The organism is Streptomyces sp. NPDC002580 (assembly GCF_042889485.1).
GTDB lineage: Bacteria > Actinomycetota > Actinomycetes > Streptomycetales > Streptomycetaceae > Streptomyces.
The window spans coordinates 465,115-522,293 of the sequence record NZ_JBIAQZ010000004.1; the positions used below are offsets into that span (position 1 = coordinate 465,115).

48 protein-coding genes and 1 pseudogene (2 of these 49 only partly in view) are annotated in these 57,179 nt (G+C 72.0%); 27 read left to right on the plus strand and 22 right to left on the minus strand.

All coding sequences use genetic code 11. From position 1 onward, the window contains the following. Window positions 1-31, plus strand: partial view of an NAD(P)H-binding protein gene (locus tag ACFYW7_RS16100; protein ID WP_389502422.1) — the 3' end only. Its footprint begins 803 nt before the window's first position; only the last 31 of its 834 coding nucleotides appear in the window; its start codon lies beyond the left edge, outside the window; the stop codon is at window positions 29-31. Window positions 32-205: 174 nt separating this feature from the next. Here the strand turns inward: ACFYW7_RS16100 and ACFYW7_RS16105 are convergent, their stop codons facing one another. Continuing rightward, the gene (locus ACFYW7_RS16105; RefSeq protein ID WP_389502424.1) at window positions 206-1,372 is read right to left on the minus strand and encodes a YihY/virulence factor BrkB family protein; all 1,167 of its coding nucleotides are present in this window, start codon (window positions 1,370-1,372) and stop codon (window positions 206-208) included. Between the two features lie 54 nt (window positions 1,373-1,426). Beyond that, window positions 1,427-2,641, minus strand: coding sequence for an RNA-guided endonuclease InsQ/TnpB family protein (locus tag ACFYW7_RS16110; RefSeq protein ID WP_389502426.1), 1,215 nt, complete (start codon window positions 2,639-2,641; stop codon window positions 1,427-1,429). Window positions 2,642-2,720: 79 nt separating this feature from the next. On the opposite strand from ACFYW7_RS16110, the pseudogene tnpA reads away from it, so the two are divergent. The 16 genes and pseudogenes from tnpA to ACFYW7_RS16190 form a co-directional block, all read left to right on the plus strand. Beyond that, window positions 2,721-3,070, plus strand: a pseudogene (gene tnpA, locus ACFYW7_RS16115) (IS200/IS605 family transposase); the annotation flags it as partial. Window positions 3,071-3,214: 144 nt separating this feature from the next. Beyond that, entirely contained in the window at window positions 3,215-4,849 is a 1,635-nt protein-coding gene (locus tag ACFYW7_RS16120) for an acyl-CoA dehydrogenase family protein (protein WP_389502743.1), read from the plus strand. 259 nt (window positions 4,850-5,108) lie between these two features. Continuing rightward, window positions 5,109-6,419 carry a GAF domain-containing protein gene (locus tag ACFYW7_RS16125; RefSeq protein WP_389502428.1) on the plus strand — a complete coding sequence of 437 codons (1,311 nt, stop codon included), beginning with the start codon at window positions 5,109-5,111 and terminating at the stop codon, window positions 6,417-6,419. Between the two features lie 156 nt (window positions 6,420-6,575). Further along, a complete protein-coding gene (locus ACFYW7_RS16130) occupies window positions 6,576-7,925 on the plus strand; it encodes a hypothetical protein (protein ID WP_389502430.1) in 1,350 nt (449 codons plus the stop codon). Between the two features lie 88 nt (window positions 7,926-8,013). Then, window positions 8,014-8,586, plus strand: a complete 573-nt coding sequence (locus tag ACFYW7_RS16135) for a GNAT family N-acetyltransferase (protein ID WP_389502432.1) — start codon at window positions 8,014-8,016, stop codon at window positions 8,584-8,586. Window positions 8,587-8,749: 163 nt separating this feature from the next. After that, a complete protein-coding gene (locus ACFYW7_RS16140) occupies window positions 8,750-8,833 on the plus strand; it encodes a putative leader peptide (protein WP_309486338.1) in 84 nt (27 codons plus the stop codon). A gap of 135 nt (window positions 8,834-8,968) precedes the next feature. Then, window positions 8,969-10,663 (plus strand): nitrite/sulfite reductase, encoded by a 1,695-nt coding sequence (locus ACFYW7_RS16145; protein ID WP_389502435.1) that lies wholly within the window; start codon window positions 8,969-8,971, stop codon window positions 10,661-10,663. Continuing rightward, complete coding sequence (locus tag ACFYW7_RS16150; RefSeq protein WP_351536777.1) at window positions 10,660-10,839, plus strand: hypothetical protein; 180 nt, start codon at window positions 10,660-10,662, stop codon at window positions 10,837-10,839. The genes ACFYW7_RS16145 and ACFYW7_RS16150 overlap by 4 nt, the downstream gene beginning before the upstream one ends. Further along, window positions 10,836-11,555, plus strand: coding sequence for a phosphoadenylyl-sulfate reductase (locus ACFYW7_RS16155; protein ID WP_389502437.1), 720 nt, complete (start codon window positions 10,836-10,838; stop codon window positions 11,553-11,555). The genes ACFYW7_RS16150 and ACFYW7_RS16155 overlap by 4 nt, the downstream gene beginning before the upstream one ends. Continuing rightward, complete coding sequence (cysC, locus tag ACFYW7_RS16160) at window positions 11,552-12,157, plus strand: adenylyl-sulfate kinase (protein ID WP_389502439.1); 606 nt, start codon at window positions 11,552-11,554, stop codon at window positions 12,155-12,157. The genes ACFYW7_RS16155 and cysC overlap by 4 nt, the downstream gene beginning before the upstream one ends. Continuing rightward, entirely contained in the window at window positions 12,154-13,092 is a 939-nt protein-coding gene (gene cysD, locus ACFYW7_RS16165; protein WP_389502441.1) for a sulfate adenylyltransferase subunit CysD, read from the plus strand. Before cysC ends, cysD begins: the two co-directional genes overlap by 4 nt. Window positions 13,093-13,094: 2 nt before the next feature. After that, the gene (locus ACFYW7_RS16170; protein ID WP_389502442.1) at window positions 13,095-14,450 is read left to right on the plus strand and encodes a sulfate adenylyltransferase subunit 1; all 1,356 of its coding nucleotides are present in this window, start codon (window positions 13,095-13,097) and stop codon (window positions 14,448-14,450) included. A 225-nt stretch (window positions 14,451-14,675) separates the two neighbouring features. Continuing rightward, on the plus strand, window positions 14,676-15,797 hold the full coding sequence (locus ACFYW7_RS16175; RefSeq protein WP_389502444.1) for an aliphatic sulfonate ABC transporter substrate-binding protein: 1,122 nt from the start codon (window positions 14,676-14,678) through the stop codon (window positions 15,795-15,797). Window positions 15,798-15,832: 35 nt separating this feature from the next. Then, window positions 15,833-16,621 carry an ABC transporter ATP-binding protein gene (locus ACFYW7_RS16180; protein ID WP_389502446.1) on the plus strand — a complete coding sequence of 263 codons (789 nt, stop codon included), beginning with the start codon at window positions 15,833-15,835 and terminating at the stop codon, window positions 16,619-16,621. Beyond that, entirely contained in the window at window positions 16,608-17,510 is a 903-nt protein-coding gene (locus ACFYW7_RS16185; protein ID WP_389502448.1) for an ABC transporter permease, read from the plus strand. Before ACFYW7_RS16180 ends, ACFYW7_RS16185 begins: the two co-directional genes overlap by 14 nt. Before the next feature lie 7 nt (window positions 17,511-17,517). Then, window positions 17,518-18,264, plus strand: coding sequence for a sirohydrochlorin chelatase (locus ACFYW7_RS16190; RefSeq protein WP_389502450.1), 747 nt, complete (start codon window positions 17,518-17,520; stop codon window positions 18,262-18,264). A 22-nt stretch (window positions 18,265-18,286) separates the two neighbouring features. On the opposite strand, the gene ACFYW7_RS16195 is transcribed toward ACFYW7_RS16190, so the two are convergent. The 3 genes from ACFYW7_RS16195 to ACFYW7_RS16205 all read right to left on the minus strand — a co-directional run bounded on the left by ACFYW7_RS16195 (window position 18,287) and on the right by ACFYW7_RS16205 (window position 20,026). Further along, window positions 18,287-18,913: a DsbA family protein gene (locus tag ACFYW7_RS16195; protein WP_389502452.1), complete on the minus strand. Its 627-nt coding sequence runs from the start codon at window positions 18,911-18,913 to the stop codon at window positions 18,287-18,289. Window positions 18,914-19,113: 200 nt separating this feature from the next. Then, complete coding sequence (locus ACFYW7_RS16200) at window positions 19,114-19,485, minus strand: DUF4440 domain-containing protein (protein ID WP_389502454.1); 372 nt, start codon at window positions 19,483-19,485, stop codon at window positions 19,114-19,116. Continuing rightward, entirely contained in the window at window positions 19,478-20,026 is a 549-nt protein-coding gene (locus ACFYW7_RS16205) for a DUF1697 domain-containing protein (RefSeq protein ID WP_389502456.1), read from the minus strand. Before ACFYW7_RS16205 ends, ACFYW7_RS16200 begins: the two co-directional genes overlap by 8 nt. A gap of 297 nt (window positions 20,027-20,323) precedes the next feature. On the opposite strand from ACFYW7_RS16205, the gene ACFYW7_RS16210 reads away from it, so the two are divergent. Then, window positions 20,324-22,606, plus strand: a complete 2,283-nt coding sequence (locus ACFYW7_RS16210) for an MMPL family transporter (RefSeq protein ID WP_389502745.1) — start codon at window positions 20,324-20,326, stop codon at window positions 22,604-22,606. A 138-nt stretch (window positions 22,607-22,744) separates the two neighbouring features. Here the strand turns inward: ACFYW7_RS16210 and ACFYW7_RS16215 are convergent, their stop codons facing one another. Further along, window positions 22,745-23,740, minus strand: coding sequence for a CDP-alcohol phosphatidyltransferase family protein (locus tag ACFYW7_RS16215; protein ID WP_389502458.1), 996 nt, complete (start codon window positions 23,738-23,740; stop codon window positions 22,745-22,747). 440 nt (window positions 23,741-24,180) lie between these two features. Between ACFYW7_RS16215 and ACFYW7_RS16220 the strand changes: the two genes are divergently transcribed. Then, complete coding sequence (locus ACFYW7_RS16220; protein ID WP_389502460.1) at window positions 24,181-25,044, plus strand: phosphotransferase enzyme family protein; 864 nt, start codon at window positions 24,181-24,183, stop codon at window positions 25,042-25,044. Between the two features lie 290 nt (window positions 25,045-25,334). Here ACFYW7_RS16220 and ACFYW7_RS16225 read toward each other — a convergent pair whose 3' ends face one another. The 4 genes from ACFYW7_RS16225 to ACFYW7_RS16240 all read right to left on the minus strand — a co-directional run bounded on the left by ACFYW7_RS16225 (window position 25,335) and on the right by ACFYW7_RS16240 (window position 29,709). Beyond that, window positions 25,335-26,057 (minus strand): 3'-5' exonuclease, encoded by a 723-nt coding sequence (locus tag ACFYW7_RS16225; RefSeq protein WP_389502462.1) that lies wholly within the window; start codon window positions 26,055-26,057, stop codon window positions 25,335-25,337. Between the two features lie 106 nt (window positions 26,058-26,163). Beyond that, on the minus strand, window positions 26,164-27,402 hold the full coding sequence (locus ACFYW7_RS16230) for an SAV2148 family HEPN domain-containing protein (protein ID WP_389502464.1): 1,239 nt from the start codon (window positions 27,400-27,402) through the stop codon (window positions 26,164-26,166). A gap of 118 nt (window positions 27,403-27,520) precedes the next feature. Continuing rightward, window positions 27,521-28,837 carry a copper amine oxidase gene (locus ACFYW7_RS16235; protein WP_389502466.1) on the minus strand — a complete coding sequence of 439 codons (1,317 nt, stop codon included), beginning with the start codon at window positions 28,835-28,837 and terminating at the stop codon, window positions 27,521-27,523. Between the two features lie 56 nt (window positions 28,838-28,893). Further along, window positions 28,894-29,709 carry a Tat pathway signal sequence domain protein gene (locus ACFYW7_RS16240; RefSeq protein ID WP_389502468.1) on the minus strand — a complete coding sequence of 272 codons (816 nt, stop codon included), beginning with the start codon at window positions 29,707-29,709 and terminating at the stop codon, window positions 28,894-28,896. 178 nt (window positions 29,710-29,887) lie between these two features. On the opposite strand from ACFYW7_RS16240, the gene glgX reads away from it, so the two are divergent. Together glgX and treY are read left to right on the plus strand one after the other, a co-directional pair. Next, window positions 29,888-31,996 (plus strand): glycogen debranching protein GlgX, encoded by a 2,109-nt coding sequence (gene glgX, locus ACFYW7_RS16245; RefSeq protein WP_389502470.1) that lies wholly within the window; start codon window positions 29,888-29,890, stop codon window positions 31,994-31,996. Window positions 31,997-32,245: 249 nt separating this feature from the next. Then, window positions 32,246-34,732 carry a malto-oligosyltrehalose synthase gene (treY, locus tag ACFYW7_RS16250; protein WP_389502472.1) on the plus strand — a complete coding sequence of 829 codons (2,487 nt, stop codon included), beginning with the start codon at window positions 32,246-32,248 and terminating at the stop codon, window positions 34,730-34,732. On the opposite strand, the gene ACFYW7_RS16255 is transcribed toward treY, so the two are convergent. Beyond that, on the minus strand, window positions 34,692-36,056 hold the full coding sequence (locus tag ACFYW7_RS16255; RefSeq protein ID WP_389502475.1) for a cytochrome P450: 1,365 nt from the start codon (window positions 36,054-36,056) through the stop codon (window positions 34,692-34,694). The two genes, treY and ACFYW7_RS16255, sit on opposite strands and share 41 nt — an antisense overlap. A 373-nt stretch (window positions 36,057-36,429) precedes the next feature. On the opposite strand from ACFYW7_RS16255, the gene ACFYW7_RS16260 reads away from it, so the two are divergent. Then, window positions 36,430-37,680, plus strand: a complete 1,251-nt coding sequence (locus tag ACFYW7_RS16260; RefSeq protein ID WP_389502477.1) for a M14 family zinc carboxypeptidase — start codon at window positions 36,430-36,432, stop codon at window positions 37,678-37,680. Window positions 37,681-37,734: 54 nt separating this feature from the next. On the opposite strand, the gene ACFYW7_RS16265 is transcribed toward ACFYW7_RS16260, so the two are convergent. Both ACFYW7_RS16265 and ACFYW7_RS16270 read right to left on the minus strand, forming a co-directional pair. Next, window positions 37,735-39,102: a M14 family zinc carboxypeptidase gene (locus ACFYW7_RS16265; RefSeq protein ID WP_389502479.1), complete on the minus strand. Its 1,368-nt coding sequence runs from the start codon at window positions 39,100-39,102 to the stop codon at window positions 37,735-37,737. A gap of 473 nt (window positions 39,103-39,575) precedes the next feature. Further along, a complete protein-coding gene (locus ACFYW7_RS16270; RefSeq protein ID WP_389502482.1) occupies window positions 39,576-40,127 on the minus strand; it encodes an FHA domain-containing protein in 552 nt (183 codons plus the stop codon). 193 nt (window positions 40,128-40,320) lie between these two features. On the opposite strand from ACFYW7_RS16270, the gene treZ reads away from it, so the two are divergent. Next, complete coding sequence (gene treZ, locus ACFYW7_RS16275; RefSeq protein ID WP_389502484.1) at window positions 40,321-42,066, plus strand: malto-oligosyltrehalose trehalohydrolase; 1,746 nt, start codon at window positions 40,321-40,323, stop codon at window positions 42,064-42,066. Between the two features lie 146 nt (window positions 42,067-42,212). Here the strand turns inward: treZ and ACFYW7_RS16280 are convergent, their stop codons facing one another. The 6 genes from ACFYW7_RS16280 to ACFYW7_RS16305 all read right to left on the minus strand — a co-directional run bounded on the left by ACFYW7_RS16280 (window position 42,213) and on the right by ACFYW7_RS16305 (window position 49,705). Next, window positions 42,213-43,154 (minus strand): aminoglycoside phosphotransferase family protein, encoded by a 942-nt coding sequence (locus ACFYW7_RS16280; protein WP_389502486.1) that lies wholly within the window; start codon window positions 43,152-43,154, stop codon window positions 42,213-42,215. A 62-nt stretch (window positions 43,155-43,216) separates the two neighbouring features. Then, a complete protein-coding gene (locus ACFYW7_RS16285; RefSeq protein ID WP_389502488.1) occupies window positions 43,217-44,341 on the minus strand; it encodes an aminopeptidase P family protein in 1,125 nt (374 codons plus the stop codon). A gap of 94 nt (window positions 44,342-44,435) precedes the next feature. Continuing rightward, entirely contained in the window at window positions 44,436-45,056 is a 621-nt protein-coding gene (locus ACFYW7_RS16290) for a LysE family translocator (protein ID WP_389502490.1), read from the minus strand. 194 nt (window positions 45,057-45,250) lie between these two features. Next, window positions 45,251-45,988: a PDZ domain-containing protein gene (locus ACFYW7_RS16295; RefSeq protein WP_389502492.1), complete on the minus strand. Its 738-nt coding sequence runs from the start codon at window positions 45,986-45,988 to the stop codon at window positions 45,251-45,253. 141 nt (window positions 45,989-46,129) lie between these two features. After that, a complete protein-coding gene (gene cyc2, locus ACFYW7_RS16300; protein WP_389502494.1) occupies window positions 46,130-48,313 on the minus strand; it encodes a germacradienol/geosmin synthase Cyc2 in 2,184 nt (727 codons plus the stop codon). Between the two features lie 195 nt (window positions 48,314-48,508). Beyond that, window positions 48,509-49,705: a damage-control phosphatase ARMT1 family protein gene (locus tag ACFYW7_RS16305; protein WP_389502496.1), complete on the minus strand. Its 1,197-nt coding sequence runs from the start codon at window positions 49,703-49,705 to the stop codon at window positions 48,509-48,511. A 410-nt stretch (window positions 49,706-50,115) separates the two neighbouring features. On the opposite strand from ACFYW7_RS16305, the gene ACFYW7_RS16310 reads away from it, so the two are divergent. Beyond that, window positions 50,116-51,063, plus strand: a complete 948-nt coding sequence (locus ACFYW7_RS16310) for a lytic polysaccharide monooxygenase (RefSeq protein WP_389502498.1) — start codon at window positions 50,116-50,118, stop codon at window positions 51,061-51,063. An 18-nt stretch (window positions 51,064-51,081) separates the two neighbouring features. On the opposite strand, the gene ACFYW7_RS16315 is transcribed toward ACFYW7_RS16310, so the two are convergent. Further along, on the minus strand, window positions 51,082-51,747 hold the full coding sequence (locus tag ACFYW7_RS16315) for a Tat pathway signal sequence domain protein (RefSeq protein WP_389502500.1): 666 nt from the start codon (window positions 51,745-51,747) through the stop codon (window positions 51,082-51,084). 701 nt (window positions 51,748-52,448) lie between these two features. Between ACFYW7_RS16315 and ACFYW7_RS16320 the strand changes: the two genes are divergently transcribed. The 3 genes from ACFYW7_RS16320 (at window position 52,449) to ACFYW7_RS16330 (ending at window position 54,947) form a co-directional block, all read left to right on the plus strand. Continuing rightward, entirely contained in the window at window positions 52,449-53,123 is a 675-nt protein-coding gene (locus ACFYW7_RS16320) for a DUF6230 family protein (protein WP_389502502.1), read from the plus strand. Further along, window positions 53,123-53,536 carry a DUF6114 domain-containing protein gene (locus ACFYW7_RS16325; RefSeq protein ID WP_389502505.1) on the plus strand — a complete coding sequence of 138 codons (414 nt, stop codon included), beginning with the start codon at window positions 53,123-53,125 and terminating at the stop codon, window positions 53,534-53,536. The genes ACFYW7_RS16320 and ACFYW7_RS16325 overlap by 1 nt, the downstream gene beginning before the upstream one ends. A 166-nt stretch (window positions 53,537-53,702) precedes the next feature. Beyond that, window positions 53,703-54,947 (plus strand): cytochrome P450, encoded by a 1,245-nt coding sequence (locus ACFYW7_RS16330; protein ID WP_389502507.1) that lies wholly within the window; start codon window positions 53,703-53,705, stop codon window positions 54,945-54,947. 407 nt (window positions 54,948-55,354) lie between these two features. On the opposite strand, the gene ACFYW7_RS16335 is transcribed toward ACFYW7_RS16330, so the two are convergent. Then, window positions 55,355-56,695, minus strand: coding sequence for a cytochrome P450 (locus ACFYW7_RS16335; RefSeq protein WP_389502510.1), 1,341 nt, complete (start codon window positions 56,693-56,695; stop codon window positions 55,355-55,357). Beyond that, on the minus strand, window positions 56,692-57,179 hold the 3' portion of the coding sequence (locus ACFYW7_RS16340; protein WP_389502512.1) for an ATP/GTP-binding protein. Its footprint extends 115 nt past the window's final position; the window shows 488 of its 603 coding nt (coding positions 116-603); the start codon falls outside the window, past its right edge; it ends in the stop codon at window positions 56,692-56,694. Before ACFYW7_RS16340 ends, ACFYW7_RS16335 begins: the two co-directional genes overlap by 4 nt.

The following is a 57,179-nucleotide window of genomic DNA, read 5'->3' on the forward strand; positions in this document are numbered from 1 at the left end:
GGCCGCGGCGGCCGGGACGTGGAAGGCCTGACGGGCCGGAGCGTGGAAGACGTGACGGGCCGGGACGGGGACCGCGTGACGGGCCGGCCGGTGTGACGAGCCGAGGACGGGCGGCGGGGCGGCTCGCTCCGGCGGGGCGTTGGCGCTCGGCTCGGCGAAGGGGAGCCGGGGCGGGCCGGGGCACTTCCGCGGTGGCGGGCCGGGCTCACTTCGGCGGGTGCTCCTCGCCGTTCTTCTGGGCGTGGGAGGTGTGGTGGGTGTTCTTGGCGTGCGTGCGCAGACGCGAGGTCACGTCCTCGGGGGGCAGGAAGCGCGACCAGCGTTCGGGGAACTCGGAGGGCATGTCGGGGTCGTCCGGATCGGCGTCGTAGGAGCGGTGCGCGGCGACGCGGGCCACGTACTCGGCGGCCTGGGCCTCGCGCAGCCGTTCGTTGGCGGCACGGGCCGCGGCGGTGGCGGCGGCGGGCCACACCCGGTCGATGGCCGCGTTGACCGCCGCGCCGACCAGGACGGCGAAGGCGGAGACGCCGATCCAGAGCAGGACGGCGACGGGAGCGGCGAGCGAGCCGTAGATGGTGGGGCCCTCGACGGTGTTCGTCAGGTAGATGCGCAGCAGGAAGCTGCCGAGCACCCACATGGCGAGGGCGACCAGGGCGCCCGGCACGTCCTCGACCCAGGGGGAACGGACCGGGACGGACACGTGGTAGAGGGTCGTCAGGAAGGCGACGGACAGGACGAGGACGACCGGCCAGTAGAGGACCTGGACGACGGTCGTCGACCACGGCACCACGCTCAGCACGGCGTCGGGGCCCGCCACCATGAGGGGGAGCGCGACGGAGCCGATCAGCAGCGCGACGATGAACAGCAGGAACGACATCATCCGGGTCTTGACGATGCCCCGGGTGCCGTCGAGTCCGTACATCACGGTGATGGTGTCGACGAAGACGTTGACCGCGCGCGAGCCCGACCACAGGGCGAACAGGAAGCCGAGGGAGATGATGTCGGGCCGGCCGCCCTTCATCACGTCGTGCAGGATCGGCTCGGCGATCTGGTGCACGCCCTTCTGGGTCAGCACCGTGCGGGAGGCGTCCAGGATGTTGGACTCCAGGCTGGCGATGGTGTCGGCGCCGGTCCAGGCGTCCACGTATCCGAGCAGGCCGATCATGCTGAGCAGCAGGGGCGGCACGGACAGGAGCGTGAAGAAGGCGGCCTCGGCCGCCAGTCCCAGGATCCGGTACTCCATGCACGAGTTGACGGTGTCCTTGATCAGCAGCCAGGCGGTCCTGCGCTTGGAGACGTTCCGGTAGAGCGCGCGAGCGCGGTGGAAGCGGCCCGAGCGAGGCCGGTCAGGTGTTTCTTTTGCCTGGTGCACGTCCTTACGGTAGCGGTGTGACTCCTCCCCCGGTTAAAGCCGGGGGGCTTCTCGTTACACCAGGTCGGTGTCGCGACGGACCAGCCCGGCCCGCAGAACGTTGATGGCTCCGACCGTGTCGGCGTGCGCGGTGTGGCCGCAGGCGACGCAGTGGAACTTTTCCTGTGTGGGCCGGTTCTCCTCGGCGGTGTGCCCGCATTGGGGGCAGGTGCGAGAAGTGTTGCGGGGGTCCACGGCGATCACTTCCCGTCCGGCGCTTTCAGCCTTGGCGTGCAGGATCGTCAGGAACACCCCCCATCCGGCGTCAGTGATGCTGCGGTTGAGCCCGGCTTTCGCGGTGGCCCCGTTAGGCAGGAACACGTCTACCTGATCGGGGTCGGGTTTCGGTGCGGGAGCCCTGCTCATGTTGCGGATCTTGAGGTCTTCGTGCGCGATGAAGTCATGTGCGCGGACCAGGCCCCGCGCGGTCTTGTGCGCGTGGTCCAGCCGCCGACGGCGGACCTTGCCGTGCAATTCGGCGACCTTTTCCACGGCCCACTGGTGATTGGCGGTGCGGTCCTTGGCCTTACAACGGGGGAACCTGGACAGGGCCTGCTGCGCCGCCTGGAGTTTCGCAGTTGCACGACGGCCGTGGCGCGGGTTGGGTACGAAGGCGCCGTTGGAGTCGGCGAGGAAGTTCGCGATGCCCAGGTCGATCCCGGCCACGCTGCCGGTCGCGGGCAACGGCTGCGGCTGTTCCTGTTCGGTGGTGAGCACGACGAACCACTTACGGCCCTCGCGCTTGACCGACACCGTCTTGACCCTGCCGGTCACCGGGCGGTGCTGGTGGACCTTGACGTGGCCGATGCCCTGGAGGCGGACGCGGGTGACAGGGTCGTGCGGCGTGGAGTCCCAGCGGCAGCCGTCACCGTCCTTCGGGAACTCCACCGTGTCGAACCAGTTCACCCCGCGAAAGCGAGGGTAGCCCGGGGTGTCGCCGGACTTGACGCGGCGGAAGAACGCCTGCATCGCCTTGTCCAGGCGGCGCAGAGTGGCCTGCTGCGAGCTGAAGGACCAGCGGCCCTGACGCTCCGGGTCGAACGCCCGGATCTCCTTCAATTGCGCGGACTGCATCCCGTACTTGACGGTGGTCTTCGACACGTGCCGGTAGGCGTCGCGGCGTTCCTGCAAGGCCCCGTTGTAGAGGGAGCAGTGGTCCCGCAGCATCTCGCCCAGCGCCTGCCCCTGGCGGACGGTGGGCCGCAGGAGGAATTTGTACGCACGGATCATCCAGCCCACCCCCTCCGGTCAAGTTCGCTCAATCCTACTATCTTGTCGCATCTCACTCTATTAAGAACTAGATCCTCATATGAAATGGGAAAATGATGCAATCCGCCACCTGCACGCCCACTTGGTGTTCGTCACGAAGTGGGCGTGAGATTTTCGACGGTGAGATGCCGAGGCGCTGTGAGGCACTCATGCGGGACGTGTGCGAGAGCTTCGGCGCCAAGGCTGCACGAGTTCGACGGTGAAGGCGATCACGTCCACCTGTTCGTGCACTACCCGCCGAAAAACGCCCTGCCCGAGCTCGTCAACTCCCCCAAAGGTGTCAACTCCCGACCCCTGCGGGCTGAGTACATCGGCCGGATCAACCGGCCCGGCACACGGTCCGTGTTCTGGTCCCCGTCGTACTTCGCGGGATCCTGCGGCGGCGCACCGCCGACCATGACCACATCGAGAACCAGAAGCGGCCGGTCCGACCATCACCCCGCAGCGCAGAGAACTCCGACGTTCCGCGCCTCCGGGCCGAGAATCGCATTCCCGCCCGGCCTGAAGGCCGGTATTCCCTGCGAGGATCAGGGGATGGCAGCCAGCACCCACACCGTGACCAACCAGGCCCCGCCCCTGGTCGGATATGACGTATTCGCCGCCGACCGGGCCCTCGTCGAGGCGGTCGACCGACATCTCGATCCGGAGCTTCTGGACGAGGCGCACGAAGAACTCTCGGCACTCGGCCGGACCTCCGGTTCGGCCCAGGTACAGGAATGGGGTGCGCTGGCCAACGAGAACCCGCCCGTGCTGCGCACCCACGACCGCTACGGGAACCGGATCGACGAGGTCGACTTCCACCCGTCCTGGCACCGCCTGCTGGGCAAGGGTGTGGGCGCGGGACTGACCGCGGCCTGGAGCAGGCCCGGCGGACACCTGCGGCGCGCCGCGGGCTTCGTGATCTGGACCCAGGCCGAGGCGGGCAACGGCTGTCCGCTGTCGATGACCCACGCGGCGGTTCCGGCGCTGCGCGCCGACCCGGCGCTCGCCGCCGAGTGGGAGCCGCGGCTGACGTCCACCGTCTACGACCGGGAACTGCGGCCCGCCGGGCAGAAGTCCGGCGTCCTGTTCGGCATGGGCATGACGGAGAAGCAGGGCGGCAGCGACGTCCGCGCCAACACGACCGCGGCACGGCCGCTCGCCGAGGACGGCACGTACGAACTGACCGGGCACAAGTGGTTCTGCTCGGCGCCGATGTCGGACGGCTTCCTCGTGCTGGCGCAGGCCCCGGGCGGGCTGACCTGCTTCCTCGTGCCGCGCGTACTCGCCGACGGCACCCGCAACGTCTTCCGCATCCAGCGCCTCAAGGACAAGCTCGGCAACAAGTCCAACGCGTCCAGCGAGGTCGAGTTCGACGGGACCTGGGCGCGCCGGGTGGGCGACGAGGGACGCGGGGTGCGGACGATCATCGAGATGGTCGCGGCGACCCGGCTGGACTGTGTGCTCGGGTCGGCCTCGCTGATGCGGCAGGCCGTCGCACAGGCGATCCACCACTCCACCTACCGCGAGGCGTTCGGCGGCAGGCTCCTCGACAAGCCGCTGATGCGGAACGTCCTCGCGGACCTGGCGCTGGAGTCGGAGGCGGCCACGACGCTGGCGATGCGGCTGGCCGCGGCCTACGACGACGGGAGCGAGCAGGAGCGGGCGTTCCTGCGGCTCGCGGTCCCCGCCGCCAAGTACTGGGTGACCAAGCGGTGTACGCCGGTCGCGGTGGAGGCGCTGGAGTGCCTGGGCGGCAACGGCTACGTCGAGGAGTCGGGCATGCCGCGGCTGCTGCGGGAGTCCCCGCTCAACTCCATCTGGGAGGGGGCGGGCAACGTGCAGGCGCTGGACGTCCTGCGCGCGCTCCAGCGGGAGCCGGCGGCCCTGGACGCGTATCTGCGGGAGGTCGGCCGGGCACGCGGCGCGGACCACCGGCTGGACGGCGCCATCAAGGACCTGCTGACCGAACTCGCCGACCTGAACGGCATCGAGGCGCGGGGCCGCCGCCTCGTCGAGCGGATCGCCCTGGTGCTCCAGGGGTCGCTGCTGGTGCGGTACGCGCCCCCGGAGGTCGCCGACGCGTTCTGCGCCTCGCGGCTGGGCGGCGACTGGGGCTCGGCGTTCGGCACCCTGCCGCACAGTCTGGATCTGGCCACCGTGGTGGAACGGGCCCGCCCGGTGTCCTGAGCCCGGCGCTGACGCGGGGGTGGTGCCGCGCCGACACGGCGCCACCCCCGCCTCCGGCCCCGTTCGGGAGCACGAACGCCGCGCAGGCGGCGTCACTGTCAGTTTCGGGGAACCTTGTGACCGTTGGCGAGAGTTGCAGACCGTTGCATTCCTTTGTGCACCTTGTGCGAAGGTCCGGCGAACCCGGGCGAGAGCAGGCACGATGTGGGACGAAGGCGGTGTCGCGACTCGTACGCGGTCCTGGTTCCGGGAGTGCTCTATGAAGACCACATCGTTCAACCCCGCGCGTTTCGCACCGCTGGACGCGTCCGAGACGGCCGGGCACCTCAGGGAGACCTGGGCCGCGTCGGACAGGGGCGAACGCGGGCCGGCCGCCCCGCGCCCGGTGATCAGCCAGTCGTGGCAGAGGGTGAAGCGCTTCGGTCTCGATCCCGAACAGGGAACGGACAGCGTGCTGTTGGAAACGGACGAACTGGAGCACCGGCGGGCGTCCACCGCCCTCGCCGAGGTGATGCCGACGCTGCGCGGCGGACTCGGAGCGGTCGCCGACGCCTCCGTCCAGATCATGGTGGTCACCGACCCCGAGGGCCGGGTGCTGTGGCGCGAGGGCAACCCGGGCGTGCTGCGCCGGGCCGACGCCATCTGCCTGGAGGAAGGCGCCGCCTGGAGCGAGGACACCACCGGGACCAACGCCATCGGTACGGCCCTGTCGGCCGACGTCGCCGTCCAGGTGCACTCCTCCGAACACTTCGTGCGCACCCTGCACGGCTGGACGTGCGCCGCCGCGCCCGTCCACGACCCGAGGAACGGGCGGCTGCTCGGGGTCATCGACGTGAGCGGCCCGGACAGCACCGTCCATCCGGCGACGCTCGCCCTGGTCGACTCGGTGTCCAGACTGGCCGAAAGCGAACTGCGCGGCAGACATCTGACCGCCATCGAGCGGCTGCGGGCGGTGGCCGCCCCCCTGCTGTGCCGGCTGGACGGACCGGCGCTCGTGGTGGACACCCACGGCTGGCTCGCCGCCGTCACCGGGATGCCGCCGGTCGACCGGGTGCCGCTGCCCGCCTCCTTCGGCGCGGGCCGGAACTGGCTGCCCTCGCTCGGCACGTGCGTCGCCGAGCCGATGCCCGGCGGCTGGCTGCTGCGCGTCACCCCCACCGACGACACGGGAAGCGCCGGCCGGGTCGTCCTCGACCTGGGCGACCCGCGTCGCCCGCACGTCACCGTCCGGGGCACGGCGGGCAGTTGGACCCAGGACCTGAGCCCCCGCCACGCGGAGCTGCTCTACGTCCTCGCCGTGCACCCGCAGGGACGCAGCGCGGCCCAGCTCGCGGTCGACCTCTTCGGCGACCCGACCCGGACGGTCACGGTCCGCGCCGAACTGTCCCGGCTGCGCCGTCGGCTCGTCGGGCTCCTCGACCACCGGCCGTACCGCTTACGCGAGGAGGTGGAGGTCGAGGTGCTGCTGCCGGACGACCCCCGGGACCTGCTTCCGCACTCGGCGGCGCCCGCGGTGCTCGGCACCCGCGCGGCGGGCAAGGCGGCCTCTCCCGAGCACGCCACGGAGTGAGGCGAGGAGTGAACCGAGCGTATTTCGTGAGCGTCTTCCGCGGTCTTCGCCCTGGCCGGGGCGTCTCTGACGTAGCATCCCCTTCACAGGCCACCCCACCCGTCTCTCCGTCAACGCCCTCGGCGGGGGAGGCAGTTGGCCTCATCGGGAGGACGCATGAAGCAGCGCGGCAGGCACCGCAGGCGGAGAAGGGGACAAGCCCTCCGCGCCACCCTGGCCGGAACCGCGCTCGCGCTCACAGCGGCCGCCACCCTGATCAGCACCTCGCAGGCCACCGGCAGCAACAGTCCTGGCGGGCTCACGGAACTCCGCACCGCCTCCGCCTCGCAGCAGTTGCGCCTTCACGAGAACCTCACCTCCCGGGACTCGCTCGACACGCTCAGCGGGAACATGGGCGGCAACGTGGGCATCGACGGAGTCCTGCGCGACACCGGCCGGCCGATGCGGAACACCTCCGACTGCACCGCCGACGAGCGGGCCGCGCTGCCCGTCGAGCCGACGGCCACGCGCGCGTACTGCTGGGACCGCGCCGACGCGCGGACCGGCCGGTGGCAGCCGCGCTCCGTGACCACGTCCGGCGACGCCGCCGACGACGGCCGCTGGAACGCGCACCAGGTCATCCTGGCCGGCTGGACCCACCGCGACGGTCAGGCCGCCGCGCCGGCCCGGGACGAGGGCCTGGCCAGGATCGCCGTCGTCGACGCGACCGACCCGGACGCGCTCACCTACCACTGGATCCTGCTGGTCGCCCCGCGCGCCGGCGGCAAGGACTTCACCGCGGTCCGCTCGGGTCTCGGCGGCATGGTCTGGTACCAGGACAAGCTGATCGTCACCGCGGCGCACGGCGAGGGCCTCCTCGTCTTCGACATGCACCGCCTGCTGAGGACCGACGTGGACAGCGGCGCCGTGGGCCGCGTCGGCGCCGGCTACTCGGCCGCCGGCTACCGCTACGTGCTCCCCGCCATCGGCTCGTACGACCCCGAGGGCGGCGCGTGCGCCCGCGGCCGGAACCGCGCGGTGCCCTGTTTCGGCTCGCTCTCCCTGGACCGCACGACGACCCCGGACAGCCTGGTCGCGACCGAGGCCGTGAGCGCCGCCTCGGAGCGGACCCGTCTGTGGCGCTACTCGTTCAGCACCGCCGCGTACCGCACGGGGCTGCTCGCCGACGCCCAGGGGCACGTCGACGCGGTCGAGGCCTACGCGACCAAGGGCGCCGGGGTGTCCGGCGCCCTCTCGTACCGGCCGGCCGGGGCACGCGAGACCCGGTGGTACCTCGGGAGGCAGGCCGACGGCCGCACCCGGCACGGCTCCCTGTGGCGGCAGACCGGGCACGGCGCCGAGGCGGCCACGTGCACCGCGGACCAGTCGCACTCCTGCTGGAGCCTCGGCTCGGGATCGCTCTCCTACTGGCGGCGCACCGGCGAGCTGTGGACGCTGTCCGACACGGCGGACGGGCGGGTGCTCTACGCCGTACCCCTGACGTCGGTCGACAGCTCACTGGAGTAACCGTCGGCCGAGGGCGCGGCGGGACTGCTGTCCGGCATCCGGACGGGCGCTTTGGAGGGGTACGTGCCTCCGTGATTCCCTGGCGCCCATGAGCAACGTCTTGGTGACCACCTGGTCCCTGGAGCAGACGGCCCCGACCGACCTGCTCCCCGCGAGTGCCCCCGACGGCGACCTGCGGATCGTCCGCGCCGAGGTCCCCTCGCCCGAGTTCAGCCGCTTCCTGTACGCCTCGGTCGGCGGCGACATCCGCTGGACCGACCGGCTCGCGTGGACGTACGCGCAGTGGGAGGAGGCCCTCGGCAGGCCCGGCGCGGAGACCTGGGTCGCCTACGACCGGGGGACGCCCGCGGGCTACGTCGAGCTCGACGCGCAGGACGACGGGGCCGTGGAGGTCGTCTACTTCGGGCTCGTCCCCGCGTTCCGCGGGCGCCGCATCGGCGGCCACCTCCTCTCCTACGGTGCCGCGCGCGCCTGGGACCTGGCCGCGCGCTGGCCGGGCCGGGCCGAGACGAAGCGGGTCTGGCTGCACACGTGCAGCAAGGACGGGGAGCACGCGATGGACAACTACCTGCGCCGCGGCTTCAAGCTCTTCGACACCAAGGTCGAGGAGGAGCCGGAGGTGGCGACACCCGGTCCGTGGCCGGGGGCGTACACCGTCTGACCCGTTTTGGGCCGAGCTGCCCCGACGCCGCCCGGCCCTCCCGGCACCACCGCGGGACCTCAACCTTGTGACCGGTGCCACATGGTCTCGCCATTCGAGACCCTTGCGTCCACATGGCGGACGACGGTGGACTGCCCCGAGATCCCCGTGACACGCTTCCGTCATGTCTGGAACTGGAATTGCCTTGGTGAGTCGGCGGCACGTCGACCTCGGCCGCATGTCCAGCGCCATCTGTCCGGCGAGCTGACCAGCCCAGCAACGCCGACTCCCCCCTTTGCCTCGACCCTTGCGCAGTGCTGCGCCCATTCTTCCGTACGCACCCGTATGCGCAGGTCAGAGCCGCAGTCAGACCTGTCCCGCAGTCTCGAAGGACGTATCAGCCATGGCCGCCACCCCGCAGAATCCCGCCGCCGCGCCCCGCCGCAAGGTGAGCCGTCACCGCGGCGAGGGTCAGTGGGCCGTAGGTCACTTCACCCCGCTCAACGGCAACGAGCAGTTCAAGAAGGATGACGACGGTCTCAATGTGCGGACACGCATTGAGACGATCTACTCCAAGCGGGGCTTCGACTCGATCGACCCCAACGACCTGCGCGGACGCATGCGTTGGTGGGGCCTCTACACCCAGCGCAAGCCCGGGATCGACGGCGGCAAGACCGCGATCCTGGAGCCGGAGGAGCTGGACGACAAGCACTTCATGCTCCGCGTCCGCATCGACGGCGGCCGGCTGACCACCGAGCAGCTGCGCGTCATCGGCGACATCTCGCAGGAGTTCGCGCGCGGCACCGCCGACCTCACGGACCGGCAGAACGTGCAGTACCACTGGATCCGCATCGAGGACGTCCCGGAGATCTGGAACCGGCTGGAGGCCGTGGGGCTGTCCACGACCGAGGCCTGCGGTGACACACCCCGCACCATCCTCGGCTCGCCCGTCGCCGGCATCGCCGAGGACGAGATCATCGACGGCACGCCGGCCATCGAGGAGATCCACCGCCGGGTCGTCGGCAACCCGGACTTCTCGAACCTGCCCCGCAAGTTCAAGACCGCGGTCTCCGGCTCACCGCTGCTCGACGTGGCGCACGAGATCAACGACGTCGCCTTCGTCGGCGTCGACCACCCCGAGCACGGCCCCGGTTTCGACCTGTGGGTCGGCGGCGGCCTGTCCACCAACCCCAAGATCGGCCAGCGGCTCGGTGCCTGGGTGCCGCTCGACGAGGTCGCGGACGTCCACATCGGGGTCCTCTCGATCTTCCGCGACTACGGCTACCGGCGGCTGCGCAACCGCGCCCGCCTGAAGTTCCTGCTCGCCGACTGGGGCGTGGAGAAGTTCCGCCAGGTCCTGGAGGACGAGTACCTGGAGCGCAAGCTGGTCGACGGACCCGCCCCCGCCCAGCCGGTCGCCCGCTGGCGCGACCACGTCGGGGTGCACCGGCAGCAGGACGGCCGGTACTACGTCGGCTTCGCCCCGCGCGTCGGACGCGTCGACGGCGCGACCCTGACGAAGATCGCCGAGCTGGCCGAGGCGCACGGCTCGGGCCGGCTGCGCACCACCGTCGAGCAGAAGATGATCGTGCTCGACGTGGACGAGACGCGGATCGACTCGCTCGTCGAGGGCCTGGAGGCGCTCGATCTGACGGTCCGTCCCTCCACCTTCCGGCGCGGCACGATGGCCTGCACCGGCATCGAGTACTGCAAGCTCGCGATCGTCGAGACCAAGGCGCGCGGAGCCTCCTTGATCGACGAACTCGAGCGTCGCATCCCCGAGTTCGAAGAGCCCCTCACCATCAACATCAACGGCTGCCCGAACGCCTGCGCCCGTATCCAGGTCGCCGACATCGGCCTCAAGGGCCAGTTGGTCCTGGACGAGCAGGGCGAGCAGGTCGAGGGCTACCAGGTGCACCTGGGCGGCGCGCTCGGCCTGGAAGCCGGATTCGGCCGCAAGGTCCGTGGCCTGAAGGTCACTTCGGACGAACTGCCCGACTACATCGAGCGCGTCCTCAAGCGTTTCCAGGCGGAGCGCGAGGACGGCGAGCGCTTCGCGACGTGGGCTTCGCGCGCCTCCGAGGAGGCCCTGTCGTGAGTGAGCGCGCCGCGCCGTTCTACTGCCCCTACTGCGGGGACGAGGATCTGCGACCCAGCGAGGAGGGCCACGGTGCGTGGGAATGCGCGGCATGCAACCGAGCCTTCCAGCTGAAGTTCCTCGGGCTGCTGTCCCGGGGCCTTCGGCAGGAAGAACGTGGAGGGGCGGAGATATGACGACGATTCAGGAAGAGCGCACGGACGACGAGTTGAGGAGTCTGGCCGAGCGGACCGGGCGCGACCTGGAGGACGCCTCCGCCCTGGAGATCCTCCGCTGGGCCGTGGACACCTTCGGCGGGAAGTTCTGCGTCACGTCCTCCATGGAGGACGCGGTGGTCGCCCATCTCGCCTCCCGCGCGAAGCCCGGCGGGCACCGGGTCGACGTGGTCTTCCTCGACACCGGCTACCACTTCCCCGAGACGATCGGCACCCGTGACGCGGTCGAGGCCGTGATGGACGTCAACCTCATCACGCTCACCCCGCGCCGGACGGTCGCCGAGCAGGACGCCGAGCACGGACCGAAGCTGCACGACCGCGACCCGGACCTGTGTTGCGCCCTGCGCAAGGTCGCGCCCCTCGAAGAGGGCCTGACCGCCTACGACGCCTGGGCGACCGGGCTGCGCCGCGACGAGTCCCCGACCCGGGCGAACACCCCGGTCGTCGGCTGGGACGAGAAGCGGCGCAAGGTCAAGATCTCGCCCATCGCCCGCTGGACCCAGGACGACGTCGACGCGTACGTCGCCGAGCACGGGGTCCTCACCAACCCGCTGCTGACGGACGGTTACGCCTCCGTCGGCTGCGCGCCCTGCACCCGGCGGGTGCTGGCGGGCGAGGACGCGCGAGCGGGCCGCTGGGCGGGCCGCTCCAAGACCGAGTGCGGACTGCACGGATGACGGCGACGACGACGGCATCCACGACCGCACCCACCGCGGAACCCACGAACTCCCAGGAGCAGCAAGTGACGACCGGAGCCACCGTCTGGCTCACGGGTCTGCCGAGCGCCGGCAAGACCACCATCGCCTACGAGCTGGCCGGCCGGCTGCGCGCGGAGGGCCACCGCGTCGAGGTGCTCGACGGCGACGAGATCCGCGAGTTCCTCTCCGCGGGGCTCGGCTTCTCGCGCGCCGACCGCGACACGAACGTGCGGCGGATCGGCTTCCTCGCCGAACTGCTCTCGCGCAACGGCGTCAAGGCGCTCGTCCCGGTGATCGCGCCGTACGCGGACAGCCGCGCGGCCGTGCGGGGACGCCACGAGGCCGGGGGAACCACCTACCTGGAGGTCCACGTGGCGACCCCGGTCGAGGTCTGCTCCGAACGCGATGTGAAGGGGCTGTACGCCAAGCAGGCCGCGGGCGAGATCTCGGGGCTGACCGGCGTCGACGACCCGTACGAGGCGCCCGAGGCGCCCGACCTGCGGATCGAGTCGCACACCCAGACCGTGCAGGAGTCCGCCGCCGCGCTGCATACGCTGCTCACCGAGAGGGGTCTCGCATGACGACCGCCGCCAGTGTCTCCGAGGAGACGGAGAGCAGCCCGTACGCGCTGTCGCACCTGGACGCGCTGGAGTCCGAGGCCGTCCACATCTTCCGTGAGGTCGCGGGCGAGTTCGAGCGGCCGGTGATCCTCTTCTCCGGCGGCAAGGACTCCATCGTCATGCTGCACCTGGCGCTGAAGGCCTTCGCCCCCGCGGCGGTCCCCTTCACGCTGCTGCACGTCGACACCGGGCACAACTTCCCCGAGGTCCTCGACTACCGCGACCGGACGGTGGAGCGGCACGGCCTGCGGCTGCACGTCGCCTCCGTGCAGGACTACATCGACCGCGGTGTGCTGCGCGAACGCCCCGACGGCATCCGCAACCCGCTCCAGACCCTGCCGCTGACCGAGCGGATCCAGGCGGAGCGGTTCGACGCCGTCTTCGGCGGCGGGCGCCGCGACGAGGAGAAGGCCCGGGCGAAGGAGCGGGTGTTCTCGCTGCGCGACGAGTTCTCCCAGTGGGACCCGCGCCGCCAGCGCCCCGAGCTGTGGCAGCTCTACAACGGCCGCCACGCGCCGGGCGAGCACGTCCGCGTGTTCCCGCTCTCCAACTGGACCGAGCTGGACGTGTGGCAGTACATCGCCCGCGAGGGCATCGAGCTCCCCGCCATCTACTTCGCGCACGAGCGCGAGGTGTTCCGGCGGGCCGGCATGTGGCTCACCGCCGGCGAGTGGGGCGGCCCGCGCGCGGGTGAGTCAGTGGAGAAGCGACAGGTGCGCTACCGCACGGTGGGTGACATGTCCTGCACCGGCGCCGTCGACTCCGACGCGACCACCCTGGACGCCGTCATCACCGAGATCGCCGCCTCCCGCCTGACCGAGCGCGGCGCCACCCGCGCCGACGACAAGGTGTCCGAGGCCGCGATGGAAGACCGCAAGCGCGAGGGGTACTTCTAGACATGACCAGCACCACCGAACCCACCGAGCCCCTGTCGGTCGAGCAGTTGTCGGCGACCACCCTGCTGCGTTTCGCGACCGCCGGCTCCGTCGACGACGGCAAGTCCACCCTGGTCGGCCGCCTGCTGCACGACTCCAAGTCGATCCTCACGGACCAGCTGGAGGCGGTCGAGCGCGTCTCGGCGAGCCGCGGACAGGACACCCCCGACCTCGCGCTGCTCACCGACGGCCTGCGCGCCGAGCGCGAGCAGGGCATCACCATCGACGTCGCCTACCGCTACTTCGCCACCGCCCGCCGCCGGTTCATCCTCGCCGACACCCCCGGGCACGTGCAGTACACCCGCAACATGGTCACCGGCGCCTCCACCGCCGACCTCGCCGTCGTACTCGTCGACGCCCGCAACGGCGTCATCGAGCAGACCCGCCGGCACGCGGCCGTCGCCGCGCTGCTGCGCGTCCCGCACGTGGTCCTCGCCGTCAACAAGATGGACCTCGTCGAGTACAAGGAGTCCGTCTTCGCGGCGATCGCCGAGGAGTTCACGGCGTACGCCTCCGAGCTGGGCGTCCCCGAGATCACCGCGATCCCGATCTCGGCGCTCGCCGGGGACAACGTGGTGGACGCCTCCGCGAACATGGACTGGTACGGCGGCCCGACGGTCCTCGAACACCTGGAGTCCGTGCCGGTCAGCCACGACCTGGCGCACTGCCACGCGCGGCTGCCCGTGCAGTACGTGATCCGCCCGCAGACCGCCGAGCACCCGGACTACCGGGGGTACGCCGGGCAGATCGCGGCCGGTACCTTCCGCGTCGGCGAGAGCGTCACCGTGCTGCCGTCGGGGCGCACCTCGAAGGTCGCCGGGATCGACCTGCTGGGCAGGCCGGTCGACATCGCGTGGACCCCGCAGTCGGTGACCCTCCTGCTGGAGGACGACATCGACGTCTCGCGCGGCGATCTGCTGGTGCCGAGCAAGGACGCGCCCCCGACGACGCAGGACGTCGAGGCGACCGTCTGCCACGTGGCGGACGAGCCGCTGACCGTCGGCCACCGGGTGCTGCTCAAGCACGGCACCCGCACGGTCAAGGCGATCGTCAAGGACATCCCGTCGCGGCTGACCCTGGACGACCTCTCGCTGCACCCGCACCCGGGCCGGCTGGTCGCCAACGACATCGGCCGCGTCAAGATCCGGACCGCCGAGCCGCTGCCCCTCGACGCGTACGCCGACTCGCGGCGCACCGGCGCGTTCATCCTGATCGACCCGGCCGACGGCACCACGCTGACCGCGGGCATGGTCGGCGAGTCCTTCGCGGCGCCGCAGCCGGTCAAGGACGAGACCGACGAAGACGGTTGGGACTTCTGACATGAGTCTCCTCGACATGTACTCCACGTTCGCGAAGGAGGGCGGCCGCGTGGGCAGCGGCGCCCTCGGCAGCGGGCAGGGCGGGGTCGGGCGATGTGCGCGATGACGTACGCGCACTGCATGCGCGCCCCGTCCCCCCACCGCCTGCGACAACGAAGACATGCCGACCTCCCGGCCACGACCTGAGAAGGCGTGACCGCCGGGCCTCCGAGAGGAACCCCTCCCGTGCCTGCCATCCGCTCCACGCGCACCAAGCTGCTGGGCCGCGGCCTAGCCGTCGCCACCGCTCTCCCGCTGCTCGCCCTCGCCGCCTGCAGCTACGGATCCGACGCGAAGGACGACAACCCCGCGGCCGAGGTCGCCGCCGGGGCGAAGAAGATCGACGGTCTCGACTCCGTGAAGATCGGCTACTTCGGCAACCTCACGCACGCCACCGCGCTGGTCGGCAACCAGAAGGGCTTCTTCCAGAAGGAGCTCGGCGCCACGGCCGCGAAGTACCAGGTCTTCAACGCGGGCCCCTCCGAGATCGAGGCGCTCAACTCGGGCTCCATCGACATCGGCTGGATCGGCCCCTCGCCGTCCATCAACGGCTTCACGAAGTCCGAGGGCAAGAGCCTTCGCATCATCGGCGGTTCGGCCTCGGGCGGCGTCAAGCTCGTGGTGAACCCCAAGAAGGTGAAGTCGCTGAAGGACGTCAAGGGCAAGAAGATCGCGACGCCGCAGCTCGGCAACACCCAGGACGTCGCGTTCCTCAACTGGGCCGCGGAGCAGGGCTGGAAGGTCGACGCGCAGAGCGGCAAGGGCGATGTGTCGGTGGTCCGCACCGACAACAAGATCACCCCGGACGCCTACAAGTCCGGCTCCATCGACGGCGCCTGGGTGCCGGAGCCGACCGCCTCCAAGCTCGTCGCCGAGGGCGGAAAGGTGCTGCTCGACGAGTCCGACCTGTGGCCCGACAAGAAGTTCGTGATCACGAACATCATCGTGTCGCAGAAGTTCCTCAAGGAGCACCCGAAGGTCGTCGAGGCGGTGCTGAGGGGCTCCGTCGAGACGAACGAGTGGATCAACGCCAACCCGGACGACGCGAAGGCCTCGGCGAACAAGCAGCTGGAGGCCGACTCCGGCAAGGCGCTGCCGGCCGAAGTCCTCGACCCGGCCTGGAAGTCCATCCAGATCACGAACGACCCGCTGGCCTCGACCCTGAACTCGGAGGCGGACCACGCGGTGAAGGCCGGTCTCCTGGAGAAGCCGAACCTGACCGGCATCTACGACCTCGCGCTCCTGAACAAGGTCCTCGCCGCCGCGGGCGAGGACACCGTCGACGACGCCGGTCTCGGCGTCAAGTAGCCCGGATCCAATCGAGTTCCCAGGAGGTGACGACCATGGCAACGACGCTCGCCAAGGCCGCCGACGGCGCCGTCGCGACGGAGTACGCCGCCCGCATCGAGCACGTCTCGAAGTCCTTCGCCGGACCGGCAGGGCCCCAGCTCGTCCTCGACGACATCACCCTCGACGTCGCGCCGGGCGAGTTCGTCACCCTCCTGGGTGCCTCGGGCTGCGGCAAGTCCACACTGCTGAACCTGGTGGCAGGGCTCGACAAGCCCTCCGCCGGCACCATCACGACCCACGGGCGCCCGGCCCTGATGTTCCAGGAGCACGCCCTCTTCCCGTGGCTGACCGCGGGCAAGAACATCGAACTCGCCCTGAGGCTGCGGGGGGTTCCGAAATCCGAGCGGCGCGGGCGGGCCGAGGAGCTGCTCGAACTCGTCCGGCTGAAGGGCGCGTACGGCAAGCGGGTGCACGAGCTGTCCGGCGGTATGCGCCAGCGTGTGGCGCTGGCGCGGGCGCTCGCGCAGGACAGCCAGATCCTGCTGATGGACGAACCGTTCGCCGCGCTGGACGCGATCACCCGGGACGTGCTGCACGACGAGCTGACCCGGATCTGGCGCGAGACCGGACTGTCCGTCCTCTTCGTGACGCACAACGTCCGCGAGGCGGTGCGGCTCGCCCAGCGCGTGGTCCTGCTGTCCTCGCGCCCGGGGCGCATCGCCCGCGAGTGGACGGTGGACATTCCGCAGCCGCGCCGCATCGAGGACGCCCCCGTGGCGGAACTGTCCATCGAGATCACCGAAGAACTGCGTGGGGAGATCCGCCGCCATGGCCAGCACTGAGACGAGCGCCGACGCCGCCGTCACGGACAACGACGGGCTGGGCGGGCTGGAGGCGGGCCTCGACGCGCTCGAGTCCTCCGTCGCCGACCGCAAGTCCTTCGGCACGACGTTCCGGCAGAAGATACTTCCCCCGCTCGTCGCGTTCGTCGTGGTCGTGCTGGCCTGGCAGGCGCTGATCACGTTCAAGATCGTCGACGACCCCACGAAGCTGCCCTCGCCGTCCGACGTCTGGAGCGAGGTCAGGAACGCCTGGCTCCAGGGCACGCTGCTCGACTACATCTGGACCAGCGTCTCGCGCGGTCTGCTCGGCTTCCTGTTCGCCCTGGTGATCGGGACCCCGCTGGGCCTGCTGGTGGCCCGGGTGAAGTTCGTGCGCGCCGCGATCGGCCCGATCCTGTCGGGCCTTCAGTCCCTGCCCTCGGTGGCGTGGGTGCCGCCGGCCGTGATCTGGCTGGGCCTGAACAACTCGATGATGTACGCGGTGATCCTGCTCGGCGCGGTCCCGTCGATCGCCAACGGGCTGGTGTCGGGCGTGGACCAGGTGCCGCCGCTGTTCCTGCGGGCTGGCCGCACGATGGGCGCGACCGGGCTGCGCGGGACCTGGCACATCGTGATGCCGGCCGCGCTGCCCGGCTATCTGGCCGGCCTGAAGCAGGGCTGGGCGTTCTCCTGGCGCTCCCTGATGGCCGCGGAGATCATCGCCTCCTCGCCCGATCTCGGCGTGGGCCTCGGCCAGTTGCTGGAGAACGGCCGCAACGCCAGCTCCATGCCGATGGTCTTCCTCGCCATCTTCCTCATCCTGTTCGTCGGTATCGCCATCGACCTGATCGTCTTCAGCCCGGTGGAGCGATGGGTGCTGCGCAGCCGCGGACTCCTGGTGAAGGGCTGACCCCGCAATGAGCAGGCCGGAGCGTCCCGTCCTCGTCGTCATCGCCCACGGCAGCCGTGACCCGCGGCACGCCGCGACGGTGCACGCCCTGGTGCGAAGGGTGCGCGCCCAGCGCCCCGGCCTGCGCGTGGAGACCGGCTTCCTCGACTTCAACGTCCCTTCCGTGCAAGGGGTGTTGAACTCTCTGGCGGCCGAAGGTGTCCGGGACGTGGTGGCGCTGCCGCTGCTGCTGACCCGCGCCTTCCACGCCAAGTCGGACATCCCGGCGGTGCTGCGGGAGGCACCGTCGCGACTGCGCGTCCGGCAGGCGGAGGTGCTCGGCCCGTCCCCGTCGCTGACGGCCGCGCTCGAACGCCGGCTGTACGAGGCGGGGCTGACGCCCGCCGACAAGTCCTCGACCGGGGTCGTCCTGGCCTCGGCGGGGTCCACCGACCCGGAGGCGATCGCGGTGATCGCAGAAATCGCGCGGGAGTGGCGGCACACCGGTTGGTGCGCCGTGCGGCCCGCGTTCGCCTCCGCGTCCCTTCCTCGCACCGAGGACGCGGTCCGTGAACTCCGCGCCCTCGGCTGCGAGCGGGTCGCCGTCGCCCCGTACGTCCTGGCCCCGGGCTTCCTGCCCGACCGGATCGCCCGCGGTGCCGCCGGGGCCGACGTGCTCGCCGACGTCCTCGGTCCCGCGCCGGAGGTCGCGCGGGTGCTGCTGGACCGCTACGACGAGGCCCGGATGCCGTCCTTGCAGGCGATCGGCGCCTGATCCCCCGGTTTCCGGGAGGGGGTCAGTCGAAGGCGAGCCCGCCCGTGCGGGTCCTCTTGAGCTCGAAGAAGTCGGGGTGGGCCGCGAGGACGCGGAAGCTGTCGAACAGTTCGGCGGCCTTCTCGCCGCGGGGGACGGCCCGGAGCACCGGCCCGAACCACACCGTTCCGTCGACGTGAAGGGTGGGAGTCCCCACGTAGGCGCCGGAGTCCGGCTCGGTGCCGGCGTCGTGGCTGCGGCGCAGCGCCTCGTCGTACGAGGAGTCGTGGGCCGCGTCGGCCAGTTCGGCCGGCAGCCCGAGTTCGGCGAGCGCCTCGGCGACCACGGCGTCGAAGTCCTTCACGCCGCCCTGATGGACGCGGGTGCCGAGGGCCGTGTAGAGATCGCGCAGCACCTTCTCGCCGTGCCGCTCGGCCGCGGCGACCGCGACCCGGACCGGGCCGATCGACTTGTCCACCAACTCGCGGTACCAGCCGGGCAGTTCATTGCCGACGTTGTGCAGGTACAGGCTCATGACGTGGAAGCGGAGGTCGAGCGGTCGCTGCCGCTCGACCTCCAGCATCCAGCGGGAGGTGATCCAGGCGAAGGGGCAGGCGGGGTCGAACCAGAAGTCGACGCGGGTGGGCTCGGTGGACGCGGTGGTGGTCATACGGGCGAGGCTAGTCACGCGCCGCCGCGCAGTCCTGGCCCACTTGCGCGCCGAATTCGTGGTCCAATCGGTCACCGGACGGCACCCGCGCCCTGCGGATCGGCGGCGGCCGGCCGTACTGGGTTCGCTCCGCCGAGCGGCGGTGGCCGGCGGTGACGGCCCACGGCGGGTCCGAGCCGCCCCGGGGGCCGTGGGCGGGCTCACCCGTCGACAGCGCCGAACGGTGTCCCCTGGTGGAAGTACAGCAGCCACTCGTCTCCGGTGAAGCGCCACAGCGAACTACGGTGCGCCCGGCGGCCGTTGTCGTCGGTGTCGAACGTCAGGTGAACCAGGTCGGCGGCGAGCTGCACGCCCTTCATCCGGGAAGTCGTCATACGACTCCCCGCGTTCCCCTCCGGGGCCATCTCCTCGATGACCGAAGCACGGTCCCAGACGCGCCCGGAGACACCGAACTCGTGGAAGTCGGGGTGCAGCAGCGCGCCGAGGAGTTCGGCCGAACAGCGGACCGCCGGGTCGAGCAGGCGCAGTTCGCCCTCGATGGCGGCGTCGACGGCGGCATTGCGCTCAGGCACCGGTCAGTTCCTCCAGCTTGACGACGGTGTTCCAGTTCCGCGTCGTCGCGAGGACGCCCTTGAGCAGCCGGGGCCTCGCCAGTGCCACCGCGAGCTTGGAGCGGCCGAGGCCGTCGGGCGCGTACAGGTAGAGGACGCGGTCCCCCAGGCGGAACTCCTCGGGGAGGAAGGCCGCGGCCTCGACGGAGGCGAACCGCTCGGCGTCGACGGCGTCCGAGAAGTAGGTGACGTGCAGTTGCCTCGCCTCCAGCTCGGCGGCCGGGAAGGGGCAGGACTCCCGTACGGCCCGCAGGTGGGCGTGGTCACGGACGAGGACGCCCACCTCGAACCCGAAGTGCTTCTCGATGGCCTCCGAGAGCTCGCCGGCGAGGGAGTCCTCGTCGCCGTGGCCGCTGCCGAAGACGGCGTTCCCGCTCTGGAGATACGTCCGGACGTCGCCGTACCCGAGTCCTTCCATCAGGGTGCGCAGCTCGGCCATCGGCACCTTCTTGGCGCCACCCACATTGATGCCGCGCAACAGCGCCGCGTACGTCGTCGTCATCCGCACACCTTAAAACGGGCGCCGTACCGCGTGGGGGTGGACGCGGCGACCGCGCTCCACGGGCCGTCCGAGCGCCGCCCCGAGCCGGACGGTCCCTGAGCGGCATCCCCGAGAAGTGTCATTACGTGTAGGGGGCTTCTGTCCTCCCCAGTGCGGAGGGCCCGGGGTCCGTTGGGAGGAGTCGGAGCGCCGGGGGTTCACCGGGCAGCACGAGGAGACGCCTCTGTCCTGGCCCTACCTTCGATACGAGAGGTGGCGGCAGGAGTTGTCACCGCGCACGAGGGGGGCTGGCCCGTCATGGGGATCGGAGACACACGGGTGCGGGGCATCGCCGCGCGAGCAGGCGGCTGGAGCGCCCGCCACCGCTGGGCGGCCGTCGGGATCTGGGTGCTGTTCGTCGTCCTGGCGATGGGCCTCGGCTCCGCGGCGGGTCGGGTCGACGTCAAGGAGAGCGACCAGCTCAAGGGCGAGACACACACCGCCGCCAAGATCATCGAGGACGCCGACATCAAGGAGCCGGCCGGCGAGACGGTTCTGATCCAGGCGAAGGAGGCGGGCGCCAAGGCCACGGACACCGGGTTCAGGAGCGCGGTCGCCGCCGTCGTCGACGCGGTCGGCGCCACCGGCGAGGTCACGGACGTGACCTCGCCGTACGACACGAAGACGATCTCGAAGGACGGCCGCAGCGCGCTGGTGCAGTTCGACATGCGCGGCGACTCCGAGACGGCGGGCGAGCGCGTCGAGCCCGTGCTGAAGGCCGTGGAGCGGGTGCAGAAGGACCACGCGGAGCTGCGGATCGAGGAGATCGGCGGCGCCAGCATGATGAAGCAGTACGACGACGCGTTCGGCGACGACTTCCAGAAGGCCGAACTGTCCGCCGTGCCCGTCGCGCTCGGCATCCTGCTGATCGCGTTCGGCGCGCTGGTGGCGGCGCTGCTCCCGGTGGCGCTCGCGGTCACCGCGATCATGGCGACGATGGGCCTGATGGGTGTGGTCAGCCATCTGATGCCGATGAGCGACACCGCCAACTCCGTGATGCTGCTGGTGGGTCTGGCCGTCGGCGTCGACTACTGCCTGTTCTACCTGCGCCGCGAACGCGAGGAGCGCGAGGCCGGCCGCGACGCCGAGACGGCGCTGCGGATCGCCGCCGCGACCAGTGGCCGCGCCATCATCGTCTCCGGGGTCACCGTCTGCGTCGCGATGGCCGGCATGCTCTTCACCGGGCTCGCCGAGTTCGAGGCGATGGGCCTGGCCTCACTGATGGTCGTCGCGGTCGCCATGGTCGGTTCGGTCACCGTGCTGCCCGCCCTGCTCTCCCTGCTCGGCGGGCGGGTCGAGAAAGGCCGTATCCCGTTCCTGAACCGGGCCAAGGGGCGCGCCGCGAACGGCGCCCCGGGAACCCGTCGCCGCGCCGACGAGGGCAGCCGGTTCTGGAGTGCCGTCCTGCGCGTCGTCCTCGCCAGGCCCGCGATCTCGCTGGTCGTCGCGACGGGCGTGCTGCTCGCCATCGCCGCTCCGGCACTCGGCATGAAGACCCAACAGCTCACCCTGGACAAGGAGTTCGGCAACTCGCTGTCGATCGTGGGCACCTACAACCGGGTCAACGACGCCTTCCCCGGCGGTTCCGAGCCGGCCGAGGTGGTCGTCAAGGCACGGGACATCGACGCTCCCGAGGTCAAGGCTGCGCTCGATGACTTCCGCGCCGTGGCGATCAGTTCGGGTGCCTCACGCGGCCCGGTCGACATCAAGGTGCACGCGGAGCACGACGTCGCCTTCGTCTACGTTCCGCTTGTCGGCGGCTCCGACCAGGACAGGGCGGAGAGGAGCCTGGAACTGCTGCGCGACAAGGTGCGGCCCCAGACGCTCGGCAAGGTCGACGGCGTGCAGGCTCCGATCACCGGGCAGGTGGCAGGTTCGCACGACTTCAACGAACAGCTGGTCGGTTCGGTGACCCCGGTGTTCGCCTTCGTGGTCGTCTTCGCCTTCCTCCTGATGCTGCTCTCGTTCCGCTCGCTGACGATCGCGATCACCTCGATCGTCCTCAACCTCCTCTCGGTCGCGGCCGCCTACGGCATCCTGGTCGCGGTCTTCCAGCACGGCTGGGGCGCGTCCCTGGTGGGTGCGACGGGCGTCGGCGCCATCGTCACCTGGCTGCCGCTGTTCCTCTTCGTGATCCTGTTCGGACTCTCGATGGACTACCACGTGTTCGTGGTCTCCCGGATCCGTGAGGCACATCTGCGAGGCCGCAGCACCAAGGACGCGATCCGGCACGGGGTGGTCACCACGGCCGGTGTCGTCACCAGCGCCGCCGTCATCATGGTCGCCGTCTTCGCGATCTTCGGGACGCTGTCCATGCAGTCCATGAAGCAGATGGGCGTGGGCCTGGCCGCCGCGGTCCTCATCGACGCGACGATCATCCGCGGTGTGCTGCTCCCCGCGGCGATGGCCCTGCTCGGCGAGCGCAACTGGTACCTGCCGAAGTGGCTGGAGCGGATGCCCGACCTCACGCACGACGAGTCGGCCGAGGCCGCCTCGGTGCCCCCGTCGTCGGCGGTGGAGGGCGAGCGGGTGCGGGTCTGAGGACGGGGCCGGACCGGGTACGGCCCCGCTGACGGGCCGGCCGGAGTCCGGTACGGACGGGACGGTCCGCAGACGTGGCCGGGGTGCCTGCGCCCCGGCCACCGTGCTGTCCGCCCGGAGGGCGGACGGTGGGAGGGGTCAGGCGGCCTTGGCCACGGCGTCCCGCTCGAAGGAGTCGATCGTGCGCGTGAAGTCCCGGGTGGACAGCAGCAGTTTGTAGATGATCGCGAGCTCGAAGACAAGCAGGAGAACGCCGGAGACGATCGTGGCCTCCAGGACGGCGCCGAGGAGCGGGCCGATGATGAAGGCGCCCATCTGGAACTCGATTCCGCTCACGAGGTGGGGCCGAATCCGGTGCCGCAGCAGGAAGGAACGCATCCGCAGGAAGGCCGGGAAACGCTTGCGGAACTCCTGCTGGAGGTCGATGACCTGGGCCGTCGGGACAGCCGCGACAGCCGCCGCACCCCCCGGGATCTCCACCTCGACGGCCGCCTGCGCGGCTTCCTCTGCCTTGGTCATGTCCTGCTCGATGTCGGCCTCGGGATTGTCGCGCAGCAGGTCTTCCATGAAGGTCAGCTCGGCCTGGTTCTCGGCTCGGCGCGCCTCCCGCAGCCGGGACTTGATCTGCTTCCGCATCGAGTGGCGGATCTTGAAGATCTCCAGGGAGTTGATGTAGCGCAGGCTGTCGAGGCCGACGATGGCGAGGGCCAGCCAGATGTACAGCGTCTCCCCGGTGCGGTGGTACTGACCGGCCATCAGTGCCACCGCGCACGCGGCCACCCGGATGCGGTCGAAGACGAAGTCCAGCCAGGCGCCGAACACCGATCCCTGACCGGTCAGCCGGGCGAGCTTGCCGTCCATGCAGTCGAAGATGAAGCTCACGTGGTAGAGCACCGCGCCCGCCACGAGCCAGCGCCACTCGCCGAGTGCGAAACAGGCCGCCGAGACGAGACCGAGCAGGAACGCGCCCACGGTGATCTGGTTCGGCGTCACCTTCGTCCGCATCGCGACCTGCCTGACCAGCGGCGTCGCGACGGGGTCGACGAGGAGCACGGTCCACCATGCGTCGCGCTTCTTCTCCGTCCTACGGCGCACCTCGGCGAGAGGCGGTATGTCCCGGCGTGTGGATCGCATGGGTCAACTTCCTGACGTTCGATTGGAATTAACCCAACGTTAGGAACGTCCTCGCCGAAGGAACAAGATCCGCCTCATGCAACCTTTTCAAGGGGGTAACGGTCTCACCAGAAACCGAGTCCACGGATATTTCCGCGCACCCTGCGTTACCTGAGCGTTATATAAACATTCGACCGTTATCCAAAGTGCGCCAGGCCTTCACCGATCGCGTACAACCATGACGCGCGGGTGCCGAGGGGCTCTCGGACGGTGACATTCCGCCGACCTCGCGCCGCCTCCGGGACCCTCGGGCTCCCCCACCTGCGCCGACCGTGCTCGCGGAGCCTCCCGCACCGGGTTCGACCAGCGGGAATGCGACACTGGCCGACGGACGGCGGTACCCGACGCCGTCGTGGGCAAGGACCGCGCGGGCTGCGCGCGCGAGGACACGGAGGCGAGCGATGGACGAGGCACGGGCGCGGGACGTACTGGCCGCGGCGGCGGTGCTCCCGGGACCGGCCCGGGACGCGACGCTCCTCGCCCTCGGCGAGAACGCGGTGTTCGCGGCGGGCGACCTGGTCGTCAAGGTGGGGCGCGACGCCGAACTCCTCGACCGGGCCCGCCGGGAGCTGGACATCGCCGCCTGGCTCGCCGCGTCGGACGTGCCCGCGGTGCGGGCCGCCGAGCCCGAACCGCTGCTGGCCGACGGGCATCCGGTGACCGTGTGGCACCGGCTGCCCGATCCCGTCCGGCCCGCGGAGCCGCGCGATCTCGCCGAACTCCTGCGCGTCGTGCACGCCCTGCCCGCGCCCTCCTTCGCCCTGCCGCCCCGTGAACTGCTCGGTGGTGTGGAGCGCTGGCTGCGCCTGGCCGGCGATGTGATCGCCCCCGCCGACGCGGCGTACCTGCGGGAGCGGCGCGACGGTTTCGCCGGGGCCGCCGCCGCACTCACCCCGCGGCTGCCGCCGGGCCCGATCCACGGCGACGCACTGCCCCGCAACGTCCACGTCGGCCCGGACGGCCCGGTCCTGGTCGACCTGGAGACCTTCTCCGCCGACCTGCGGGAGCACGACCTGGTGGTCATGGCGCTCTCCCGCGACCGCTACGGGCTTCCCGCCGAGGCGTACGACTCGTTCACCGCGGCCTACGGCTGGGACGTCCGGACGTGGGAGGGCTGCGCCGTCCTCCGGGGTGCCCGCGAGACGGCCAGCTGTGCCTGGGTGGCCCAGCACGCGCCGTCCAACCCCAAGGCGCTGGCCGAGTTCGAGCGCAGGGTGGCCTCGCTGCGGGACGGCGACGAAACGGTGCGCTGGTACCCGTTCTGAGCCTGCGCCGGCTCCCGGCGGCGGGCTCCGCTCCCCGGCCGCCGCCGATCCGGCACGCGCGTCCGGGGTCCGGCACCTTCTCCCACCGTGCTCCGGCGCCCGGCGCCAAGCCGACGCGCCCTGCGACCGCACCCGGTCGACACTGACCGCCGACGGCCGGCTGCTGGCTGCTGGCTGCTGGCTGCTGGCTGCTGGCTGCTGGCCATGATCGGCGTCCGGCGTCCGGCGTCCGGCGTCCGGCGAAGGATCGCGGACCGGAGGGGCGGCGGGTCGCGGACCGGCGGGTCGGGTCAGACTCGGTGGTCCGCCAGGTCGCGCAGGGGCCAGGTGCCGTCCACCACCGCGTCCGCGTCGCCCTTGCGGCGCAGGAAGGACTGGAAGTCGGCCGCCCATTCCGCGTACCACTCGATCTGGCGGCGGTGCAGCTCGGCGGGGCCGAGGGCCGCGACCTTGGGGTGGCGGCGGGCTATCGCGCAGGCGAGCCGGGCCGCCGCGAGGGCGTCGGCCGACGCGTCGTGCGCGGCGTCCAGGACCACGCCGTACTCGGTGCAGACCGCTTCGAGGTTGCGCTTGCCCTTGCGATACCGGTCCACGGAGCGGTCGATGGTGTACGGGTCGATGACCGGGGCCGGGTCGAGGTCGCCGAGCCGCTCGCGCAGCGAGGGCAGTCCGTACCGCAGCAGCTCGGCGGAGAGCAGCGTCAGGTCGAAGGCCGCGTTGTACGCGACGACCGGGACGCCGTTCTTCCAGTAGGTGGTGAGGACGCCCGCTATCGCGTCGGCGACCTCGTCCGCGGGGCGGCCCTCGCCGGCCGCCCGCTCATTGGTGATCCCGTGCACGGCCACCGCGTCGACCGGGATCTCCACGCCCGGATCGGCCAGCCATTCACGGCGTCCTTCCGGTTCTCCGTCCCTGACCTCGATCACGGCGCCCGTGACGATGCGCGCCTCTCGCGGATCGGTCCCGGTCGTCTCCAGGTCGAAGCCGATCAGCAGCTCCCGGTGCCAGCCCATGGGTGGCCCCCCTTCTTCGTGGTGCTTTCCCCCAGTGGTCTCCACGATCCCACGAGCCACTGACAATCCGAGGACCGCGTTCCACCCGGCCGGAGGGACACCCGCTTCAGGACACTGGCCGCGAATCCGCCCAGGCCACCTCGAACTCTTCACGATAGGTCGGAAAGAGACCTTCTTCGCCTGTTTCGTCCGGTTTGACCAGTCTGCTTCCGCCGCGCAGCACCAGGACGGGCGCTTCCATGCCGCGCGTGCGGCGCAGGTACGACTGCACGACCGCGATGCCGTCGGCGCCGTCCCCGTCCACGAGGTAGGCGGTGAAGCGGGGCGTCTCGTCGTAGACCTGGATCTCGAAGGCGTCCGGATCGCGCAGCCGGGACCGGACCCGCCGCATGTGCAGGATGTTCATCTCGACAGCCCTGCTCAACTCGCCTCGCTTGATGCCGAGTTCGCGCTCGCGCCGCTTGACCGCGCTGGAGGCGGGGTTCAGGAACAGCAGGCGCACCCGGCAGCCGGACTCGGCGAGCCGGACCAGCCGGCGCCCGGAGAAGTTCTGCACGAGCAGGTTCAGGCCGATGCCGATCGCGTCGAGCCGGCGGGCTCCGCCGAAGAGGTCCTCGGCGGGGAACTGGCGCAGCAGCCGTACCCGGTCCGAGTGCACACCGACGACGTCCGCGTACCGGTCGCCCACGAGTTCCTCGACGGCGTCCACGGGCAGCCGACGCGCCGAGGGCACGTCGCTCCCGGCGCCGAGGATCTCCAGGAGCTTCCCCGCGGCCCGCTCGGCCTGGCCCAGCACGGCCTCGGAGAGAGCCCGGTTGCGCGAGACGACGTTGCGGGTGACTTCCAGTTCGTCCAGGGCCAGTTCGACATCCCTGCGCTCGTCGAAATAGGGCTCGAAGCAGGGCCAGTGCTGCACCATCAGCTCGCGCAGCTGGGGCAACGTGAGGAAACTGAGCACGTTGTCGTCGGCCGGGTCGAGCAAGTACCCCTTGCGGCGGCTGACTTCGCGTACAGCGACGGCACGCTGCACCCACTCCTGACCGGCCGGACCCGCCGCGGCGACCACCCAGTCGTCGCCGTGGACGGGTTCGTAGATGGGCCGGAGAACAGCGGCCACGACCGCGCGCAGCCGCTGTTCGACGAGGTTCAGCCAGATGTAGGCGCGCCCGGCCCGCTGGGCGCGCGTACGCACCTCGCGCCAGGCGTCGGCGCCCCAGTCCAGTTCCGGACCGATGGATCCCATCTCCATCGGCCGTGCCAGGGACACCGCGCCGGGTGGGACATCATTGGAGTTTCCCTCGTGACCATCGTCACCAGGAGGCAGCTCCAGCCCTCCCGAGCCCACCCACGCACCGCCTTCCGCTCCCCCGAGCACTTCCAGGGGCCATGCCCCAATCAACGATCAAGGAAGGGTACTCCGGGAGCGGCGAGCGGTGCAGCCCGATGCACAGGTCGTTTCCCAACTACCTTGGTTGGACTTGCCCGTTCTGGTTCGCCAGCTCCGGCGGAGTGAGCGGATTCATAGCGGTGACATCGCGCGGAGCGATGGAGAAACCCTGCCAGTGCACCGGCATGGGCTGCTGGTCCTCGTCGCGGGCGATGTGGTGGAATCCCACGTTGACCCAGACGACGGGGTGCGTGAGCGTCTGTCCGCCGACCCACTTGTCGACGGAATTCCCGTGTCCGGCACCGCAGTTGCGCAGGTTGTCGCTGGCGAACTGCTCGCACTTGTCGTACTCGGTGAAGTAGACGTCGTGCTTGGTGAAGGGCCGGCCGAGGTACTTGGTGGTCGCACCCGGGACGATCTCGTACGACCGCGCGTGGTTGTCCTTGTTCTTCCCGGAGTTGCTGACGACCCGCCACCAGCGCATGTTCTTGGCGTCGCCCGCGAGTTCCTTGGTGACCTTGGTGACCTTGGTCTTGTTGCTCGGCGCCTGGGCACCCTGCGCGGGCGGGCTGACCGTGGAGTCGTACTGCTCGACCTTGGCCTTGGACGAGCCGTCCAGGCCGAAGTTGAGCCGCCAGAAGACGTTGTGGCTGTGGCTGGTGGCGTAGTCCTTGGCGCCCCTGCCCAGCGGCCAGCCGCGGCCGTCGCCCGCGTCGTAGTCGAAGGGCGAGAGGCTGCCGGTGGCGCCGACGTTCATGTTGAGGGTGCCGTCGTCCTGGAAGCGCCACTCGGTGATGTACTCGTACCAGCCGACCTTGTTGACGGTGTAGACGAGCAGGTCCTTGCCCTGCTTCTGGAAGACCTTGTTCCCGGTGTCGGCCTCCATCCGGTAGGCGTGGCCGCGTGAACGGGTCGTGGTGCACAGGCCCTTGATGTTCGAGCCCTGCGGGTTCCCGTCGCCCGGGACCTTGACCGTCTTGATCGTTCCGCCCGGGCACTCGGCGGCGGTCATGTCGACCAGGCCCTGGCCGAAGCCGGCACCCGTCAGGTCGCTGTACTCGACCGAGCCGTCGTCGTAGGGGACGTCGATCTGGGCGAGCTTGGCGGTGCTGAGGACCTTGATCGGGGCGGTCTCGCCGGGAGGCTGGTAGGAGATGTCCTCCAGGACGAGCCCGGCCTCGCGCTCGTAGTGCCAGCACATCCGCCAGGTGGTGCCGGTGGCGAGCTTCTGCTCTATCTGGTAAGCCGCGCTGCAGTCGGGGGCGGGCGCGGGAGCGGCCTTGGGCTGGGCGACGGCCGGTCCGGCGGCCGTCGTCGCGCCGGCGGCCAGGGCGAGCACCGAGAGGCCCACCGCCGCCCGGCTGCGGGCACGGCTGTTTCTGTTGACGCGCATGAAGAAGTGACTCCTTGCGGAAAGCGTGAAGGTGGGAAGGAGAGGAAGGGCGGCGCTCAGCCGAGCTTGCCGACCTTGCGGGCGCTCAGGTCGATCACCAGGTCACGGCTGTCGATCCAGGGCCCGTTCTTGACCTTCGGGAAGAGCCGTACGCACCGGTGCTCGCCACAGGCGCCGAGGGCGGCGGGCTGGGCGCCGGGCGTCGCGCGGTAGACCATGCTGTTCAGCATCAGCTGGTCGGGCGAGGCGAGTTCCTTGCCGGTGGCGTCCTTGAAGTCGGCCTTCAGCCCGGCGCCGAGCGGGTCGGCGATCAGCAGCTTCGCGGCCTCGGTCATCTCGTCCCGGCTGATCGGCGGCTGGACACCGTGCTGCGTGCCCGTCCCCTCGACCTTCCCGGTGTCGAGGTTGACGGTCCTGGTGACGAGGGTGTCGTCCTTGTAGTCGTAGAACGTGACGTCGGCGCGGCGGGGCGCGTTCGGGTCGTCCAGTTCGGCCGTCCCGGGTTCGGCGAGGTCGACGCCGATACGCTGCGGGCCACGCTCGCCCTCGACGTCCTCACTGGAATTGAGGAGCTGCCGGTTCACCGCTATCTGTCCGACGCGGGTGATCTCGTCGTCGGTCAGCGGGTCACGGCCCTTGCCCTTCTCGCCCTGGACGGGTGCCCGCTCGACGACGCCGGGCGGTACCGCTCCGCCCTGCTCCCGCTGCGCCGCCTGCTGCTCCGCCGCGGTGCCGGCCCGGAGGCCGCCGTTCTCTTCCTCGGCCCCCGCCTCACCCGGAAGAGTGATTCCGACCATCACGGCCGTCCCGGCCACCGCGATGGCCGCTCCCGCCACCACCTTGCCCAGATGGCGGCGCACTGTCTTGCGCACATTTCCCCCTGCTCCCCCCGTGCTTTCAGGGGTCGCTCAAGTCCCACTGGTTCGGCATACGAGGTATGCCTGGTCACGGGGTAAGAGGGATGTAAGGCATAGGAGGTTCCATCACTTTCGGGAAGACTCGGCACGGACTCGCCCCCAGGGGCACGGCACTACTGGAAGAGTCATATCCATGCAGGTCTGGCCTGGCGAGGCGTATCCACTCGGTGCCACGTACGACGGTGCCGGTACCAATTTCGCGGTCTTCTCGGAGGCCGCCGACCGTATCGAGCTGTGCCTTCTGCACGACGACGGCTCGGAGACGGCCGTGGAACTGCGCGAGACCGACGCGTTCGTCCGGCACGCGTACCTGCCCGGCGTCATGCCGGGACAGCGGTACGGCTTCCGGGTGCACGGGCGGTACGCCCCCGAGCGGGGGCAGCGCGCCAACTCCGCGAAACTGCTCCTCGATCCGTACGCGCGTGCGATCGCCGGCTCCGTGAGCTGGGGCGAGGAGGTGTACGGCTACCCGTTCGGGTCACCCGACAAGCGCAACGACCTCGACTCGGCGCCGCACACCATGTCGTCGGTGGTGGTCAACCCGTACTTCGACTGGGGCGACGACCGGCGCCCCCGGACGGAGTACCACCACACGGTGCTCTACGAGGCCCATGTGAAGGGCCTGACCATGCGCCACCCGGCGCTCCCCGACGAGCTGCGCGGCACGTACGCGGCTCTCGCGCATCCGGCGATCATCGAACACCTGACGAAACTGGGCGTCACGGCACTGGAACTGATGCCCGTACACCAGTTCGTGAACGACCACCGGCTGGTGGACATGGGCCTCAACAACTACTGGGGCTACAACACCATCGGCTTCTTCGCCCCGCACAACGCGTACGCCTCCTGGGGCGACCGGGGCCAGCAGGTCCTGGAGTTCAAGTCGGCCGTCCGGGCGCTGCACGAGGCCGGGATCGAGGTCATCCTGGACGTCGTCTACAACCACACGGCGGAGGGCAACCACCTGGGCCCGACGCTGTCCTTCAGGGGCCTCGACAACGCCTCGTACTACCGTCTGGCGGACGACCCCCGCTACTACATGGACACCACGGGCACCGGGAACTCGCTCCTGATGCGCTCCCCGCACGTGCTCCAGCTGATCATGGACTCGCTGCGCTACTGGGTCACGGACATGCACGTGGACGGCTTCCGCTTCGACCTCGCGGCCACGCTGGCGCGCCAGTTCCACGAGGTGGACCGGCTGTCGTCGTTCTTCGACCTCGTGCAGCAGGACCCGGTGGTCTCCCAGGTGAAGCTGATCGCCGAACCCTGGGACGTCGGCGAGGGCGGCTACCAGGTGGGCAACTTCCCGCCCCTGTGGACCGAGTGGAACGGCAAGTACCGCGACACCGTGCGGGACATGTGGCGCGGCGAGCCGCGCACCCTCGCGGAGTTCGCGTCCCGGCTGACCGGCTCCTCGGACCTGTACCAGGACGACGGCCGCCGCCCCCTCGCGTCCATCAACTTCGTGACCTGCCACGACGGCTTCACGCTGCACGACCTCGTGTCGTACAACGACAAGCACAACCAGGCCAACGGCGAGGACAACCGCGACGGCGAGAGCCACAACCGGTCCTGGAACTGCGGTGCGGAGGGCGAGACGGACGACGAGGGCGTGCTGGCGCTGCGCGGCCGGCAGCAGCGCAACTTCATCGCCACGCTGATGCTGTCCCAGGGCGTGCCCATGCTCAGCCACGGCGACGAGTTCGCGCGCTCGCAGGGCGGCAACAACAACGCGTACTGCCAGGACAGCGAGCTGGCCTGGGTGCCGTGGCCGGAGGACGGCTCCGAGCTGCTCGACTTCACGCGCGCGATGGTGTGGCTGCGCAGGGACCACCCCGTCTTCCGGCGACGGCGCTTCTTCCACGGGCGGCCCGTCCAGGGCACGCACGACGAGCTCTCCGACATCGCGTGGTTCACCCCGGAGGGCCAGGAGATGACCCAGCGCGACTGGGGTTCCGCGCAGGCCCGGGCGCTGTCCGTCTTCCTCAACGGCAACGCGATCTCCGAGCCGGGCCCTCGCGGGGAGCGCATCGCCGACGACTCCTTCCTGTTGATGTTCAACGCCTCCCCGAAGCCGCTGGACTTCGTCGTACCGGTCGATCACGGCCGCCAGTGGCAGGTCGTCGTCGACACCTCCCGCCCGGAGGGGGTCGCCCCGGGCACGGGCGCGAAGGTCGCGGCCGGGGACCGGCTGACCCTGGTCGACCGGAGCATGACGGTGCTGCAGCGGCCGGCGTAGGAAACCGTCCCGGATCACGCGCGCGGGCCTGCGGTCGCGGGGCACGCGCGCGTGACGGACGCGAGCGGCCGGTACGGGTACGGGAACCGTCCGGACGCGGTCGGTTCCCGTCGCGTCCGGTGGACGGCGCCGGGCGCTCCGCCGGCGGGCGGCGCCGCGCCCGGTCGTGCCGCCGGGCCGGGACGCCGAGCGTGTCCATATGCGTGCGCCGATGACAGGAAGTCCGCCCGGGCGGGTACGTAGGTCCCCATGACACCTGAGCGTCCCGAACCGGTGATCGCGGACCCGGTCGTCCCCGGCCCGGTGGTTCCCGTCGTCCCGACCGCCACGTACCGGCTCCAGCTGCAGCCGGAGTTCCCCTTCCGCCGCGCCGAGGCGGCCGTGCCGTATCTCGCCTCGCTCGGCGTCTCCCACCTCCATCTGTCCCCCGTCCTGGAGGCCGTCCCCGGCTCGGCCCACGGCTACGACGTGGTGGACCACGCGCGCGTACGGGCGGAACTGGGCGGGGAGGAGGGACTGCGCTCCCTGGCGCGCACCGCCCGGGAGCACGGCCTGGGGCTCGTCGTGGACATCGTGCCGAACCACATGGCGATGGCCCCCCGCCACAACCACGCCCTGTGGGAGGTGCTGCGCGAGGGCCCCGCGTCGCCGTACGCGCGCTGGTTCGACATCGACTGGGACGCCCAGGACGGCCGGATCCTGCTGCCGGTGCTCGGGGACCGGCTCGGCGCGGAGATCGGCCACCTGAAGGTCGACGGCGGCATACTGCGCTACTACGACCACGTCTTCCCGCTGCGCGCGGGCACCGAGAAACTGCCGATGCCCCGGCTCCTCGACGCCCAGTGGTACCGCCCGGCCTGGTGGCGGCTGGCCCGCACGGACCTGAACTACCGCCGCTTCTTCAGCATCTCGGAGCTCATCGGAGTACGCGTCGAGGACCCGGAGGTGTTCGCGGCGACCCACGCGAAGATCCTTCAGCTCCTCGACGAGGGCGTCGTCGACGGACTGCGCGTCGACCACCCGGACGGACTCGCGGACCCGGACGCGTACCTGCGCCGGCTGCACGAGGCGAGCGGGGGCCGCTGGACGGTGGTCGAGAAGATCCTCGCGGACGGTGAACCCCTGCCGCCCGCCTGGCCCGTGGCGGGCACCACCGGCTACGACGCGCTGCGGCACGTCGACGGGCTCTTCACGGACGAGGCGGGCGCCAGCCAGCTCCTGGGCCGCTACCGGCGGTTCGCGGCCCCGCGGGCCGACCGGGGCGGCCACTGGGAGAGCACGGTGCGCCGGGCCGCGTACAAGGTGGTCACGCACGAGCTGACCGCCGAGGTCGACCGCCTGACCCGCGTGGTGAGCGCGCTGTGCGGCGCCTCCCCCGATCCCGCGCTGCGCGACCACGCCCCCTGGGCCCTGGGCGCCGCGCTGCGGGAGCTGCTGGTACGGCTGGAGGTGTACCGGCCCTATCCGTCCACGGACGCGTCCCTGGTGGTGACCGAGCGGGCCGCGGACGAGGCAGCCGCCGCCTTCCGGGTGCCCGAGGAGGCGCGGGCCGTGACCGTCGTACGGGATCTGGTGCTGGGGCGGGAGGGGGACGGGCCGCCCGGGGCCGCCGAGTTCCGCGCCCGGTTCGCGCAGACCTCGTCGGCGCTGCGGGCCAAGTCCGTGGAGGACACGGCGTTCTACCGCTACGTGCCCCTCCTGTCGGCGAACGAGGTGGGCGGCGACCCGGGCGCTCCCGCGGTGTCCCCGGAGGACTTCCACGCCTACTGCGCGCGCGTGCAGCGCGACTGGCCCGCCACCGGAACCGTCCTGTCCACCCACGACACGAAACGCAGCGCCGACGTGCGCGCCGCCGTCTCCGTCCTCACCCAGTGCCCGGAACGCTGGTCGGACGTCCTGGCGGAGGTGACGGACGAGAGCCGCGGCGGGGCGGGGATGCCCGATCCGCAGGTGGCGTGGGCCGCCTGGCAGACGGTGTTCGGCCTCGGCCCGGCCGACGCCGGAAGCGCGGGAGCGGACGGGAGTGCGGGCGCGGACGCGGTCTACGAGGAGCGCGTCCGGGGAGCCCTGCTGAAGCACATCCGGGAGGCCGGGACGCACACCGCCTGGACCGAGCGGGACCCCGCGTACGAGGACGCGGTGGCGGCCTTCGTCACCGGCGGTCCGTGCGGGGCTCCCGGGCGGCGCGTGGCCGCCCTCCGGGCCGGGCTGGCGCCGCATGTGCGCGCGAACGTCCTCGGGGCCGCCCTGGTCCATCTGACGATGCCGGGGGTGCCGGACGTGTACCAGGGCACGGAGGGCGAGTACCGGGCGCTGGTGGACCCGGACAACCGGGGTGCCTTCGCGCCGCGGGACAGGTCCGCGGAGAAGGTGGCGCTCACGGCCGCCGCGCTGCGGCTGCGCGCCCGGCGGCCCGACGTGTTCGGCGACTCCGCGACGTACGCGCCGCTGCCGGCCAGGGGTCCGGGAGCCGCGCACTGTGTGGCGTTCGTGCGCTCGGGCGAGGTGATCACGGCCGTCACCCGGCTGTCGCTGCGTCTGGCGGAGGCCGGCGGCTGGCACGACACCTCTCTCGCGCTGCCCGAGGGACGGTGGGCGGACGTGCTCTCCCCGGATTCGCCGGAACGGGAGTTCACGGGACACGCGCGCGTGGCGGACCTCTTCGCGCGGTCGCCGGTCGTGCTGCTGGAGCGCGTCAGCGCAGGCGCACCGGCAGCGTCCGGGGAGAGCGGCTGATCAGGCCTTCGGCGCGAGGCCGGGGGCCGTCGGCCCGGCGGAGTTCGGGGAAGACGGTCAGCAGGGCGCGCAGACCGTGTTCCGCGGTCAGCCGGGCCAGCGGCGCGCCCAGGCAGGAGCGCCGTCCCGAGCCGTACGCGAGCTCGCCCGGGTCGGCGCGGAAGGCGTCGTAGCGGTCCGGGTCCGCGAACCGTGCCGGGTCACGGCCCGCGGCGCCGATCAGGCACGCCACGGTGGCCCCCTCCGGTATCGGGCCGATCGGTTCGAGGGCCCGGCGCGGCACGATCTGCACGGGCGGATCGCGGCGCAGCGACTCGGCCCAGGCGCCGCCCGTCAGCTCCGGGCGGACCCGGATCAGGTCCAACTGGCCCGGATGGTCGAGGAGGTTGGCGAGGAACGACGCGAGCGCGCGGGCGGTCGTGTCGCCCGCCGCGCCCAGCACGGTGGCCGCGAGCCCCGTCACGGCCTCGTCCGACAGCGGTTCCCCGTCGTCCGTGGCCACGCAGAACGCGGACAGCAGATCGCCCCCGGGACGGGCCCGGCGGCGGACGATGTGGGGGCGCAGGAAGACGTCGAGTCCCGGGCGGCGGCCGCCGACGTGGTCGAGTCCGGTGCGGCACCAGGCGTGCACGCGCGCGGCGTCCTCGTACGGCAGTCCGAGCGCGGCGACGGCCGCGGCGGCGGGCAGCCACTGGCAGAACTCGGCGACGAGATCGGCCTCCCGGCGGGACGCGAGGCGGCGGGCGAGGACGTGCGCGGTGCGCTCGATCCCCGCCGCCAGGGCGTCCGGCACCCGCCCCTCCCCCTCCGGGGGCGCGAGGGCCCGGTACGCGGCGGGCGCACCGCCCTCCCCGCGGTCCGGTGCGGGTCCGGGCGGGGGCGCGACGAGCCTCGGGTCCGCGAGCGCGGCGCGCACATCGGCGTACCCGCTGATCAGCCAGGCGCCGAACGGCTCGTCGTACACGAGGGGGAAGGAGCCGCGCAGGGTGCGGTAGACCGGGTGGGGATCGCGCTCGGTGCCGGGGTCCAGCAGGCTCGGCGGTCGCCGCGTCCGCGCGGACGGACGGAGCGGGGGCACGTACGGCGTCCCGGCGAGGGGACACGACGGCACGAGCGGGGTCACCGGCCCGCCCGTCAGGACCAGGGGCGGCGATCCGGTGACGGACGACGGGGCCGCGCCGCAGACGGACAGGAGCGGCGCTCCCGAGGCGGAGAGGGGCGGGGCGCTGCCCACGGGGAGGGTCGGCGCCGGGGCCGCGACCGGCGGGCCCGCGGGGATCGCGACCGGGCCGCCTTCGCCGGGAAGGCCATGAGGACACAGCACCGCGGGCCACCACCTCGGGTCTGCGCGCGGACCCGCGCGCTGGTGTACCCGAGTCGACCACCGTGTGACCCGGACCGCAGTCCCCGTACACCCGTACGGGTGAATCGTGTACGTCGCACTCTCCTGCCCCCGCGTGGTACGGGCGTACGTCGGCCACCGTCTTCCGGGCTGCCGTTCCCGAACCCCTCGCCCGGTTCTCCGCAGGCCCGGGGGACGCGGTCCGCACCGGCGCGGCGGACTCGCGCACCCGCCGCGGCCGCGCGCCGGGGAGGAGCGCCCGAGGGCGCCCCTCGGAGCCGCCCGGACACCTCCTTGACAGTTCCCCGAGACCGTGGAGTACTTCCCAGAGCGACGCAGGGCGGACCAGTCGGGGGTGAGTCACCTGCCGGAGTTGCGCTACCCGAGTGTGCCCGAAATAACCTCGTCCGCCTGGGCATTGGCGGCCCACCGCCCCGATCTGTGCGTCCTGCGACAGGTGGGCGTCTCCCGCGCGGGCAGACCCCTGCACCTGCTGTCCGTCGGCCGCGCGAGGCGCGCGGTCCTCGTCGTGGCCGGGGCCCACGCCAACGAACCGACGGGCGGATCGACACTGCTGTCGCTGGCCGAACGCGTGCTGCGGCAGCGGGAGTTGCGACGCGACACCTCCTGGCACTTCCTGCTCTGCGCGGACCCCGACGGGGCAAGCCTGCACGTGACGCCCGCGCCGCGCACGCTGCTCGAATACCACCTGGGCTTCTTCCGCCCGGCCGGACCCGAGCAGCCGGAGTGGTCGCCCTCGGTCCTGCCGCCCGACCGGCTGCCGCCCGAGACCCGCGCGCTGACCGGGGTCATCGACGAGTTGCGGCCCTACCTCCAGGTGACGCTGCACGGAACCGATCTGGGCGGCAGCTGGGTGCAGTTGACCAAGGACATCCCGGGACTCGCGGAGCCGTTCGCCAAGTCCGCGGCGGAGCTGCGCATCCCGGTCGAGACGGCCGCGTCGGACGCCGCCGGCTGGCCCGCCTCCGGGCCCGGGGTGCATGTGATGCCGGCGTCCGGCTCGGACGCGGTGTATCCGAGCATGCCGGACGACGCCCGGCACAGCACCTGGTACCACGCCCACCGGTACGGCGGCCTGACCGCCGTGGTCGAGGTCCCGATGTGGGCGAGCGACCTGGTGGACGATCCGGCGCCGCACCCCGCCCCGGCGGCGGCGATGCGCCGCCTGGCCCACCGGCTGCTGGCCGACGCGTTCCAGGTGGAGGCGGTGCTCGGGCGGGCCCTGCCGCGGCTGCGAGGACCGGACGGCCCCCTGTTGCGGGCCGCGAAGTGGGCACTTGAGCTGGTGCCGGGCCTCGCCGCGGACTGGTCGCAGCCGCTCCCTCCGGACACGACGATGGCGTACGTGGGCAGTGTCGACGCGTTCGGCCGGCGGATCCCGCTGCGGGCCGCCTCGATGCTGCTGCGCGTCCTCCAGGAGACCGACGACCGCGAGGCGCCCCACCTCGAACAACTCGTCGCCGGCTGGAGCGACGCGTTCGCCGAACGCTTCCGGGCACGCTGGGTGCCGCTGGAGAACCAGGTCGAGCACCAGGCCCGTACGGTGGTGGCGGCCGCCCGGCACGCGCGGGGCACCGCCATCTGAATCAGCTCGACGGGTCGCCCACCGCGCCCGCCCCGCTCTCCACGGGGATTCTCGTCATTCCCTGCGCGTCGGCACAGCGGCCCGCGCCCCACGGCCCGTTCCGCTCCGGCCGCACCGCGCACCCGCGCGGCGCCCCGCGAGTTCGAACGCGGAGAGCACCACCCGTGCCTGGTACTCGACCTGGCGCGCGACCGGGATCCAGCGGGCCCCGCAGCCGTCGCGGTAGTCGGCGCACCACACGTCGATCAGCCGGTCGAGCTCCGGCAGCGCGTCGTACGGGTCGCGCCCCGAGGTGGTGACCGCCTGGTGCAGGAGCCCTGCGGTACGCAGGGCGACGCGGCGTCCGGCGAGCCGCAGGGCCGTGAGCCGGGCGGTGTCGAGCGGCGGCAGGACACGTGCCTGGGCGTCCCGCAGACCGGGGTCCCAGGAGTCGGCGAGTCCGGGGCCGACCAGTAAATAGTCGTCGACCGGGGCGAGGAGACGGGCCACGTCCGGCGAGGTGCCGAGGCCGGGCCGGACGCGGGCCAGGATGCCTTCCAGGAGCCGTGTGTCGTGCCGCAACGTGCGGCTGACCGTGCCCAGTTCCGCGTCGGGATCGTCGGGGCGCCCCGGGTCCTCGACGGCGGCGACTCCCCACATGGGCGCCTCGACGATCGCCGTCACCGTGCCGTACGGCTGCGGGTGGTACCAGGTGGACTCGACCGCGGCCTCCGTGATGGCGGCGGCCAGGTCCCCCCGGCGCGGCGGCGGGACGCGGTAGACGGCGGGGCCGAGCACCGGCCAGTACAGGGTGTCGTACGGGCCGAGTTCGCGCGGGATGCCGAGGCGGGCCGCGCTGTGCGCGACGCGCTGGGCGAGGCCGGGCAGGTCACGGGTCAGCTCGACGAAGGCGCCGCCGACGTCGACACCGTGCAGGGAGCACTGGAGGAAGGGCCTCAGCTCGTCCTGGAGGCGGAGCAGGACGCGGGTCTCCGGCAGGAGCGCGCCGTCCGCGCCCTCGGGCAGCCACTCGGGCTGTTCGAGGAAGCCCGGCCGGAAGAAGTGCCGGAAGTAGTGGCCGAGCGTGTACGGGCCCGAGAGCCAGGCCTCGTTGCGGCGGGACCCGTCGGGGTCGAGGCACAGGAGCAGGTTCCAGGTGGCGTCCGCGCCCTCGGTGAGCCGGGGGTCGGCGAGGGCCCGTTCGGCCAGCCGCAGGACCGTGGCACCGCCCACGGGTTCGTTGGCGTGCGGTCCGGCGACGACGAGGGCCTGGCGAGTGCCGTGTCCCACGGACAGGAGCCACATCGGCGCGCCCGCCCGGGAGGTGCCCACGCGGCGCAGCCGGGCGTCAGCGGGATGCCCGGCGACGAGCGCGGCGGCGCGGACGGCGAGTTGGTCCACGGTCGGGTAGCGCTGGAGTGGCGGCAGAGCACACCTCCACATGCACGGTGCTGACGCTTCACCTGATGTACACGGTACTCGCACAGTCAGTCACGACTGCGCGGGTACGTCAACACCACGGAACGCGGCGGATGTCGCGGAAGGCGAGGGGTGAACTCCGTTACGGAGGGGAGATGATGAGCCGGAACCGGGGCACCGGGATTCCCGGCCGTCACCACACCAGATCGCTCGCACCGCCGAGCCCGCCCGCTGCTCCGGGCGCTCGTACCACCCGGCCTGGGCCCCGGCGCAGGCGCCGGGCGATCGCGTCACCGAGTCGTGCCCCGGACCCCTTCCGGTCGCGTCACCGGACCCCGGCCCGGAACCTGGCGCCGGTCCCGGCCACGGGCGATCGCGCCGTCGGGCGTCTCCGCCCCCGGCCCGGAGCGGTTCCGCGTCCGGCCCCCGGCCCCGACGGGGCGCCGCCCGCCGGATCGCCATGACCCGCCGGGCAGGCGCTCCTGGACCGCCGGGACTCAGTCGGACGCGAGGCGGAACAGCATCCGGCCGAAGCCGATCTGGTCGCCGTCCCGCACGACGGACGAGCCGATGACACGGCGTCCGTTGACGGTCGTGCCGTTGGTCGAGCCGAGGTCGCGCAGGACCCACACCCCGCTCTGCCGGCTCAGCTCGGCGTGCACCCGGGACACCGTGTCGTGGTTGAGGCGCAGTCCGCTGGCCGGGTCGCGGCCGATGCGCAGGGGGTACCCGTTGCCGGTGCTGGGCAGTTGCAGCTTGGGCAGCCGCTCGGCCTGCCAGGCCCTGCGCAGCCGTACGGTGAAGCCGGAGACGGCCTCCACGGTCGAGAACACCGCTCTGGACCAGCGGCGCTCGCCGGGCAGGTCGGCGACGAGCACGGCGAGTTCGTCGGACCGGCGGGCGGCCAGCGCCAGTTCCATGCGGCGGACGAACGTGTCGTGCGACAGGCGGCCGAGAGCGGCACCGTCACGAAGGGACTTGAGCGCCCGGTCGCGCTCCGCGTCGGACAGCCGCGCGGGGTACGTGTGGAACTCGAAGGACGATGTCACGCTGCTGATTGTCAGGCAGTGGAGACGGGGTGTCCAGAAGAGCCGGAACCGGCACCCGGCGCCGGGTGCGGCCGTTCGCGCGACCGAAAGGCGACGAACACGCGGCAAAAGGGTGGATCCGAAAGCGAATTGATCTCCCGTGCAGCACCATGGACGGGCCATGTCACGGCGAGCCGACAAGGGGGAACCGTCTGTGCGATTCGAAGTGTGGGCACCGAAGGCCGACCGGATGACACTCCACTGCGCGGGTGTCACGAGCGCGTTGGCCCCCGACCCCGAGCGGGCCGGCTGGTGGACGGGCGAGGCGGACGCGCCGGAGGGGACGCGGTACGGGTTCTCCGTGGACGACGGCCCCGTGCTGCCCGACCCCCGCTCCCGCCGGCAGCCTGACGGCCCCGACGGGCTGAGCGCGGTGGTCGACCAGGGTGGGTACGCGTGGCGCGCCGAATGGCCCGGACGGGCCCTGCCGGGCGCCGTTCTCTACGAACTGCACGTGGGCACGTACACGCCCGAGGGCACCTTGGACGCGGCTGCCCAGCGGCTCGGACATCTGGCGGAACTGGGCGTCACCCACGTCGAGTTGATGCCGCTGTGCCCCTTCCCGGGCCGGCACGGCTGGGGCTACGAGGGGGTCTCCCTGTGGGCCGTGCACGAACCGTACGGCGGCCCCGAGGCGCTGAAGCGCTTCGTCGACCGGGCGCACGGACTCGGCCTGGGCGTCGTCCTCGACATCGTGCACAACCATCTCGGCCCGTCGGGCAACCACCTGCCCGCGTTCGGCCCCTACTTCACGGACACCCACCAGACGCCCTGGGGCTCCGCGGTGAACCTCGACGCGCCGGGCTCGGACGAGGTGCGCTCCTATCTCGTCGGCAGCGCGCTGGCCTGGCTCCGCGACTACCGGCTCGACGGTCTGCGTCTGGACGCGGTGCACGCGCTGCGGGACACCCGCGCGCTGCACTTCCTGGAGGAGCTGTCGAGCGCCGTGGACGCGCTCGCCGACGACCTGGGCAGGCCGCTGTTCCTGATCGCGGAGTCGGATCTGAACGACCCCCGGCTCATCACCTCCCGCGAGGAGGGCGGTCTCGGACTGCACGCCCAGTGGAACGACGACTTCCACCACGCACTGCACACCACCCTGACCGGTGAGGCGCAGGGCTACTACGCGGACTTCGCGCACGCTCCGCTGGCCGGGTTGGGCAAGACGCTGACGTCGGGCTTCTTCCACGACGGCACGTACTCCAGCTTCCGCGGACGGCGCCACGGCCGCCCGCTCGACCGGGCGCGGGTCTCGGCCCAGCGGCTGCTCGGCTACGCCCAGACCCACGACCAGATCGGGAACCGCGCCCAGGGGGACCGGCTCTCGGCCTCCCTGTCCCCCGGCCTGCTGGCCTGCGCGGCCGCGCTGACGCTGACCGCGCCCTTCACACCGATGCTCTTCATGGGCGAGGAGTGGGCCGCTGGCACCCCCTGGCAGTTCTTCACCGATCACACCGACCCCGAGCTCGCGGACGCCGTACGGCGGGGCAGGCGGCGGGAGTTCGCGGCGCACGGCTGGGCCGAGGAGGACGTGCCGGACCCGCAGGACCCGGCGACCCGGGACCGCTCCTGCCTCGACTGGTCGGAGCCGGGAACGGGCGTCCACGCGCGCGTGCTGGCCTGGTACCGCGAACTGATCGCCCTGCGCCACGGCCAGGCCGACCTCTCGGACCCCGATCTCGCGGCGGTCAGGGTCGCCCATGACCAGGCGGCCCGCTGGCTCGCCGTCCGGCGCGGGGACGTCCGGATCGCCGTGAACCTGTCCAAGGACCCGGCGGCGATCCCCCTCGGCCGCCGGCACGCGCGGATCCTCGCGGCCTGGGACCCGGTCGAGGCACCGGACACCGACGGGATCCTGAACCTGCCGGGCGAATCGTGCGTGGTGCTGACACAGGTGTGACGCGTTCGGGGCGTGACACGGGCGGGACGCGCTCGACGCATGACGCGGGCGGGACGCGTTCGGCGTCCCGGACCTACGGGGGCCCGCCGTCGACGCGAACCCGCACGCGTGCGTGCGGGGGCGGGCCCGTGGCCTCGCGCGGGGCGCTACGGCGCCTCGTCCGAGCCGTCCCGCAGGTCCGTGACCCGCTCCAGCAGGATCGGCTCCCAGGCGCGCCGCAGACCGGCCTCCAGGAGCGGGACGGGACCGCCGTCGCCGCCCCGGGGGGAACCGGCGAGCCGGACGACGGTGTCGCAGCGTGACAGCCACAGGCCGCGCAGGCAGGGACGGGCGCCGTAGCCGGCGAGCGTGGCCGCACGGACCGCCGCCGGGGCGCCCACGGCCGCGGCCAGCCCGGCGATGTCCTCGGCCGGATCGCCGAGCACCGCGTCGGTCCAGCCGAGGACGCCCCGCACCCGCCCGTCGGGGCTCACCACGAGGTGGTCGCCCGACAGACCGTGGTGCACGAGGACCCCGGCACCGGTCTGCCCGCCGAGCTGGCCGGCCGCGGGCGCGGCGAGCTGGTCGAACCGGGCGGGGTCGAACTCCTCGGTGGGGAGCCGCTCGGCGGCGCGCAGCGCGGCGACCCGCAGGTCCTCGAGGGAGCGCGGCGGGACCCGCGGCACCCCCAGCGTCTCGGCCTGGCGCGCGGGGACCTCGCGCAGCCCGGTCAGCAGACCCGCCAGGTCGGCCTCGCCGAGGGCCGAGACGTCCCGTCGCTCGCCTGAGGCGCCGGGCACCAGGGTGTCGAGGGTGAAGTTCAGTCCGTTCGCCCACTCACCGCGCGCGACGCTCACGGGGACGGCCACCGCGATGTGCGGGCGGATGAGGTCGCGCAGCCGCAGCTCCCGGCGTTGGCGCAGCGAGGCGGCACGGTCCCCGGTGAGCCGCAGGACATGGTGCCGTCCCACCCACCAGGTGAAGTGCCCGCCCTCCTCCGCGACGGGCCGCACGTCCGGTCCCGGTCCCGCCGCGACGTCGTCGGCGGCGAGCAGCGAACGGACCAGCCGGCGAACGGTGTCGGGGCTCGGTTCCGGTGCCTGGGTCATGGTCGCGCCCCTGTCTTCCGGGTGCGGGGGCCGGCGGTCGCCGCGCTGCCGTCGGGTGGACGTCAGTCGACGATCACCATCTCGCGGGATGTGTCGTTCAGGCGGCGTCCGCCGTCCTCGGTCACCGTGACGATGTCCTCGATGCGGACCCCGAAGCGGCCGGGCAGGTAGATGCCGGGCTCCACGGAGAAGCACATGCCGGGGACCAGGGGCTGCTCCTCGCCCTCGACCATGTACGGCGGTTCGTGGGTGGTGACGCCGATGCCGTGTCCCGTGCGGTGGATGAAGTACTCGCCGTACCCCGCCTCCTCGATGACGGCACGGGCCGCGCGGTCGACGTCCTGGCAGGCGGCGCCGGGCCGCACGGCCCGGAAGCCGGCCTCCTGGGCCTCGCGCACGATGTCGTGCACCTTGCGTTCCTCGTCGTCCGGCTCGCCGACGTGGACCGTGCGGGAGGTGTCGGAGCCGTAGCCGTCCTTGAGGCCGCCGAAGTCCAGGACCACCATGTCACCGTGCTCGATGACGCGCTCGTCGGCCTCGTGGTGCGGGTTGGCTCCGTTGGGGCCCGAGGCGACGATGCTGAAGTCGACCTGCGAGTGCCCGAACCGGCGCAGCAGACCGGCGAGTTCGCCGGAGACCTCCGACTCCCTGCGGCCCGAGAAACGCACCTTCCGGATCTCCTCGTACGCCTCGTCCGCGGCGGCTCCGGCGGCCGCCAGCCGCTCCAGTTCCGCCTGGTCCTTGACGGCCCTGAGCATCGGCAGGGCGTCGGTGAGCGCGGTGTAGCGGCTGTCGGGGAGTCGCTTCTGGAGACCGAGCAGGTGCAGGGCCCAGCCGTTGTCGCTGATGCCGAAGCGGCCGGCGCCGTCCAGCAGGGGGGCGGCCGCTTCGTAGGGGTCCGTGCCGTCGGTCCAGTCGTGGAGGGTCATGGCGGGCGCGCCGGGCGACTTGGCGGCGTCGGGCGCCTCCAGGGTGGGGACGACGAGGGCCGGACCGTGTCCCGTCCGCAGCACCAGCAGGGTGAGCCGCTCGGTCTCCACCGGGCGGTACCCGGTCAGCCACACCAGGTCGGGCCCGGGCGCGACCAGGACGCCGTCGAGCCCGGCGGCGGCAGCGGCGTCGGCGGCGCGCCGCATACGGGCCTCGTAGTCGTCGGCGGTGAAGGGCGCGGGCGCGGCGGTGGTCATCCATGCCTCCGTGTGTCCGGAGTTCCCCAAGGGGCTACGGCAGCATCCTGCCCCTCCGGTGGGGTGTGCGCGAGCCGGTCGGCCCTGCCCCTGGTCAGCCCTCCAGGGCGAGGCGGGCGCCCAGGAGCAGCAGGACGCCCCCGGAGACCTGCTCCAGGCGTCGGCGTACGCCCGTCCGGGACAGCACGGTCTTCATCCGGCCGACGAACCACACGTAGAGGCTGTAGTAGCCCACCTCGTAGACCGCCCAGAGCGCGGCGAGCGTGAGCATGGCGGGCAGGTGGGGGGCGCCCTCGGGCACGAACTGCGGCAGGAAGGACATCGCGAAGATCGCCGCCTTCGGGTTGGCGAGGTTGAGCAGCAGCCCGCCCCGGTAGGAGGCCCAGCCGCTCTTCTCGGTCCCCTCCCAGCCGACGTCGGGGGCGCCTGCAGAGCGGCGCGCCTGCCGCAAGGTCTGGACGCCGAAGCCGATGAGCACGACGGCACCGACGATCCGCATCACGTCGTACGCCATCTCGGAGGCGGCGAGCAGCGCGGTGAGGCCGAACGCGGCGACGGCGCCCCACACGAAGACGCCGGTCTCGTTGCCGAGCACGGTCAGGAAGCCGGACCGCCGGCTGCGCAGCGACTGCTTGATGATCAGTACGGTGCTCGGGCCCGGCGAGGCCGCGATCAGGGTGCAGGCGCCGAGGAAGGCGAGGAGGGTGCTGAGCATGCGGCCATCGTGCCGGGCCGCGGGGCCGGTGGCCAGCCCTTTTGCCGGCACCCGCGCGGAGCGGGGTCGCTCCTGTGCGTGCGCCCCGGCACCGGGGGCGGGGACGCGCGCACGGCGTCGGAACGGCCGCCCGCCGGTCCGAGTCGGCCTGAGCCGGTCCGGGTGGGGCGGGGGCGTGCCCGAGTCGGTGCGCTTCAGGTGACGATGCCCGGGGCCGCGGAGAGTTGTCCTCGGGTGCCGTCGGCGTGCCGCACGCCGAGGGCGACGGTCCCGCCCGGCCGCGCGGCGGCCACCGCGCGCGCCAGATCGGCGGCCGAGGCGACCGGGGTCCCGCCGAAGGAGAGCAGGACGTCTCCCCGCACGAGGCCCGCGGTGTGGGCGGGGCCGGGGACGTGCACCCCGACGACCAGCGCGCCCCCGCCCCCGGGAGCGTCGACGGCCTCGATCCCGAGGGTCGCCCGGCCGGATTCCCGCGATGGCTCCCCCGACGGAAGCGGGCCGCCGCCGACCGCTGTCCGGGAGCCGCCGGGACGCGACATCCCGGCGGCACCGGACAGCGACGTCCCCGCACCGCCGGAGGGCTGCCGTGCCTGCGCGGCCGCCCCCGCCTGCTTCTTGAGGTCCGCCAGTCTGCTCATGCCGATCACCGTCGCGCCGACCGTGCCGAGCCCCACGCCGGACAGGATCAGCACCGCCCCGGTGAACAGGGTGAACAGCAGGGTGACCAGACGCCCGCCGCGGCGCCGCGCCGCGTGCGGGCGCCGGGTTCCGCCGGGCGGCCGGACACCGTCCGGCGGGCAGGAGGCGTCGGTCGTACGTGCGCCGTCCGCCGTATGTACGCCGTTCGACGTGCGGGCGCCGTCCGACAGGCGGGCGCCGCCGCCCGGATCCTGGCCGGGCATCGGCTTGGGACGCAACGCGGTCTGTTCCATGGGTCGCCTCCGGCGGATGTTCTACGGACCCGTTCCGGCCGTTGACCTACCCCGCCCCGCGGCGCGCCACGATCCCCTAACGAGTGAGACTGCCAACCCCGTTCCGGAGGTATCCGTGCCGGCGCCGCCCACCGGAACCCCTCAGAGCGACGCCGGCTGCGCGTGCCGGGCGAACGGCGGTCCGGGGATCCGGTCCGGTACGAAGCCGTGGGCGCGCCGGGCCAGGTCCGCGGCGCCGTAACGGCGGCAGTCCTGGTGCCACTTCAGGATTCCGGCCAGCCAGTTCCGCAGCTCCAGCACATAGCCGTCCATGATCCCCCGCGCCTCCTCGGAGAGCTTGAAGTCCTCGTACAGGATGGGCAGTTCGTGTGCGGCGACGTGCTGGAACTGCTCCATGCGCTGCGTCATCAGGTCGTGGATGACGCGGAGCGCGGTCGGGTAGTCGCAGCCGAAGAAGTTCTGCACGACGAGGATGCCGTTGTGGACCTCACCCTCGTACTCGATCTCCTTCTGGTACGAGAAGACGTCGTTCAGGAGCATCGCGTAGTCCATGGCCGCGTTCTCCAGTGACCGGACGGGGCCGCTGCGGTAGACCTCCGGCGGGACCGGCCGCCCCTGACCGTGGCCGAGCCGGCACAGGCTCATGGTGAGTTCGGAGCCGAAGGTGGCCCGGCGCATCTCCAGGTAGTCGACCGGGTCCGGGATGCGGTTCTGCATGTGGTTGGACAGCTCCCACAGCCAGCTCTCCGTCATCGCGTCCACCGCGGCGCGCAAAGCGCTCCGCGCGTCCGGGGTCATCTCGGCGGTGGTGCGTCCCCACAGATCGATCAGGCCGCGTTCCATGGCGTTGACCGGGACGGGGACCTCCTCGCCCTGGACGGGCATGCAGGCCGAGAGGCGTGCGGTGGTCAGCTTGGCGGCGGCCAGGTCGCGGCGGTTGCCGAAGAGCAGCGGGTAGTAGTCGTCGCCGTAGGTGCCCCAGGCCAGCCACCGCGAGCTGAGGTCCAGGGCCTCGGGTGTCGCGTCGGGGTGGATGCCCGCCGCGCAGAGCGGCAGGTCGTAGGCGACGAGCTTGTCCTCGTCCCAGACCCCCTCCTGGAGCATGCCCGTGGTGTGCATCCAGGAGACGAGGCGGCCCCGGGCGCCCTCGAGGTGCGGGCTGAGGGTGACCTCGAAGGGCATCGGGAAGTCGGGGAGCAGGGAGGGCCCGACCTTCCGGAACGGGACGTGGGTGTACGCGCGCAGCCGCTCGGCGCCCGCCGCGGACAGGAGCGCCCCGACGTCCGCGGCGGAGGTCCCGAAGGCGTTCATGGCGAAGGGCCGCGCCTCGTCCATGGCGCCCTCGTTCATGTAGCGGCTGGAGCGCCGGTGCCATTCGTGGCCGCCGGACTGCCAGTCCACCAGGCCCTGCGCGTACGCGGCGACGGCGCCGATCTCCTGAGGGGTCAGCCCCTTCTCCGCGGCCAGCGCGGGTACCTCGGTGAGTGCCGTGTGCTCGAACTGGTGGAGGCGTGAGGTGAGGATGTCGTTGACGGTCTCGGCGGCCTCCTGGGTGGTGCAGCCGAAGAAGGTCTCCAGGACGAGGACGCCGTTGCTGAGTTCGCCCTCCTCCTCGACCTCGCGCTGGTAGGAGAAGAGGTCGTTGCGCAGGTGGACGCCGTCGGAGAACGTCTCCATCAGGACGCGCAGCGGCCGCGACCCGGCGACGGACGCGGGCACTTCGGAGGTCGCGTACTCGACGAGACCCGCCGACCAGGGGGCGCCGCCGACCTTGCGGCGCATCTCGATGTACTCGACGGGGTTGGAGACCCGCCCTTCGTCGATGTTGGACAGCTCCCACATCGATTCGTTGAGCAGGTGCTCGGTGGAGACGGCGAACCGCTCGCGCCAGTGCGTGGACATCGAGGGCACCGTGCGTGCCCAGAGGTCGGCGAGTCCGGCCTCGACGGGGTTCTCCGGCTCGGGCACGGGAGTCGACAGGTCGAGCGGCATGAAGAGGGGCAGCCGGTCCAGGTGGGCCTTGCCGCCGGCGCGGTCCTGGGTGCGCTTGAAGATCTCCAGGAAGTGGTCGTCGAAGAAGAACACCCACACGTACCAGTCGGTGATCAGGGAGAGGGCCGGTCCGTCGCAGTCGGGGTGGGTGTACGCGCACAGCAGGCCGTAGTCGTGGGCGTCGAGGTCGGACCGCTCCCAGATCCCCGAGCCTTCCAGCATGCCCATTCCGCGGGCCCACTCGACCGAGTGGGCCCGTGCCTCGTCCAGGTGCGGGTTCAACCGGGCGGTGTACGGCATGTAGAAGCGCGGGAGTTCGAACGGCTGCGTCATGGCCGGGCCCTACCCAGGGCCCCGCGAGGACATCCGCAGGCCAGGACATGATCACACCATCGCGTGAACCGGGGCGAAAGCCGCGCACGACGCCGCCTCGTCCGGTCCGGAGTCGTCCGGTCCGGGGTCGTCCGGCGGCAAGTCGACCCATGGGGCGGTGGACGGCACGACGGGCTCCGGAGCGGACGGGCCTCGCTAGCGCCTCGCCTGGATCAGCGCGTGGGTGCCGCCGGTGCGCCAGTGGCCGGGTCCGGTGGCGTCGAGGGACGCCTCGACCGCCGGGGTGAGTCCGACGACGACATCGGACTTGAGGGTCCGCAACGCCGCCGTCGCGCCGGGGAAGTAGGCGGTGGCGGCCGCGAAGGGCGTGGTCGCCGGGTGACGGCGGTCGCCGATGAGACGGCGGTAGTTCAGGTCGCCCTTCAGGAGCGTGACGTCCGCCGCGGCGAACTCCCTCCGGAGGTCCTCGGGCAGGTCGGCGTACGGCAGCGGGGCGCAGGAGAACGGGTGGGCCCGGACGGTCAGACGGTCCTCGGAGAGGGCCGCCCACAGGCGCGCGCCGGCCTCGCCGGCGGCTCCCTTCGCGGCGGTCAGTCGGTGCAGGGCGTCGAGCACGTCCGCCGGCGTGGCGTCGGAGACGAAGTACGGGTGCGGCTTCACGTGCAGGATCGTCCGCCCGACCCGGCCGTGCCGGAGCAGATGGTCCACGAGGAGCAGGTCGGGGATGAGTTCGCGGCCCGCGTTGTCCGCGACGAGGCAGAGCGTGCCGCCCGCGAAGAGCGAGCGCAGCACGTCCGAGTCGTCCGCCACCAGGTGGGAGTCCGCGGCGGCCTCGTCCCGCGGGCCCGCCAGCCGGAACCCGAGGTCCGCCCGGTTGCCCCACAGCGAGCCGTGCAGCAGAGCCCGCTCCTGCTCGTCGACCGGCTGCCGCGCGAGTTCGTCCAGCGCGGCGAGTTCCTCGTCGGCCTCCGGGGTGTCCAGTTCGGCGAGCTTGAAGGGGCGGAAGGGGTCGATGCCCTGCCAGGGACCGGGCGTGAAGTGGTCGACGGCCTCCAGGAGCCGGCGGTAGAAGTAGCTCTCGGCCCAGAGGAAGGGCACGTCGAACCAGGACCGGCCGTAGTACGCCAGGCCGCCCCAGGCGTCCCACTGCTCGCGGTCCCCGGCCGTGGCCGCGAGGGGTTCGACGACCCCTTCGGCGCAGTTCTCGAGAAGGGCGTCGAGCGCGTGGCGCTGCCGCGGGCCGTACGGGAAGGCGTCGCGGACCTTCTGGACGAGCGCCGGATGCCGCTGGGCCAGCACGCTCCAGGGGAACGAGCCCCGCACCGAACTCACGACCACCGGCGCGTCGTCGGGACCTTCGGCGATGGGGGCTGCTGCGTCGGGCTCAGGCATGCCGCTCACCGTACCGGCTGGGCAGAAGGGGCCGTCCGACGCGCTCGCGCGCCGGGCGGCCCCTCCCCCCGTGGAGCCCAGCGGTCGGCCTGGTAGGTCGGCGTCGAGCTGTCGACCCCGGCGGCGCCTGCGTGGCCGTGGTCGGACAAAGAAGCTCGCAGTCGCCGCGGGTGGTCGCGCTGAACGATAGGCAAGCGGCGGGAGGGAGAGATAGCGGGAAAACCCTCGATCCGGCGGCCGATCGGCCCTCGCCCGCCCCGGTTCGCCGGGAAGGTCACGTTTCCGGTGGCCGACGGATCTGAACGCGGCGCCCCACGGCCCCGTACTCCTCGATGCCCTGTGCGCGGAAGTGGACCCCAACCGCGCGCGCCGGCAAGCCGTTTCGCCCCACGCATCGAGGAGACCTCCGGATGACCGCCTACCGCACCGCCACCGCGGCCGCTGTCGCCCTGGCGGCTCCGCTGCTCCTCGTGACGTGGGCCGCCGGGCCCGCCTCGGCGCACGGCGCGCCGACGGCTCCGGTCAGCCGGGTGGCCGCGTGCTCGCCCGAGGGCGACGGTCTGGAGCGGACGGCGGCCTGCCGTGCGGCGATCGCCGCGAACGGCGCGCCCTTCACCGCGTGGGACAACCTGCGGGTGGGCGGCGTCAACGGGCGGGACCGCTCGGTGATTCCGGACGGGAAGCTGTGCAGCGGCGGTCTGCCCGCCTACAAGGGCCTCGACCTGGCCCGCGCCGACTTCCCGTCGACGCGCATGACGCCCGGCGGGTCCTTCACCCTCAAGTACAGTTCGACGATCCCTCACACGGGGACCTTCAAGCTCTTCCTGACCAAGCAGGGTTACAGCCCGACCCGCGCCCTGAAGTGGTCCGACCTGCCGGAGCAGCCGTTCGCCACGGCCACCGACCCGGCACTGGTCGACGGCGCCTACCGCATCGAAGCGAAGCTGCCGTCCGACCGCACGGGCCGCCAGATGCTGTTCACGATCTGGCAGAACTCCAGCACGCCGGACACCTATTACTCGTGCTCGGACGTGGTGTTCCCCGGCGGGAGCACGGCGTCGAAGCCGAGCGGCTCGGGAAGCGCCGGGAGCGCCGCCGGCGCCAAGAGCACCAAGAGCACCCCGAAGGCCACCCGGTCGGCGACGTCCGAGCCCAGCCGTACGGCGACGCCCTCGGCCGCGAACTCGCCTTCCCCGGTGGCCGCTTCACCGGCCGCGGAGACAGGTCCCGACGATCTGACGCCCGCCGCCGACAGCACCTCGGGCGGCGGCCCCGCCCTCCCCCTGGTCGCCGGGGGAGCGGCGGCGGCGCTGCTGCTCACCGCCGGCGTCGCCTTCGTCCTGCGACGCCGGGGCTGAATCCACCTCCGGTGGGCGTCAGTTGACGAAGACCACCGGGTTGTCCGGCTGGCTGGTGTCGGTCACCGGGGCGTACTTCGCGGTGAAGAAGCCGTTGGCGAAGCACAGTGAGGAGCCGGAGAACTTGGTGAACTGCTGGTTGGCGAAGGTGATGCTGTTGTCGGCGTTGCTCGCCGTGCCGGACAGGCTCGGAGCCCGGTAGACGCAGGTCAGGGTACCCAGCAGGGAGCGCAGCTTGACCGTGGTCTGAATGGTGGATCCGGCGGCCGGGGTGACCGTGACGGTTCCGTCGGAGCCCACCGAGGTGGTGTACGGCAGGTTGTCGACCGTGATGCTGGTGACGCCGAGGACGCCGACGACGTTGCTGCTGCAGGAGCTGCTGGCGAAGGTGTGCCCGGTCAGCGACTCGCCGGCCGTGCCGGGGGACGCCGGGTTGTCGGTGGCCGTCGCGGTGAAGGTCGACCCGGAACAGGAGACGCCGCTCGTGCCGGTGCTGCTGGAGTAGAGCGTGGCCGTGGTGCCGCTCGCCAGTGAGGCGGTGAGGACGTCGCCGACGGCGACGGGGGTTCCTCCGGCGCTTCCGGTGGTGAGCACGGGGACGTCGTCCGCGGAGGCCGGGACGACCGCGGAGGCCGACAGGGCCGCGACGGCTCCGAAAAGGGCGAGCAGGGAACGAGTACGCATGGGGGGTGCCTCTTCTCCGATGGGGGTGTGGGGTGCCTGACCGCGCCGGGGCGCGGGGATGCGGGTCGAGAAGGTGGCGCGGGTGTGCGGGGTGGAACGGCCGCTCGCGAGGGCGGGTCGAGACTCCGGCGCGGGATGGTGCGAGGAGGACCGCCGCCGGTCCGTGACGCCTTCTCCGTACGCCACGGACCGGCGGCGACAGCCGGGCGACCGGTACGGCCCAGGGGGGGGAAGAGGGCCGTGCCGGTGCCACGGGAAACGGGGAGTGGCCGAGGGGTGCACCGCTTCGGCGCACACGCCCGGACCGCTCCGAACACGCCATGACCGCCCCGCGCAGAGAGCGGGGTCCGGGAGGTGACGGGCGTGTCGACCGACGGATCCGGCGCCACGGATCCGGGAACAAGGGAGAGTTGTAGACCTGATCGGCTGTCAACGTCAAGGCGTAGCAAGGAAGTTGATGGTCAGAGGGACGCGGCCGACGACCCATGTTCACAGGTGGAGCACATCCGGCACGGTTTTCCCACAGCTCCCTTGACCCTGCATGTAACCCCCGGTAACTTCCTGAAAGGCTACTGCCGCGTAACGAGAAAGCCCTTGCAACCGCCGGGAGGCGCGAGGAGGCGTACGCGGCATCCGCTGTCCGCGCCAGGACAACGCACCACTGGAGCCCAACCCGCATCGAACGTGCCCAGGGAGCAGACATGGCCTCGTCCCCCGACGCCTCGGCGTCCAACGGCTTAACACCCGAGAACCCGGAAAGCGGTTCAGCCCCCGTCGAGCCGGAAAGGCGCGGCCGGGTCCGGCTGCGCCGGGCCGCCGTGATGGCGCTGCCGGCCACCGCGGTCGCCGCGGGCCTGATGGTGCTCACCGCCCAGGGCGCCCTCGGTGTCCAGTTCGCCATCTCCGGAATGGCGTTCACGGTCACCGCCACCGAGCTGAACGGCACCGGGTTCGAGCAGTTCGGCGGCCTCGACAACATGGCGGAGGACAGCCCGAACGCCGGTGACACGGGCGGCCAGGTCCTCATCGTCACCTCCGCGATCAGGAACGCGACGCTCGACCACCTCTGTCAGAGCGTCGACCTCGGCGGCACGAACCTGCTCATCACGGCGGGTACGGGAGCGAACAAGGTGCAGGCCAGCCACCTGACCACCGACTCCACGGAGCTGTCCGGCGACGCCTCCTTCGACAACATCGAGATCGGCAACGACGCCAGCACCCTCGACAAGGCAGGCGTCCAGGGTCCCAAGGGCGTGTTCAGCCAGCAGGCCGACACCGTACGCATCGCGAACCTGCGTCAGACCAACTACGCGACGACCGCTGCCGTGTTCAAGCTCCCCGGCCTCAAGTTGCGGTTCAGCGAACAGGGTTGCTGATGAGCTCCGATCTCCACACGGACGACTCCAGGAGCCTGAAGGACGGTTTCCGGCAGTGGCGCGCGCACCGCCCCTTCTGGGGCGGGCTGCTGCTCACCCTGGGAGGAGCGGAGATCCTGTTCACCGAGAAGGCGTCGCTGAAGGTCGTCATCCACATCGGGATGCAGGGCCTGGCGGGCTACCTGCTCCCCGTCGTCATGCTGCTGTGCGGCCTGCTGATCCTGTTCAACCCCACCCAGCGGCTGTTCTACTCCCTGCTGGGCATCCTGGTGTCCCTGGGCACCTGGGTCACCTCCAACCTCGGAGGCTTCTTCGTCGGCCTGCTCCTGGGGGCCGTCGGCAGCTGCCTCGCCTTCGGCTGGCTGCCCGACCAGGAGCCGCGCAGGCGGCGGCTGCGCCGCGGCCACGCCTGAGACCGGCAACGCGGAACGGCACGGGATCCCTCGGCGACTTGCCTGTACGCGCAGGGAAGTTGGCGTCGCACGCAACCGGCTCCGGGCGCGCCCCGAGGGACCCCGGTGATCGCGTAGCGTGACGCGGCGTACACGGAATCGGGGTTCGGCTGCCGGGAGGTTCCTGATGAGTGATCCACGTCCCTTGGTCATCGACGCGACCGGACGCGACATCCACGAAGAGGCCGTCCGGATCCGCGAGCGCGGACCGCTGGCCCGGGTGGAGCTTCCCGGTGGCGTGGCGGCCTGGGCGGTGAGCGGTCACGAGCTGCTGAAGCGGCTGCTCACCGATTCCCGGGTGTCCAAGGACGCCCGGCAGCACTGGCCCCTGCTGGCGAGCGGCGCGATCACTCCCGAGTGGCCGCTGTTCACCTGGGTGGCCGTGCAGAACATGTTCACCGCGTACGGCGGTGAGCACCGGCGGCTGCGCTCGCTGGTCTCCAAGGCCTTCACCGCCCGCCGCACGGCCGCGCTCCAGCCGCGCGTCGAGGAGATCACCCGGCGGTTGCTGGACCGCGTGGAGGAGGCGGGGCGCGGCTTCCAGGTCGTCGACCTGCGCGAGGAGCTCTGTTACCCGCTGCCGATCCAGGTGATCAGCGATCTGTTCGGACTGCCCGAGGAGCGGGGCCCCGAGCTGCGGCGGCTGGTCGACCGCATCTTCGACACCTCCGCCGACCCGGGCGAGATGACGGCCGCCTACGAGCGGATGTACGCCGTCCTCGCCGAACTCGTCGCCGACAAGCGGGAGTCGCCCGGTGACGATCTGACCTCCGGACTCATCGCGGCCCGCGACGAGGAGGACGGCACCCGGCTCAGCGAACAGGAACTGCTGGACACCCTGGTCCTGATGGTCAGCGCCGGTCACGAGACGACGGTCAACCTCATCGACAACGCGGTGCACGCCCTGCTCACCCGGCCCGAGCAGCTCGAGCACGTCCGGGAGGGCCGCGCCACCTGGGACGACGTGATCGAGGAGACCCTGCGGGCGGACGCGCCGGTCGCGAGCCTGCCGCTGCGCTACGCCGTCGAGGACATCGTCCTCTCCGAACTCGGCGGCCCCGACGGGATCGTGATCACGAAGGGCGAGGCGATCCTCGCGGCGTACGCCGCCGCCGGGCGCGATCCCGAGCGCCACGGGAAGGACGCCGACCTGTTCGACGTCACCCGTCCCGACAAGGAGCACCTCGCCTTCGGCCACGGTGTGCACCGCTGCCTGGGGGCCCCGCTGGGCCGACTGGAGGCCCGGATCGCGCTCCCGGCCCTGTTCGAGAGGTTCCCGGGCCTACGACTCGCGGTTCCCGAGGAGGAGTTGAGCCCGGTGGACTCCTTCATCTCCAACGGCCACCGTTCCCTGCCCGTCCGCGTCTCCTAGGGCGGGTTTCGAAGGAGCATCGTCCGCCCGGAGGGCGGGGCTCGCGGCGTCCGGTGCGGTGCGTCGCAAGGCGGAGGGCCGCCCGCGTACCGGGCGCACTCGGGCGATCCCGACAACGCGGCGAGGTGCCGTGCCAGGCGTCGCGAGCCGGACGGGACGTTCGAAACACGCCCTGGATCCCGCCGTCGCGTTCCCGCCGTCGCGCGGGGGCGGTCCGGTGGCGTCGGGCGTGTGCTCCGGGCGTACCGGGGCAGGCCTGCTCACTGGACGCGCTCGGTCCGGGCCTGGTGCGGGCCTGGTCCGGGCCTGGTGCGGCAAGTGAAGCGTGCCGGGGGTCGCCACAGGGCGGTACCCGGCCGGCCCGGCACCGAGGCCGGCCTTCGCGCCGCCGGGAGCCCGGCGGCCGGTCACTCGCCGCGCCACCAGGCCGACAGCCGTGCCCAGCCGCCCGTCGGGCGGTCGGGCGCCGGGGCCGGTGGCCCGGCCGGGGGCTCCGGAAGGGTCGGGGCCTGCGGCCGTGTCCCGCCCTTCGGCCGTCCGGCCACCGGGACGGGCGGGAAGCTCACCGGCAGCGCGACGAGTGCCCGGTGGAACGGGCCGGGACGCCACTCCAACCGCTCGACGGAGTCCTTCAGTTCGACGTCCGGGACACGGTCGAGGAGCTTCTCGACCGCGACGGCCGCGATCAGTCGCGCCGGGCCCTGCGCCGGGCAGTTGTGCGGACCCGCGCTCCAGGCCAGGTGAGCGCGGTTGCCCGTACGTCGATCACCCGTGAGGGCCGGATCCGTGTTGGCGGCGGCGAGGCTCACCACCAGCGGATGGCCCGCGCGGAGCGGCGTTCCCCCGTACTCGACGTCGTGCCGCGGGTAGTGCACGGCGTAGTTGGCGATCGGCGGGTCGGTCCAGAGGACCTCGTCGAGGGCGTCCTCCACCGGCAGGCTGCCGCCGGACAGGTCCCCCGCGAAGCGGTCGTCCGACAGCAGCAGCCGCAGACCGTTCGCGATCAGGTTCTGCTGCGGTTCGGTACCGGCGCCCATCAGGACGACCAGGGTGTGGACCATCTCCTCGTCCGTGAGCGCGGCCGGGTGCTCCATCAGCCAGGACGTCACGTCCGGCCCGGGACACCGCCGTTTCAGCGCGACCAGGTCGATCAGGGTGGTGGTGAGCAGTTCGTTCGCCCGCTCGGCGTCCACCCCGTCGAAGATCCCGGACATCCCTTCCACCAGCCGGACCCCGTGACCGGCCGGACAGCCGAAGAGATGGTTGAAGACGAGCAGCGGCAGCACCTGGGCGTACTCGCCGAGCAGATCCGCGGTGCCGAGCGGAGCGAACCGGTCGATGAGGGTGTCGGCGCCGCGCTCGACGTAGCCGCGCAGGACGCCGGGCCCGACGCGGGCGAGGCTGTCGGTGATGGCACCCCGCAGCCGCACGTGCTCCTCGCCGTCGCTGAACAGGGCGTTGGGCCGGTACATCATCATCGGGACGACCGGGCTGTCCATCGGCACCGTGCCGTCGGCCAGGTCGTTCCAGCGCCGCGGGTCCTTGGAGAAGGTCTCCGGGCTCCGCAGGACGTGCAGGGCGGCGTCGTACCCGATGACGAGGGTGGCCCGGACGCCGGGCGCGAGTTCGACGGGAGCGGTCGGTCCGGCCTCCCGCAGCCGCCGGTAGACGGCGGCGGGATCGGTCGCGAACTCCGTTCCGTGCAAAGACTGGTGGGCCGGGCAGCCGGGGGGCGGTACGGCGCTCACGCGTGCTCCAGTTCGCCGGTTCGGGTCAGCAGGTGTGCGACGAGGGCGATCAGCGCCTCGGTGGAGGAGACCCGGTCGCGGGCGTCGCAGCGTACGAGCGGGGTGGAGGGCAGCAGGTCGAGAGCCTCGCGCACCTCGTCGAGTCCGTGCGCCGGCCCGTCGCCGAAGTCGTTCAGGGCGACGGCGTACGGGAGGCCCGTCTCCTCCAGCACGCCCATGACGTCGAAGGACCGGTCCAGGCGCCGGGGGTCCGCGAGGACGAGGGCGCCGAGCGCGCCGCGCGTCATGTCCTGCCAGAGCTCGGTGAAGCGCTGCTGCCCCGGGGTGCCGAACAGATAGAGCACCAGGCTGTCGTCGAGGGTGAGGCGGCCGAAGTCGAGGGCGACCGTCGTGGTGCTCTTGTCCCGGGTACCGGCCAAGTCGTCGACGAGCGCGCCCGCTTCACTGAGGATCTCCTCGGTGCGCAGCGGCCTGATCTCGGACA

Coding starts and splice junctions, on each gene's coding strand:
- ACFYW7_RS16185 (WP_389502448.1), top strand. CDS start 16,608: ATGGCCAGCACTGAGACGAGCGCCGACGCCGCCGTCACGGACAACGAC.
- ACFYW7_RS16180 (WP_389502446.1), top strand. CDS start 15,833: ATGGCAACGACGCTCGCCAAGGCCGCCGACGGCGCCGTCGCGACGGAG.
- ACFYW7_RS16130 (WP_389502430.1), top strand. CDS start 6,576: ATGAAGCAGCGCGGCAGGCACCGCAGGCGGAGAAGGGGACAAGCCCTC.
- ACFYW7_RS16320 (WP_389502502.1), top strand. CDS start 52,449: ATGGCCTCGTCCCCCGACGCCTCGGCGTCCAACGGCTTAACACCCGAG.
- ACFYW7_RS16195 (WP_389502452.1), bottom strand. CDS start 18,913: ATGACCACCACCGCGTCCACCGAGCCCACCCGCGTCGACTTCTGGTTC.
- ACFYW7_RS16220 (WP_389502460.1), top strand. CDS start 24,181: ATGGACGAGGCACGGGCGCGGGACGTACTGGCCGCGGCGGCGGTGCTC.
- ACFYW7_RS16110 (WP_389502426.1), bottom strand. CDS start 2,641: ATGATCCGTGCGTACAAATTCCTCCTGCGGCCCACCGTCCGCCAGGGG.
- cysC (WP_389502439.1), top strand. CDS start 11,552: ATGACGGCGACGACGACGGCATCCACGACCGCACCCACCGCGGAACCC.
- ACFYW7_RS16295 (WP_389502492.1), bottom strand. CDS start 45,988: ATGGAACAGACCGCGTTGCGTCCCAAGCCGATGCCCGGCCAGGATCCG.
- ACFYW7_RS16135 (WP_389502432.1), top strand. CDS start 8,014: ATGAGCAACGTCTTGGTGACCACCTGGTCCCTGGAGCAGACGGCCCCG.
- ACFYW7_RS16310 (WP_389502498.1), top strand. CDS start 50,116: ATGACCGCCTACCGCACCGCCACCGCGGCCGCTGTCGCCCTGGCGGCT.
- ACFYW7_RS16170 (WP_389502442.1), top strand. CDS start 13,095: ATGACCAGCACCACCGAACCCACCGAGCCCCTGTCGGTCGAGCAGTTG.
- cyc2 (WP_389502494.1), bottom strand. CDS start 48,313: ATGACGCAGCCGTTCGAACTCCCGCGCTTCTACATGCCGTACACCGCC.
- ACFYW7_RS16285 (WP_389502488.1), bottom strand. CDS start 44,341: ATGACCACCGCCGCGCCCGCGCCCTTCACCGCCGACGACTACGAGGCC.
- ACFYW7_RS16125 (WP_389502428.1), top strand. CDS start 5,109: ATGAAGACCACATCGTTCAACCCCGCGCGTTTCGCACCGCTGGACGCG.
- ACFYW7_RS16155 (WP_389502437.1), top strand. CDS start 10,836: ATGACGACGATTCAGGAAGAGCGCACGGACGACGAGTTGAGGAGTCTG.
- ACFYW7_RS16265 (WP_389502479.1), bottom strand. CDS start 39,102: ATGTGGAGGTGTGCTCTGCCGCCACTCCAGCGCTACCCGACCGTGGAC.
- ACFYW7_RS16330 (WP_389502507.1), top strand. CDS start 53,703: ATGAGTGATCCACGTCCCTTGGTCATCGACGCGACCGGACGCGACATC.
- ACFYW7_RS16235 (WP_389502466.1), bottom strand. CDS start 28,837: ATGCGCGTCAACAGAAACAGCCGTGCCCGCAGCCGGGCGGCGGTGGGC.
- cysD (WP_389502441.1), top strand. CDS start 12,154: ATGACGACCGCCGCCAGTGTCTCCGAGGAGACGGAGAGCAGCCCGTAC.
- ACFYW7_RS16140 (WP_309486338.1), top strand. CDS start 8,750: ATGTCTGGAACTGGAATTGCCTTGGTGAGTCGGCGGCACGTCGACCTC.
- ACFYW7_RS16120 (WP_389502743.1), top strand. CDS start 3,215: ATGGCAGCCAGCACCCACACCGTGACCAACCAGGCCCCGCCCCTGGTC.
- ACFYW7_RS16280 (WP_389502486.1), bottom strand. CDS start 43,154: ATGACCCAGGCACCGGAACCGAGCCCCGACACCGTTCGCCGGCTGGTC.
- ACFYW7_RS16325 (WP_389502505.1), top strand. CDS start 53,123: ATGAGCTCCGATCTCCACACGGACGACTCCAGGAGCCTGAAGGACGGT.
- ACFYW7_RS16210 (WP_389502745.1), top strand. CDS start 20,324: ATGGGGATCGGAGACACACGGGTGCGGGGCATCGCCGCGCGAGCAGGC.
- ACFYW7_RS16305 (WP_389502496.1), bottom strand. CDS start 49,705: ATGCCTGAGCCCGACGCAGCAGCCCCCATCGCCGAAGGTCCCGACGAC.
- ACFYW7_RS16215 (WP_389502458.1), bottom strand. CDS start 23,740: ATGCGATCCACACGCCGGGACATACCGCCTCTCGCCGAGGTGCGCCGT.
- ACFYW7_RS16290 (WP_389502490.1), bottom strand. CDS start 45,056: ATGCTCAGCACCCTCCTCGCCTTCCTCGGCGCCTGCACCCTGATCGCG.
- ACFYW7_RS16315 (WP_389502500.1), bottom strand. CDS start 51,747: ATGCGTACTCGTTCCCTGCTCGCCCTTTTCGGAGCCGTCGCGGCCCTG.
- ACFYW7_RS16205 (WP_389502456.1), bottom strand. CDS start 20,026: ATGACGACGACGTACGCGGCGCTGTTGCGCGGCATCAATGTGGGTGGC.
- ACFYW7_RS16190 (WP_389502450.1), top strand. CDS start 17,518: ATGAGCAGGCCGGAGCGTCCCGTCCTCGTCGTCATCGCCCACGGCAGC.
- treY (WP_389502472.1), top strand. CDS start 32,246: ATGACACCTGAGCGTCCCGAACCGGTGATCGCGGACCCGGTCGTCCCC.
- ACFYW7_RS16225 (WP_389502462.1), bottom strand. CDS start 26,057: ATGGGCTGGCACCGGGAGCTGCTGATCGGCTTCGACCTGGAGACGACC.
- glgX (WP_389502470.1), top strand. CDS start 29,888: ATGCAGGTCTGGCCTGGCGAGGCGTATCCACTCGGTGCCACGTACGAC.
- ACFYW7_RS16145 (WP_389502435.1), top strand. CDS start 8,969: ATGGCCGCCACCCCGCAGAATCCCGCCGCCGCGCCCCGCCGCAAGGTG.